Source organism: Clostridium sp. RTP31139st1_H3_RTP31139_211217 (genome assembly GCF_040227035.1).
GTDB classification, from domain to species: domain Bacteria; phylum Bacillota; class Clostridia; order Clostridiales; family Clostridiaceae; genus Clostridium; species Clostridium saudiense.
Map to the genome: position 1 here is coordinate 1 of NZ_JBCOAB010000002.1, position 57,671 is coordinate 57,671.

At 27.6% G+C, this 57,671-nt stretch carries 47 protein-coding genes; 38 read left to right on the top strand and 9 right to left on the bottom strand.

The annotated features are described in order from the left end of the window. Positions 1–268 (bottom strand): transposase (locus tag ABUA17_RS01015; protein WP_349824091.1); only part of this gene is annotated, 268 nt, incomplete at its 3' end. Positions 269–496: 228 nt separating this feature from the next. Here ABUA17_RS01015 and ABUA17_RS01020 point away from each other — a divergent pair. The 8 genes from ABUA17_RS01020 to ABUA17_RS01055 all read left to right on the top strand — a co-directional run bounded on the left by ABUA17_RS01020 (position 497) and on the right by ABUA17_RS01055 (position 9,326). Beyond that, the gene (locus ABUA17_RS01020; protein WP_195948466.1) at positions 497–1,651 is read left to right on the top strand and encodes a LysM peptidoglycan-binding domain-containing protein; all 1,155 of its coding nucleotides are present in this window, start codon (positions 497–499) and stop codon (positions 1,649–1,651) included. 301 nt (positions 1,652–1,952) lie between these two features. Beyond that, a complete protein-coding gene (locus ABUA17_RS01025; protein ID WP_055274947.1) occupies positions 1,953–3,614 on the top strand; it encodes a ribonuclease J in 1,662 nt (553 codons plus the stop codon). A 96-nt stretch (positions 3,615–3,710) separates the two neighbouring features. Then, entirely contained in the window at positions 3,711–4,532 is an 822-nt protein-coding gene (locus tag ABUA17_RS01030) for a hypothetical protein (RefSeq protein ID WP_042394624.1), read from the top strand. A gap of 247 nt (positions 4,533–4,779) precedes the next feature. Beyond that, entirely contained in the window at positions 4,780–5,457 is a 678-nt protein-coding gene (locus ABUA17_RS01035; protein WP_042394622.1) for a ferredoxin-like domain-containing protein, read from the top strand. A 253-nt stretch (positions 5,458–5,710) separates the two neighbouring features. Further along, positions 5,711–7,150, top strand: a complete 1,440-nt coding sequence (locus tag ABUA17_RS01040; protein WP_042394619.1) for a DEAD/DEAH box helicase — start codon at positions 5,711–5,713, stop codon at positions 7,148–7,150. 217 nt (positions 7,151–7,367) lie between these two features. Beyond that, positions 7,368–7,757: a GH36 C-terminal domain-containing protein gene (locus ABUA17_RS01045; RefSeq protein WP_042394616.1), complete on the top strand. Its 390-nt coding sequence runs from the start codon at positions 7,368–7,370 to the stop codon at positions 7,755–7,757. Positions 7,758–7,879: 122 nt separating this feature from the next. Beyond that, complete coding sequence (locus tag ABUA17_RS01050; RefSeq protein ID WP_349818166.1) at positions 7,880–8,566, top strand: YjjG family noncanonical pyrimidine nucleotidase; 687 nt, start codon at positions 7,880–7,882, stop codon at positions 8,564–8,566. A 22-nt stretch (positions 8,567–8,588) separates the two neighbouring features. Next, a complete protein-coding gene (locus ABUA17_RS01055; RefSeq protein ID WP_055274783.1) occupies positions 8,589–9,326 on the top strand; it encodes a GNAT family N-acetyltransferase in 738 nt (245 codons plus the stop codon). Positions 9,327–9,427: 101 nt separating this feature from the next. Here the strand turns inward: ABUA17_RS01055 and ABUA17_RS01060 are convergent, their stop codons facing one another. Next, positions 9,428–10,099 (bottom strand): helix-turn-helix transcriptional regulator, encoded by a 672-nt coding sequence (locus ABUA17_RS01060; RefSeq protein ID WP_042394607.1) that lies wholly within the window; start codon positions 10,097–10,099, stop codon positions 9,428–9,430. A 129-nt stretch (positions 10,100–10,228) separates the two neighbouring features. On the opposite strand from ABUA17_RS01060, the gene ABUA17_RS01065 reads away from it, so the two are divergent. The 17 genes from ABUA17_RS01065 (at position 10,229) to ABUA17_RS01145 (ending at position 31,411) form a co-directional block, all read left to right on the top strand. Next, positions 10,229–11,953, top strand: a complete 1,725-nt coding sequence (locus ABUA17_RS01065; RefSeq protein ID WP_042394604.1) for a glycoside hydrolase family 13 protein — start codon at positions 10,229–10,231, stop codon at positions 11,951–11,953. 196 nt (positions 11,954–12,149) lie between these two features. Beyond that, on the top strand, positions 12,150–13,370 hold the full coding sequence (locus tag ABUA17_RS01070; protein WP_055274785.1) for an ROK family transcriptional regulator: 1,221 nt from the start codon (positions 12,150–12,152) through the stop codon (positions 13,368–13,370). Positions 13,371–13,442: 72 nt separating this feature from the next. Then, complete coding sequence (galT, locus tag ABUA17_RS01075) at positions 13,443–14,966, top strand: UDP-glucose--hexose-1-phosphate uridylyltransferase (protein ID WP_042394599.1); 1,524 nt, start codon at positions 13,443–13,445, stop codon at positions 14,964–14,966. Positions 14,967–15,028: 62 nt separating this feature from the next. Next, on the top strand, positions 15,029–16,195 hold the full coding sequence (locus tag ABUA17_RS01080; RefSeq protein ID WP_195955166.1) for a galactokinase: 1,167 nt from the start codon (positions 15,029–15,031) through the stop codon (positions 16,193–16,195). Between the two features lie 250 nt (positions 16,196–16,445). Next, positions 16,446–17,303: an SAM hydrolase/SAM-dependent halogenase family protein gene (locus ABUA17_RS01085; RefSeq protein ID WP_172676129.1), complete on the top strand. Its 858-nt coding sequence runs from the start codon at positions 16,446–16,448 to the stop codon at positions 17,301–17,303. Positions 17,304–17,345: 42 nt separating this feature from the next. Then, positions 17,346–17,897 carry an ECF-type riboflavin transporter substrate-binding protein gene (locus ABUA17_RS01090; protein ID WP_195951496.1) on the top strand — a complete coding sequence of 184 codons (552 nt, stop codon included), beginning with the start codon at positions 17,346–17,348 and terminating at the stop codon, positions 17,895–17,897. A 256-nt stretch (positions 17,898–18,153) separates the two neighbouring features. Then, the gene (locus ABUA17_RS01095) at positions 18,154–19,860 is read left to right on the top strand and encodes an ABC transporter ATP-binding protein (RefSeq protein WP_195958766.1); all 1,707 of its coding nucleotides are present in this window, start codon (positions 18,154–18,156) and stop codon (positions 19,858–19,860) included. Then, positions 19,857–20,684 (top strand): energy-coupling factor transporter transmembrane component T family protein, encoded by an 828-nt coding sequence (locus tag ABUA17_RS01100; RefSeq protein WP_042394590.1) that lies wholly within the window; start codon positions 19,857–19,859, stop codon positions 20,682–20,684. The genes ABUA17_RS01095 and ABUA17_RS01100 overlap by 4 nt, the downstream gene beginning before the upstream one ends. Positions 20,685–20,901: 217 nt before the next feature. Continuing rightward, positions 20,902–21,825, top strand: coding sequence for a polysaccharide deacetylase family protein (locus ABUA17_RS01105; RefSeq protein ID WP_055274789.1), 924 nt, complete (start codon positions 20,902–20,904; stop codon positions 21,823–21,825). Between the two features lie 97 nt (positions 21,826–21,922). Next, entirely contained in the window at positions 21,923–22,624 is a 702-nt protein-coding gene (locus tag ABUA17_RS01110) for a response regulator transcription factor (RefSeq protein WP_042394583.1), read from the top strand. Continuing rightward, the gene (locus ABUA17_RS01115) at positions 22,605–24,011 is read left to right on the top strand and encodes a sensor histidine kinase (RefSeq protein WP_055274791.1); all 1,407 of its coding nucleotides are present in this window, start codon (positions 22,605–22,607) and stop codon (positions 24,009–24,011) included. The genes ABUA17_RS01110 and ABUA17_RS01115 overlap by 20 nt, the downstream gene beginning before the upstream one ends. After that, complete coding sequence (locus ABUA17_RS01120) at positions 24,008–25,477, top strand: hypothetical protein (protein ID WP_055274793.1); 1,470 nt, start codon at positions 24,008–24,010, stop codon at positions 25,475–25,477. The genes ABUA17_RS01115 and ABUA17_RS01120 overlap by 4 nt, the downstream gene beginning before the upstream one ends. 189 nt (positions 25,478–25,666) lie before the next feature. Beyond that, a complete protein-coding gene (locus ABUA17_RS01125) occupies positions 25,667–25,825 on the top strand; it encodes a zinc-ribbon domain-containing protein (RefSeq protein WP_042394571.1) in 159 nt (52 codons plus the stop codon). A 178-nt stretch (positions 25,826–26,003) separates the two neighbouring features. Beyond that, positions 26,004–27,164, top strand: a complete 1,161-nt coding sequence (locus tag ABUA17_RS01130) for an LCP family protein (RefSeq protein ID WP_055274796.1) — start codon at positions 26,004–26,006, stop codon at positions 27,162–27,164. Between the two features lie 214 nt (positions 27,165–27,378). Continuing rightward, entirely contained in the window at positions 27,379–29,364 is a 1,986-nt protein-coding gene (pulA, locus tag ABUA17_RS01135; protein ID WP_055274799.1) for a type I pullulanase, read from the top strand. 105 nt (positions 29,365–29,469) lie between these two features. Beyond that, positions 29,470–30,282, top strand: coding sequence for a nucleotidyltransferase domain-containing protein (locus tag ABUA17_RS01140; RefSeq protein ID WP_042394565.1), 813 nt, complete (start codon positions 29,470–29,472; stop codon positions 30,280–30,282). A 73-nt stretch (positions 30,283–30,355) separates the two neighbouring features. Then, complete coding sequence (locus tag ABUA17_RS01145) at positions 30,356–31,411, top strand: aldose epimerase family protein (RefSeq protein WP_042394740.1); 1,056 nt, start codon at positions 30,356–30,358, stop codon at positions 31,409–31,411. 54 nt (positions 31,412–31,465) lie between these two features. Here the strand turns inward: ABUA17_RS01145 and ABUA17_RS01150 are convergent, their stop codons facing one another. Genes ABUA17_RS01150 through ABUA17_RS01165 form a run of 4 tightly spaced genes read right to left on the bottom strand, consistent with a single transcriptional unit; the run spans position 31,466 to position 34,551 of the window. Next, on the bottom strand, positions 31,466–31,900 hold the full coding sequence (locus ABUA17_RS01150; protein ID WP_042394560.1) for a Fur family transcriptional regulator: 435 nt from the start codon (positions 31,898–31,900) through the stop codon (positions 31,466–31,468). A gap of 21 nt (positions 31,901–31,921) precedes the next feature. After that, entirely contained in the window at positions 31,922–32,764 is an 843-nt protein-coding gene (locus ABUA17_RS01155) for a metal ABC transporter permease (RefSeq protein ID WP_042394558.1), read from the bottom strand. 3 nt (positions 32,765–32,767) lie between these two features. Next, positions 32,768–33,562: a metal ABC transporter ATP-binding protein gene (locus tag ABUA17_RS01160; protein ID WP_042394555.1), complete on the bottom strand. Its 795-nt coding sequence runs from the start codon at positions 33,560–33,562 to the stop codon at positions 32,768–32,770. Beyond that, the gene (locus ABUA17_RS01165; protein WP_055291418.1) at positions 33,559–34,551 is read right to left on the bottom strand and encodes a metal ABC transporter substrate-binding protein; all 993 of its coding nucleotides are present in this window, start codon (positions 34,549–34,551) and stop codon (positions 33,559–33,561) included. The genes ABUA17_RS01160 and ABUA17_RS01165 overlap by 4 nt, the downstream gene beginning before the upstream one ends. Positions 34,552–34,878: 327 nt before the next feature. On the opposite strand from ABUA17_RS01165, the gene ABUA17_RS01170 reads away from it, so the two are divergent. Then, positions 34,879–36,186, top strand: a complete 1,308-nt coding sequence (locus tag ABUA17_RS01170; protein WP_042394737.1) for an NCS2 family permease — start codon at positions 34,879–34,881, stop codon at positions 36,184–36,186. A gap of 108 nt (positions 36,187–36,294) precedes the next feature. Here the strand turns inward: ABUA17_RS01170 and ABUA17_RS01175 are convergent, their stop codons facing one another. After that, entirely contained in the window at positions 36,295–36,735 is a 441-nt protein-coding gene (locus ABUA17_RS01175; RefSeq protein WP_042394551.1) for a MarR family transcriptional regulator, read from the bottom strand. A 182-nt stretch (positions 36,736–36,917) separates the two neighbouring features. Between ABUA17_RS01175 and ABUA17_RS01180 the strand changes: the two genes are divergently transcribed. Further along, entirely contained in the window at positions 36,918–39,161 is a 2,244-nt protein-coding gene (locus tag ABUA17_RS01180; protein WP_349817943.1) for an ABC transporter transmembrane domain-containing protein, read from the top strand. Continuing rightward, positions 39,154–41,004: an ABC transporter ATP-binding protein gene (locus ABUA17_RS01185; RefSeq protein WP_055274805.1), complete on the top strand. Its 1,851-nt coding sequence runs from the start codon at positions 39,154–39,156 to the stop codon at positions 41,002–41,004. Before ABUA17_RS01180 ends, ABUA17_RS01185 begins: the two co-directional genes overlap by 8 nt. A gap of 54 nt (positions 41,005–41,058) precedes the next feature. Here ABUA17_RS01185 and ABUA17_RS01190 read toward each other — a convergent pair whose 3' ends face one another. Together ABUA17_RS01190 and ABUA17_RS01195 are read right to left on the bottom strand one after the other, a co-directional pair. Continuing rightward, positions 41,059–42,300 (bottom strand): LysM peptidoglycan-binding domain-containing protein, encoded by a 1,242-nt coding sequence (locus ABUA17_RS01190; protein ID WP_042394544.1) that lies wholly within the window; start codon positions 42,298–42,300, stop codon positions 41,059–41,061. A gap of 240 nt (positions 42,301–42,540) precedes the next feature. Beyond that, the gene (locus ABUA17_RS01195) at positions 42,541–43,890 is read right to left on the bottom strand and encodes a [Fe-Fe] hydrogenase large subunit C-terminal domain-containing protein (RefSeq protein ID WP_042394542.1); all 1,350 of its coding nucleotides are present in this window, start codon (positions 43,888–43,890) and stop codon (positions 42,541–42,543) included. A gap of 163 nt (positions 43,891–44,053) precedes the next feature. On the opposite strand from ABUA17_RS01195, the gene ABUA17_RS01200 reads away from it, so the two are divergent. The 10 genes from ABUA17_RS01200 (at position 44,054) to ABUA17_RS01245 (ending at position 57,664) form a co-directional block, all read left to right on the top strand. Further along, complete coding sequence (locus ABUA17_RS01200; protein ID WP_055274808.1) at positions 44,054–47,260, top strand: ligand-binding sensor domain-containing protein; 3,207 nt, start codon at positions 44,054–44,056, stop codon at positions 47,258–47,260. Between the two features lie 15 nt (positions 47,261–47,275). Beyond that, complete coding sequence (locus ABUA17_RS01205) at positions 47,276–47,956, top strand: Crp/Fnr family transcriptional regulator (RefSeq protein WP_055274810.1); 681 nt, start codon at positions 47,276–47,278, stop codon at positions 47,954–47,956. A 103-nt stretch (positions 47,957–48,059) separates the two neighbouring features. Beyond that, a complete protein-coding gene (gene hcp / locus ABUA17_RS01210; protein ID WP_055274812.1) occupies positions 48,060–49,787 on the top strand; it encodes a hydroxylamine reductase in 1,728 nt (575 codons plus the stop codon). Between the two features lie 348 nt (positions 49,788–50,135). Continuing rightward, positions 50,136–50,513: a hypothetical protein gene (locus tag ABUA17_RS01215; protein ID WP_042394531.1), complete on the top strand. Its 378-nt coding sequence runs from the start codon at positions 50,136–50,138 to the stop codon at positions 50,511–50,513. 270 nt (positions 50,514–50,783) lie between these two features. Then, positions 50,784–51,266, top strand: a complete 483-nt coding sequence (locus ABUA17_RS01220; protein ID WP_055274814.1) for a flavodoxin family protein — start codon at positions 50,784–50,786, stop codon at positions 51,264–51,266. A gap of 12 nt (positions 51,267–51,278) precedes the next feature. Beyond that, positions 51,279–53,036 carry an SUV3 family DEAD/DEAH box RNA helicase gene (locus tag ABUA17_RS01225; RefSeq protein ID WP_055274817.1) on the top strand — a complete coding sequence of 586 codons (1,758 nt, stop codon included), beginning with the start codon at positions 51,279–51,281 and terminating at the stop codon, positions 53,034–53,036. Between the two features lie 257 nt (positions 53,037–53,293). Then, positions 53,294–54,835 carry a YceG family protein gene (locus ABUA17_RS01230; RefSeq protein WP_055274819.1) on the top strand — a complete coding sequence of 514 codons (1,542 nt, stop codon included), beginning with the start codon at positions 53,294–53,296 and terminating at the stop codon, positions 54,833–54,835. 21 nt (positions 54,836–54,856) lie between these two features. After that, positions 54,857–56,113 (top strand): toxic anion resistance protein, encoded by a 1,257-nt coding sequence (locus tag ABUA17_RS01235; RefSeq protein WP_342984952.1) that lies wholly within the window; start codon positions 54,857–54,859, stop codon positions 56,111–56,113. Between the two features lie 205 nt (positions 56,114–56,318). Next, positions 56,319–56,945, top strand: coding sequence for a TerD family protein (locus ABUA17_RS01240; protein ID WP_052330579.1), 627 nt, complete (start codon positions 56,319–56,321; stop codon positions 56,943–56,945). Positions 56,946–57,085: 140 nt separating this feature from the next. Further along, positions 57,086–57,664: a TerD family protein gene (locus tag ABUA17_RS01245; RefSeq protein WP_349817942.1), complete on the top strand. Its 579-nt coding sequence runs from the start codon at positions 57,086–57,088 to the stop codon at positions 57,662–57,664. Positions 57,665–57,671: the final 7 nt, after the last annotated feature.

The window sequence follows — 57,671 nt, forward strand, 5'->3', positions numbered from 1 at the left end:
ATGCAGTTTCTATATCTCTTGAAGAATAAAGTCCATTCATATATCCATAAAGCATAATTTTCAGCATATTCATTGGCGGTACTTGATTTTCTCTTATTCTAAAATAAGTAGAATATAGTCTAGTTAAATCCATCTCCTCTACAAACTGACTTAGTAATCTCACCGAATCATTTTCTGGAATTATGCAATCTATATCAAAAGGAAGTTTTAATTGATAAAACTTTCGATTTAAAGTATAATTTTGTTGTAAGATTTTTTTTGTTAGCATGAAAAATATTTTACCATAAATCCTAGGCTTATAGAGTCTGGGATTTATTTTTTTTTTGCAAAAGGGGCCTCGCACTAATTATTTAGTGCGACAGCCCCTTTTTTGTTTGAAAAGTAAGCCTTGGTATAACTCCAAAAAATTAAAAGTTAATAATTTATAATCACTAATTTTATATGTCGGAATATTATAAAATTAAGGATAAATTATATAACTAAGGAGGAGCTTAATATGGCAAATTACACAGGAATAGATATAAGCAATTGGCAAGGTAGTATAGATTTTTCACAAGTAAAAAATAGCGGAACACAAATAGTATATATATTAGCATCTCAAGGGAATTATTTTATAGATTCTTATTTACAAGAATTTTATAATGGTGCGATTAGCAATGGATTATTAGTTGGATTTTATCATTTCTTTGATCCAGCAGTTTCAGTAGATGCTCAAGCACAATATTTTACAAATGCTATAAAGGGACTAACTAGTAACTGTAAGCTTGTTTTAGACTTAGAGAAGGCAGGAAACTATGGAGCTAGCGAATTATCAGAATTAGCTGTTGAATTTTTAGAAAAGGTAAAAGCGCTTACAAACACAGAAGTAGCTATATATACTTATGTGAGCTTTGCTAATAATAATATAGTGTCCGGATATGGATTAGAGAATTATCCTTTATGGATAGCAGAATATGGTGTGAATTCTCCACAAGGTAATCCTATATGGGGAAATAGTCATGCTGGATGGCAATATTCAGATACTGGTAGTGTAGCCGGTGTTAGTGGAAATGTAGATATGGATGTATTTACTGAAGAAATGTTATTAGAAGAAAGTAGTAGGATTGTAGGGGATAGTAGCAGTACTAATAATAATTCTAATTCTAATTCAAATAGTAGTTATATTTATTATACAGTACAATCAGGAAATACATTAAGTGGAATAGCAGAGGAATATGGAACAACAGTAAATACTTTAGTAGCTTTAAATGGAATATCAAATCCAAATTTAATATATGTAGGGCAAGTACTAAAAATTCCAACAACAGGATCAGGAGCAAGTGTATCAACATCATCTACAATAAACTATACAGTACAAGCAGGAGACACATTAAGTGGGATAGCAGAAGAGTATGGAACAACAGTGAATACTTTAGTAGCCTTAAACGGAATATCAAATCCAAATTTAATATATGTAGGACAAGTACTCAAGATTCCAGTATCAGGATCTGAATCAACATCAAATTCTACAGTTACAACCTATACAGTACAATCAGGAGATACTCTAAGTGGAATAGCATTGAAATTTGGAACAACAGTTAATCATTTAGTAGCTATAAATGGAATATCAAATCCAAACTTAATATATGTAGGACAAGTATTAAAAATATAACAATTAAGAGATAAGGTTTTTAAATTTTAGGATAAAGTGAATGGTTAGTATATATTGCTTATAACTATTCACTTTTAATTTTAGATTAATAGAAATTTTTAAGCGTAATTTAAGATTTGGTAGTAGAAGATACATTAATGAATACTAAATAATATGGCAAAAGTACTAAATGGCGATGAGAGTTATATTGACTAACTCTTTGCTAAAATATTATTTGTTAATAAAACGAAGAATAACTAATAAATTGGCAAGGAATAATAAATATAAGGAAATTAATAAAGTAGCGAAAGGAACTGTTTTAATGAGGGAAGAAAAAGTAAAAATAATTCCCCTTGGTGGACTAGGGGAAATAGGTAAAAATATTACAGTTTTTGAATGTGATGATGAAATTATTGTTGTTGATTGTGGAATAGCATTTCCAGATGAAGAGATGTACGGGGTAGATTTAATAATACCAGATATATCGTATTTGAAGAATAATGTTAAAAAGATAAAAGGTATATTCTTAACACATGGACATGAGGACCATATAGGGTCATTACCATATGTACTAAAAGAAGTGAATGTGCCCATATATGGAACTAAATTGACTATAGGTATAGTAAAGACAAAGTTAGAAGAACATAATTTACTATCAGAAGTTAAATTACATAATGTTGAAGCTGGAGATGTAATTAAATTTGATAAGTTTAAGGTTGAATTTATAAGAAACACCCATAGTATAGCTGACTCTTGTAGCTTAGCTATATTTACTCCAGTTGGTACAATATTACATACAGGGGACTTTAAAATAGATTATACACCAATCGATGGAGAAACAATGGATTTGCAAAGGATATCTAATTTAGGTAAAGAAGGAGTAACTTTACTTATGGCAGATAGTACTAATGTTGAAAGAAAGGGACATTCTTTATCAGAGAAAAGTATAGGGCACACATTAGATAGAATTATTAGTAAAGCTAAAGGAAGAGTTATTGTAGCAACTTTTGCATCTAATATACATAGAATGCAACAAATTGTTGATGCTTCTATTAAAAATAAAAGAAAGGTTGTTTTTAATGGAAGAAGTATGGAGAATATATCAAAAGTTGCAATGGAACTAGGATATCTGCATATACCTGAGAATAGTGTATTAAGTATTGATGATTTAAAAGATTACGATAATAGTAAAATCACATTAATTACAACTGGAAGTCAAGGAGAACCAATGGCATCTTTAGCAAGAATAGCATTTTCTAATCATAGGAAAATAGCTATAGAGCATGAAGATACTTTTATAATTTCTGCTTCTCCAATCCCTGGAAATGATAAACTTATTTCTAGGGTTATAAATGAGTTGTTTAGAAAAGGTGCAGATGTTATATACGAAGATTTAGCAGATGTGCATGTATCAGGTCATGCATATCAAGAGGAGTTGAAGCTAATACATACTTTAGTTAATCCTAAATATTTTATGCCTGTTCATGGTGAATATAGACATTTAAAACATCATGGTGATTTGGCAGAAAATTTAGGTATGGATAAAAATAATATATTTATTTTAGAAACTGGAAATGTACTAGAACTAACTAAAAATGGTTGTAAAAAAGAAGGTAAAGTAAGAACTGGAGCTGTATTTGTTGATGGATTGGGTGTTGGAGACGTTGGGAATATAGTATTAAGGGATAGAAGGCACTTAGCACAAGATGGAATGTTAACTATAGTTGTTGCAATTGAAAGAGAGACATTAAGTATAGTATCAGGACCAGATGTTATTACAAGAGGATTTGTATATGTTAAGGAATCAGAGGAGTTAATCAATAAAGTTAAAGAAATATCAGTAATTGAAGTAGAAAAGTGTTTAGAGATTGGTGTTATTGAATGGTATGTATTAAAAAGTAATGTGAAAAAAGCAGTAGAAAATTATATTTACGAAAAAACAAAAAGAAGACCAACTATAATTCCAATTATAATGGAGACATAAATATAATTTTTAAAATTATATTTACATATTTGATAAAGCAAACAAAAGTATGTATAATTATTATGTAAACATTTAAAGTGGGGAAGGGTAATAAATATGAATATAGGAACAGTTAAAAAATATCAAGAGTTAATGCAAGAATTTTCAAAAACTCCAAGAGAAGATGTTATGAGATTTAAAAAGAAATATGAAGAAGTTTTAAGTGAATTCTTAAAGTTAGAAGAAGTTTATACTATAGCTTCAAAAAAATCTTCGTTAGAAGATATTAAAAATAATGTAGCTAAGCCATTATGTGCGTTAAATCATAAAAAAATGCCAGGAATGTGGTTTTTTTCTGAAAGAGAATTTGCACAAGACTTTGTAAAGCATTTTGGCTTAATAAAAGATGGAGTTGAATATATAAGAACATTAAAAGGTGAAGAAATTATAGAAGCAATTAAGTATGGAGTATTTAATGGTATTTATCAGTTTTCTATAGATGAAGGTAAATGTACCATGGTTATGGTTCCATATGATTTATTAAATGCTTATTTCAATAGCAAAGGTGAAGAGAACTTTTTAGAAAAAAATCAATATGAATTAATGATTCTATTTACTATGATGAAGTTCCATGGAAAGCTTGTATATGCAATTGAAAGTGATGATTTAGGTAAGGATGGAAAAAGTAAATTAGCTTGCGATAGAAAAGGTGTACTTAATTTATTTGAAAAGAAAGATGATGCCGATATACATAAATATGATATTGGATATGGTAGAAAAGAATCAAAGGGATTAAATATAATTGAATTAAGAAATTCAATTAATGAAATTTCAGAAGAAGTAGAAGTAGTAAAGATTGAAATTAAAGAAAATGTATTTGAAATAAGTAGTAAAAAGTTAGCTTATATATTAAATGAAATGACTAAAATTAATCAATAAATTATATAAAAAAATAACTGAATTTAAGATAATATTGAATAGTAATATACATGTAAATGATATTATGAATATTAGATATAGCTAGGATAAATACACCTTGTGGCTAATTTAGTGAGTAGAATAGGGAGTTTCCATTATTGTTAGTATAGATAGCTTTTTACTTTTTAATTAAAATTATATATAATACTTAAATGAAAGTTGTTATATTAAAAATTTTACTTTTATAAGATTGAAAGGAGATTTATCTATGAAAGATTTATTAGATAAAGGAGCTGTAGTACAAAGGGATATGGAAACATATGCAATAGCGCCACATTTAACAGGAGGCTTAATTACTCCAAAGCAATTAAGAGATATAGCTGATGTTGCAGAAAGATATAATGCTTCTGCTGTAAAAGTTACTGGAGCTCAAAGAATTGCTATAGTTGGAATAAAGGAAGAAGATATAGATAAGGCATGGGCTGATTTAGGAATGAAACCTGGAGCTGCTATAGGGTTATGCGTTAGAAGCGTAAAGATATGCCCAGGAACTACTTTCTGTAAGAGAGGATTACAAGATTCAGTTGCAATAGGATCTAAATTAGATGGTGCATTCCATGGAAGAAATCTTCCTAATAAGTTAAAAATAGGTGTAAGTGGATGTCCAAATAGTTGTGCTGATAGCCATACAAGAGATATTGGTTTAATTGGAGGACCTAAAGGATGGATTCTTTACCTTGGAGGAAGAGGTGGAGTTATTCCTAGATTAGGTGATAGAATAGCTATGAATATTCCAGATGAAAAAATCTTTGATGTAGTTGAAAAAGTAATAGATATTTATGCTGAACATGGTCAAGGAAGAGAAAGATTAGGAAATTATATAGATAGAATTGGCTTAGAAGAATTTAAAAAGCAATTAAATATTGAAGAGTTTTTAAATGCATAATTTAAGATAATAGAGGCAAATATTAAAGTATGATTAACATAATCAGCTTTAATATTTGCTTTTTTATTATTTAAACTAGTTATATAAAAAAAATTTAAATAATATTTAAAAGTAGTACAAAATATATAGTGTTTAAGAGAAATTCTTTTATTATAAAAAGGTATTTCGAGAGTTAAAGTTATTTACTTAACATAAATATAGGGTATACTAATTAAATGAAATAATAAATTTTTATAAAGATGAGGGAAGCAGATTGAATAATACATTTAGTAAATATAATTTATGCAATGAAATAATGAAAGCATTAGATGGTATAGGATATAAAAATCCATCAGATGTACAGGATAAAGTAATTCCAGAAGTGCTTAAGGGAAATGATATCATAGTTAAATCTCAAACAGGGAGCGGAAAGACAGCTGCATTTGCAATACCTTTAAGTGAAAAGGTAGTTTGGGAAGAAAATAAACCACAAGCTTTAATATTAACTCCAACAAGAGAACTTGCAATTCAAGTAAAAGAAGAAATTAAAAATATAGGAAGATTTAAAAGATTAAAAGCTGTTGCTGTATTTGGAAAACAACCTTTTTCAGAACAAGCTAGAGAATTAAAGCAAAAATCACACTTTGTTGTTGGAACTCCAGGAAGAGTATTTGATCATATTGATAGAGGAACATTAGATACTTCAGAGATTAAATATTTAGTAATTGATGAAGCAGATGAAATGTTAAACATGGGATTTATAGATCAAGTAAGAGATATTATTAATACCTTAAACAAAAATAGACAAACAATGCTGTTTTCAGCAACTATTCCCGAGGAAATAATATCATTATGTAATATGTATATGAAGAATCCTATTAATATTGAAATAAAATCACAAAAGCTAATAACTGATAATATTAAACATGAACTATATAGATTTGAAGAGTTTTATAAATTGGATAACTTAAGTAAGCTTTTGATAAGTGAAGCTCCTGAAACTGCAGTTATTTTCTGTAAAACTAAAGAGAATGTTGATAAGGTTTTTGAAAATTTAAATAAGAAGGGTTATTCAGTTAATAAAATTCATGGCGGTATGCTTCAAAAAGATAGACTTGATGTTATGGATAAATTTAAAAGAGGGAATTTTAGAGTTTTAGTAGCTACGGATGTTGCTGCAAGAGGAATTGATGTTGAAGGAATTACTCATGTTATAAACTATGATTTGCCTGTTGAAAAAGAAGCTTATGTACATAGAATAGGAAGAACAGGAAGAGCTGGAGCTAGTGGGAAAGCTATATCTTTTGTTAATCAATATGAAGATGGATTACTTGATATGATTCAAGAATACATAGGTTTTAAAATTCCAGTAAGTAGTGAACTTCCAGAAGTAAATTCTGAAAAAAGAAATGAGTCTATTAAGTTATTAAAGTCTAAGCCAAAAATGAAAAGAGAAAAAGATAAGGTAATTAATAAGAATATTACTAAAATATATTTCAATGGTGGTAAAAAGAAAAAATTAAGACCAGGAGATTTTGTAGGTGCTATTTCAAGAATAGAAGGAATTACTGCCGAAGATATAGGAATAATAGATGTTCAAGATACTGTATCTTATGTTGATATTTTAAATGGAAAAGGAAACAAGGTTATAGAAGCACTTAAAAATTCAACAATAAAAGGTAAAAAGCTTAAGGTAGAAAAGGCAAGAAAGTAATAAAGTATTAAGGGTTGTATCAAAATTGATACAACCTTTTTGTTAAAAGTAGATATAATTAATATAAAAAATGAACATTTATTAAGAAAATTAAACAATTTTTATTTAAACTATTGATATTAAGGTAAAAATAGTATATTCTATTGGTAACGTTAACATTAAAAAATTATCATATTTAATATATAGTTTAAAAATTATACAAGGGGGCAGATTAGTTATGGGAATAGCTGTTATAGAAAATAACAATAGATTTAATATAGTATGTAATAATATTAAAGATAGATCTTCAAAAAGTGAAATATGTAATAGTAAGGATGGAAAAAGATTTTATAAAATAAAAGGTTTTTCTAAGGATAAGGCTGTAGAATGTATAGAAATAATATCAAAAGATAGATTAGAAGTTGTTCTTACTTTTAAAGGAGTATCGTTAGAGGATACTAAAATGTTAAAGAGAATAAAGTTAAAAGGTTTAAAAGAGGATGCAATTTATAAGAACATAAGAACGAGGGAAGTATTTTCAGGTGGGGCATTAATGAATTTAGGAGTAAATATTAATACACTATGTGGAGATATTGAAGGTAGTGTTATTTATTTAAAGGCAATATAAAATATAATGAAGTGAAAATTTTTATAGGAAGCTTAAATTGGCTTCCTTTTTTGTTTTACAAAATATAATGTATAATTACTTTATAAGAGCAAATTAGAAATAGAATTTAGGAGTAAATTATTATGAACTACAAAGTAATATTATTTGATGCAGATGAAACTTTATTTGATTTTAAAAAAACAGAAAGAGAAGCTTTTAAAAATACTATGATGGAATTTGGATTTGATTATGATGAAAGTTATCATTTTAGTATATATAAAGAAATAAATACTGCTATTTGGAAAGAACTTGAGGAAGGCATAATTACTCAAGAAAAATTAAAAATAGAAAGGTTTAAAAGATTAAATGATAAGTTGAATGCGGGTTTTGATGAGGAAGAATTTTCAAAAGCTTACATGATTAATTTAGGTAATGGATCCTTTTTACTAGATGGAGCAATTGAACTTATAGAAGATTTAAGTAGTAAGTATATTCTTTCTATTGTAACTAATGGTCTTACCATTATACAAGAAAGAAGAGTTAAAAATTCGGTTATCGCAAAATACTTTAAAGATATAGTAATTTCAGAGGAGGTGGGAATTTCAAAGCCAAATCCTGAAATTTTTGAATATGCTTTAAGTAATATTGAAGGTGTAAATAAAAATGAGATTCTTATGATTGGAGATAGCTTGAGCTCTGATATAAGAGGTGGTATTAATTATGGTATTGATACTTGTTGGTTTAATATACACAAGGAAAAAAATAATAGTGGTTTAAGCCCTACTTATGAAGTGTCTAGCTATAAAGAATTAGCAGATTTATTATCATAAATAAATTGGAGGAAATAAAACCGTGAAGCAAGAAATATTGAAGAAGGTTAAGGAGCAGTTGGCCAAGGATTATAATTGTTCAGTTGAGGATTTTGATAATAGAAATAATTTAATAACAAATATTGAGTTAAATGAAGGTGATAGAAGGTATACTGATGATAAAGAAATATTAAAAATACTTGTTTTTAATGGAAAGGCAATTTTATCTGCTGATGAATGTATTAAAGAATGGTGCAACGAAAAGTTTTCAAATGGAAATGGTGATTGGCTATTTTTATATTCCAATTTAAGAATCATAGACAAAAAGTTAAATGAATTTGGATATGAAATAGAAAATACCCATCATTATTATTTGCCATATGGTATAGATGATGATATAGTAAATGATTTAAAATGGTATAATCAAGATGAAATAAAGCAGTTTAAGGATGATAATAGATTTGATGAAGCATTTGCATTTGATAATAATTTTCCAGATGTACTTGCTGTAGCTAAGATTGATGAGCGTGGAAATATATTGGGCATGGCTGGAGCTAGTAAAGATAGTGATGTAATGTGGCAAATTGGAATTAATGTTTTAGAAGGCGCTGAAGAGAAAGGTGTTGCTAAGACTGTAGTTAAAGCATTAAAAAATGAAATACTACGTAGAGGAAAGGTTCCTTTTTATGGTACAGTAGAATCACATATAATATCACAAAAGGTTGCATTGGCTTCAGGATTTTATCCAGCTTTTGCAGAAGTGAAGATAAGAAAAATATAATAGTTGTTAATAAAGAAAAAATAAATAGATTATCTCTAGAAATTAATATAACTTTCCTTAAGATACTCTATTTATTTTTTCGCCTTACCATGATGCAACCATTAAATATAGTGTGTATTTCTGAATTCTGATGGAGTAACGCCTTCAAAAGATTTAAATGTTCTAGAAAAATGGCTTTGATCATAAAAGCCAAGAGATATAGCAATATCAAGCATACTTTTATTAGTTGTAAGTAATAAAACCTTAGCTCTATCTATTTTAATTTTTTTAGAATATTTCATTAAAGAAATTCCCATATGCTTTTTAAAACAAGTAGAAGCATATTCAGGAGTTATTCCTAAATGTTCAGATATTTTATCGAGAGACATAAAACTTTCAATATTCATATGCAAATGTTGAAGAAGCTTGTTTACTATAAAGTTGTCCTTCACTTCAACATCACTAATTAAAAATTCAAGATATGCTTCAGCCATTTCAAGTTCAAGTTCTTGTAAGGCTTTTAAATCATTTAAAGTAGGTATTTTTTCATAATACTTATTGTATAAAGTATGTAAGTATTTCTTTGAAATACCATGTCTTATAATTTCCTTAGAAAATATAGCATTCCAAATATATAAATCTATTTTTTTATCCTCAATGTTTAAATCATCTTCTAATTCACCAATATGCTTTTGTTGAATTTTATAAAGTATGGCAGGCCTGTCACTAGTATCGATAAAAGATGAAAATTCATTACTAAATATATTTAAATCTGAAATAAAGCTTTCATACATAAAAAAATCCCCCATCTTAAAATAAAATATATTAAATATATAACTATTATATTATAAATATACAAATTAGCTCAACTTAAAAATTTATAATTATGTATATAGATATTATAAAATAGATGAGGTGGTTATATGAATAAGCATGCAGTTTTTCATGTTTTAGATACTCCTTATGCTTATGGTAAGGATAAAGATACATTAGTAGTTAGAGTAAGGGTAGCAAGAAACGATGTTAATGAATGTTATATCTATTATAAGGATAGGTATGATTGGGAAAATCCATATTTAAAAAAGAAAATGATAGTTGTTGCTGAAACTGAGTTGTTTACGTATTATCAGGCAGAAATTTCAGTGTTTAGAAATAGATATAGATATTATTTTGAGTTTATAGATAATAATAATCAAAGGTTTGAATATAATGAACGAGGATTTGTTAATCGAGAGTTTAAATATAATGATATGAATTCATTCCAATTTCCATATATAGCAGAAGAGGATTTATATTATGAAGAAAAGTGGCTTCAAGAGTCAGTGGTATATCAAATTTTCCCTGATAGATTTTGCAATGGTGATAGCAATATAAATGTTGAAGGAACACTTCCATGGGGAAAGGGTAAGGTTCATAAAAGAAGTATGTATGGGGGTGATTTGAGAGGGATAATAGATAAATTGCCATATTTAAAAGATTTGGGGATAAATTTAATTTACTTAACGCCTATTTTTAAATCAACAACTAATCATAAATATAATACAAAAGATTACTTTGATATAGATCCTCAATTTGGTACTTTAAGTGAAGCAAGAGAATTGGTTGAAAAGGCACATAGTAATGGAATAAGGATAGTATTTGATGCTGTTTTTAACCATTCAGGATCAGATTTTTTCGCATTTGAAGATGTGATTAAAAATCAACAAGAATCAAAATATAAGGATTGGTATTTTATTGATTCATGGCCAGTTAGTAAGTCAAAGAATAAGTATTATACATTTGCAAACGGTTGTGATAATATGCCGAAATTAAATACAAATAATGAAGAGGTTAAAGAGTATTTACTTAAGGTTGGAGAGTATTGGATTAAAGAAATTGGAATAGATGGTTGGAGACTTGATGTTTGTGATGAAGTTGGGCATGAATTTTGGAGAGCTTTTAGGAAGGTAGTTAAGAAAGCTAATAAAAATGCTGTTATTATTGGTGAAATAATGCACGAAGCAAATTCTTTCTTAAAAGGGGACCAATTAGATGGAATTATGAACTATCCATTTAAAAATGCAATTATAGATTTCTTTGGTAAAAACATTATTACAGCAAGAGAGTTTTTAGATATAATGGCTGAAAATAGGGTTTTATATATGGATAGTATAACTAAGCAAATGTGGAATTTGGTTGGAAGTCATGATACTAAAAGAATTTATGATGAATGTGAAGGTAATATAGATAGAATTAAATTAGCAATTGCATATCAATTTTTATATTTAGGTGTTCCATATATTTATTATGGAGATGAAGTTGGTTTAGATGGAGGAGATGACCCTCAAAACAGAAAATGTATGATTTGGGATGAAGAAAAGCAAAATAAAGAGTTGCTTAATTTCTACAAAAAAATGATTAAAATTAGAGCTTCAAATAAGGCGCTTGTTCATGGTGATTTTGAAGAAGTGTATTGTGATGAAAACTTATTAGCGTTTAAAAGGGTACTAAATGATGAAAAGTTAATAGTTATATTTAACAATAGTGATGAAGATGCTATTATAGAATTAAATTTAAAATGTAGTGCTAAAGAGCTAATTACAGGTAATATCCAAGAATTAAAGAAAATAAATTTAGATAAAAGATCATTTAAAGTTTTTAAATACTAAAAGTAAATTAATGACATTAATAAGCTTCGGTGTAGAATTGATAAAATTAATTTTACATCGAAGTAATTTAATCATAATTATATTGACAAACTGTAAAAATATGATAATATAAAATTAAGAAAACAATTTCACGAGTCCTAAAAAGGGGAAAATTTTTTAAGGACTTTATTAAAATAATTAATAAAGAAGTGATGTAATGAATAAGGTAGTAAGAGGTAGCTTTGAACTTATGAAGCAATTAAATGTTTCAGCGGTACTTAAGGTTATTAGAGATAATGGAAGTTTATCACGTGCTGATGTTGCAAAGATAACAGGATTAACGCCGGCAAGTGTGACTAATATTACTAAAATGCTTATAGAAGATGAATATTTAGTTGAATGTAAAGTAGGACAGTCAAGTGGAGGAAGGCCACCAATAATGTTAGAATTAAATCCAAATGCCAGATATGTAATAGGAATAAGTATTGGCGTAGGGATGATAGATGTTGTCATAACAAATCTTTCGGCAGAAATTATATTAAAAAAATCTATTGAAATTAATGAAGAAAGATATGATTATGATTTTGTTTTTAAAGAGTTAGTTAAATTAATTAATGAAGTTATAGAATGTAGTAAAATTGAAAAAGAAAAAATATTAGGGGCAGGGGTAGCGTTACATGGAATAGTAAATGCTAGAACAGGAATGTCTATATACTCACCTTACTATGGCTGGAAGGAAATAAATATTAAAGAAGCATTAGAAAATGAATTAAACTTAGGTGTTTATGTTGATAATGATGTTAGAGCAATGGCTTTAGGAGAAAGTTGGTTTGGAATTACTAAGGATATATCAAATTTTGTAACATTGAATATTTCAAATGGTATAGGTGCTGGAATTATTATAAATAATAAACCTTATTATGGGGTTGATTTTAGTGCAGGAGAAATAGGTCATATAGTTGTTGAAGGTGATGGAGATAAATGTAATTGTGGCAATTATGGATGCCTTGAGACAGTTGCATCTAATAATAATATTACTAAAAAAGCTATTAAACTTATTAAGCAAGGTACAAATAGTGTTTTAAAAGAGTTAAAGGCTGATATTAATCAATTAACAATAGAAGATATTTCTGAAGCAGCTAAGTTAGAAGATGAGTTAGCAATATCTATAATAAAGGAAGCAGCAAGATATATAGGAATAGCAATTACAAATTTAATAAATATATTAAATCCTACATCAATAGTAGTTGTTGGTGAAATATTTGAAAATACATTCTATGCAATTGAGACATTAAATGAAATTGTCAAGAATAGAGGAATGAAGCTTTCAAGTGAAAATGTAAGGATAATTAAAAGTATGTTAGGAAGAGATGCAGCAGTAGTTGGTGCTACAACATTAGTAATACAAGAAATATTTAATGGGATGAGTATTAATTAAATATGAGATAGACAAATAACCAAAGTTTGTTAAATCAATTAAAAAATAAAAATAAAAGTGGATGGTGAGATTATGAATAAAATTGGGTATGAAATTGAGAGGCTTTTAAAATTTGCATTGAGTAAGGAAATGATTTCCAAGTGGGACATAATTGCAACAAGAAATGCATTAATTGATTTATTGAAAGTTGAGGAACCATTTGAAGGTGAAGTAGAAGAAGTAATTGAAGAGACACCTGTTAAGATATTAAATAATATTTTAGATTATGCAGTTGAGGCTGGATTAATAGAAGAAAATACAACAACACATAGAGATTTATTTGATGCTAAGATTATGGGCTTATTAATGCCAAGAGAAAGTGAAGTTGTTAAGAGTTTTTATGATAAGTATGAAAATGAATCTAAGGAAAAAGCAACAGATTGGTTTTATGATTTAAGCAAAGCATCAAATTATATTATGACAGAAAGAATAGCTAAAAATCTTTGGTGGCCTGCAAAAACAGAATATGGTGAGTTAGAAATAACGGTTAATTTATCTAAACCAGAAAAAGATCCTAAAGAAATTGCAAAAGCTAAGCTAATGAAACAATCAACATATCCAAAATGTCTTCTTTGTAAAGAAAATGTAGGGTATGCAGGTAGATTAAATCATCCAGCAAGACAAAATCATAGAATTATACCTATGATTTTAGATAATAGAGAGTGGTTTATGCAATACTCACCATATGTTTACTATAATGAGCATTGTATTGTATTTAGTGGTGAACATGAGCCAATGAAATTAACAAGAGGTTCAATTGAAAGGCTTGTTGAATTTACAGAAGTTTTACCACATTATTTTATAGGTTCAAATGCGGATTTACCAATAGTAGGTGGTTCAATATTAACACATGATCATTACCAAGGTGGAAGACATGAATTCCCAATGGAAAAGGCTAAAGTAGAAAAATACTATGAAAGTAGTAAATATAGAAATCTTGAAATTGGAAGTGTTAAATGGCCAATGTCTGTAGTTAGAATTAAGGGAAATAATAAGAATGAAGTTATAGATGCAGCAATGGATATATTTGAAGCATGGAAAATGTATTCTGATGAAGAAAATGATATATTAGCATTTTCAGGAGATATACCTCATAATACAGTAACACCAATAGCAAGAAGAAAAGGTGATGCTTTTGAGTTAGATATAGTATTAAGAAATAATAGAACTTCTGCAGAACATCCAGATGGAATATTCCATCCACATAAGGAGCTTCATCATATAAAGAAAGAAAATATAGGATTAATTGAAGTTATGGGATTAGCTGTTTTACCAGGACGATTAGAGAAGGAATTAGATATTATAGCTAATATACTATGTGGTGAATTAGATTATAACAGAGAAGAAGCAGAAAGAAATAATGAAATTAATAAGCATATTCCATGGATAGAAAAAATGTTAAGAGAAAATTCATCATTAAATTATATTGAGGCAAAGGAATTGCTTAAAAAGGAAGTTGGATTTATATTCTCAAAAGTACTTGAAGATGCTGGTGTATTTAAGAGAAATAAAAAAGGACAGGCTGGACTAGATAAATTCTTAAACCAAGTACTTTAGATAGTGATAAGTTTGTTATTTAATTTTATAAATAGATTGTTATAAGAGAGGTTGAATAGAGAATGAATAGAGAAGAAATGTTACAGTTATTTAAAAATGAATATGGTGTAGATGATAGAGAGATAAAAACTTTCTTATCGCCAGGAAGAGTTAATTTAATTGGAGAACATATAGATTATAATGGTGGATTTGTATTTCCAGGAGCACTTACTGTTGGTATTTATGCTGCATTAGCATTAAGAGATGATAGTAAAATAAGAATGAGATCAAAAAATGTTGCTGGTGAAGTTATTATAGATTTAGATAATGAATTAGTATATAAGAAGGAAGATGATTGGGGTAATTACCCGAAGGGAGTTATCAAAGAACTTAAGGATTTAGGGCATAAGGTACCAGGAATGGATATTGTGCTATTTAGTAATATTCCAGATGGTGCTGGACTTTCATCTTCAGCTGCGCTTGAAGTTTTAATGGCATATATTATTCTTTATTTAGAAAATCCAGAAAAAATTGATAGAGTTGAAGTAGCTAAGCTTTGTCAAAAGGTAGAGAATGAATTTGTAGGTGTTAATTGTGGAATAATGGATCAATTTGCAGTAGCTGTAGGAAAGAAGGATCATGCAATATTATTAGATTGCGCTTCTCTTTATTATGAATATGCTCCATTAAATTTAGGTGAATATAGCTTAGTAATAATGAGTACTAACAAGAGGAGAGAACTTGCAGATTCAAAGTACAATGAAAGAAGAGCCGAATGTGAAAAGGCGCTTGCTATTATAAATAGTAATAAAGAAAGAAAATTAGAAAATCTATGCCAAGCAACTTTAGATGATATAGAAAAATTCATCACTGATGAAACTATAAAAAGAAGAGCCGTACATGTTGTTAGTGAAAATGAAAGAGTTAAAATGAGTATGGAAATGCTTAAGAATAATGATATCTTAGGCTTTGGAGAACTTTTAACAGCTTCACATATGTCTCTTGAAAAAGATTATGAAGTTACAGGGATTCATCTTGATACTTTAGTTCATGAAGCTTTAAAGATTGAAGGCTGTATTGGCGCTAGAATGACAGGTGCTGGATTTGGAGGATGTGCAATAGCTTTGGTTGATAATGCTAAAGTAATTGAATTCAAAGAAAAAGTATCTATAGCATATGAAGAGGTTACAAAAATTAAACCATCATTCTATACAAGTAATATAGGTGAAGGAACTCATGTGCTTAATTAGCAAAACATATAAAATTATTGGAAACCTAAAAAGGTTTCCTTTTTTCTTGTAAAGAATAGTATTCAATTACAAATAGATAAAATTATTGACTACTAACTAATAAAAAAGTATAATTAGAAAGCATTGTCTGGAAAAAGAAAAAGATTAATGTTCGTTAAAATGCGAATAAAAAATAAGTTGACTAAAATATGATTCGTGTTTATGCTAAAGGTATAATAAAATTCGACATAATTTTCAGGAGGCTTATATTATGAAAAATGCTTTAGTATTTCAATCAGATTTTGGTATAGCGGATGGAGCTGTTAGTGCTATGTATGGAGTTGCATACTCTGTAGATAAAACATTACAATTATTTGATTTAACTCATGAAATACCACAATACAATATCTGGGAGGCGTCATATAGACTAATACAAACTGTAGTTTATTGGCCAGAAGGAAGTGTATTTGTTTCTGTAGTAGATCCAGGAGTAGGTTCTAATAGAAAAAGTATTGGGGTTAAGACTGCAAAAGGGCAATACATAATAACACCGGACAATGGAACATTAACTCATATTAAACGTATGTGTGGAATTGTAGAAGCAAGAGAAATAGATGAAACTATAAATAGATTACCTAATTCAGGAGCATCATATACATTCCATGGAAGAGATATATATGCTTATACAGGTGCTAGACTTGCTGCTGGAGTTATAGATTTTGAACAAGTTGGACCAGAAATTCCAGTTGAAGATATAGTTGAATTACCAGTAGTTGAATCAACAAAGAATAATGATATGGTAACTGGAACAATTGATGTTTTAGATGTTAGATTCGGAAGTCTTTGGACAAACATCGGAAGAGAGTTATTTACTAGTTTAGGTATCAAGTATGGCGATAGAGTAGAAGTTGCAATAAAGAATGATACAAGAGAAGTTTACAGAAATATAATGGTATATGCAAAATCATTTGCAGACGTTCATGTTGGGGAGACTTTAGTATATGTTAATTCATTAGATAACTTAGCAGTTGCTATAAATCAAGGTTCTTTCTCAAAAGCATATAACATACAAACAGGAACTAATTGGATAATTTCTATTAGAAAGGCTCCAAGAGTAGTTTATGAATAAAATTTAAAGTATCATATAGTATATTGAGAAGGAGGAAATAATATGGGTAACAAATTATCAATTAAAACAATTGTGGCAATTGGTATTGGTGCTGCAGTATTTATGATATTAGGTCGTTTTGGGTCTATTCCATCTGGAATACCAAATACTAATATTGAAACATGCTATGCATTTTTAGCATTAATGGCAGTTTTATATGGACCAATTGCAGGGGTTGCTATTGGGTTCATAGGACATGCATTAAAAGACTTAGTTTTCTATGGTCCACCATGGTTTAGCTGGGTTATTGCTTCAGCTTCAATAGGACTTATAATTGGGTTAGCATGTAAAAGATTAAAGGTTAATGAAGGTGAATTTGGTAAAAAACAAATGATATTATTTAATATTTACCAAGTTGTGGCTAATGCAATAGCATGGCTTTTAATTGCACCAACATTAGATATACTTATATATGCTGAACCAGCTAAGAAAGTTTATTTACAAGGTGCTGTAGCAGGGGCTTCAAATGCGATTACAGTTGGAATATTAGGTACTATATTATTATATACTTATTCTAAGACTAGAGTTAAAAAGGGAAGCTTAGATAGAGAATAATATCTATTAAAATACCGGAGACTTTATGTCTCTGGTATTTTTAGTTAATTTAAAAAAGAATTTGTTTCATAATATACATATGATTAAAAATATAGTATTATCTTTAATGTAGATTATTACTTAGACTTTGCTATAAAAAATTTAAGCACTAAAAGCGAATAAAGTAATAGTAAGTAGTTTATTAAAATAAGATAATAAAAAAATTAAATAATAATTAATAAATTGTAATTTACATAAAAAACGAGGGAGATTTGCTATGAAAAAACCTGTAATTGAGTTCGTGGATTTTTCTTTTCAATACAGAGCTCAAGCAAAGCCAACATTAAATAACATAAATTTAACTATATATGAAGGAGAAAAGGTGCTTATAGTAGGGCCGTCAGGATCAGGTAAAAGTACTCTTTCGAATTGTATAAATGGGATTGTACCATTTTCTAATGAAGGTAAAATTTCTGGAAGTTTAAAAGTTAAAGGCAAAGAAACTAAGGAAATGAGTATATTTGAGTTGTCAAATTCAGTAGGAACTGTACTTCAAGACCCTGATGGACAGTTTATAGGATTGACAGTTGGAGAAGATATAGCTTTTAAGTTAGAGAATGATTGTGTATCTCAAGAAGAAATGAAAGAAAAAGTTAAAATTGTTTCTGAAATTGTTGGAATAGACACTCATTTAAATGATGCACCATATAGTTTGTCAGGTGGACAAAAACAACGTGTTACATTAGCTGGAGTTATGGTTGGAGATGTTGATATACTTTTATTTGATGAGCCACTTGCAAGCTTAGATCCTGCAACAGGAAAAAGTGCAATTGAGTTAATAGATCAAATTCAAAAGGAAACTAAAAAGACTATATTAATAATAGAACATAGATTAGAAGATGTATTACATTGTGCTGTGGATAGAGTAATTGTTGTTAATAATGGTGAAATAGCTGCGGATATAACTCCAGCAGAATTATTAAGTTCAAATATTTTATCTGAAACTGGAATACGTGAACCATTATATATTACAGCTTTAAAATATGCAGGATGTACAATTACTCCAGAAATGAAACCAGAACATATTGATACTTTAAATATAGATTTATGCAGAGAAAAATTAAAAACTTGGTATGAAGAAACTTCTGAAGAGGAAAAGCAAACAACAGGTGAAGCTATCCTTGAAATGAAGGATGTAAAGTTCTCGTATGAAAGTGGAAAAGAAATATTACATGGTGTTTCATTTAAGGTTAATAAAGGTGAAATGGTTAGTATCGTAGGAAGAAATGGAGCAGGTAAATCAACTATTTCTAAATTAATATGTGGTTTTTATAAGCCAACAGAAGGTCAAATATTATTTGATGGTAGAGATTTAATAAATGATACTATTAAAGAACGTGCAGAAAAAATAGGTATTGTAATGCAAAATCCAAATCAAATGATATCTAAAACTATGATTTTTGATGAAGTAGCTTTAGGACTTAAGGTTAGAGGAGTTCCTGAAGAAGAAATTAAAAATAGAGTATTTGAGACGCTAAAGATTTGTGGATTATACGAATTCCGTAATTGGCCAATATCAGCTTTAAGCTTTGGACAAAAGAAACGTGTTACAATAGCATCAATATTAGTATTAAATCCGGAAGTTATTATTTTAGATGAGCCTACAGCAGGTCAGGACTTTAAACATTACACTGAAATTATGGAATTCTTAAAAGAATTAAATAAAAAAGGTGTAACTATAGTAATGATAACTCATGATATGCATCTAATGCTTGAATATACTAACAGAGCAATAGTACTATCAAATGGATTAAAATTAGCTGAGGATATTGCAGCTAATGTTCTTACAGATGAAGAAGTAATCAATAAGGCAAATTTAAAGGAAACATCTTTATATGAATTAGCTGTAAAGGCTAAACTAGAAAATCCAAGAATGTTTGTTAAGAAGTTTATTGATTACGATAGGAGGATTAGAAGAATATGAGTACGATGATTGGATATTCAGATATAGATTCACCGATTCATAGACTAACAGGGGCATCAAAACTAATTGCCTTAATTATTTGGGCAGTAGCTTCAATGGTTACATACGATACACGTGTACTTTTAGGAATGTTTGTTATAAGTATAATTGTATTTAAAATTTCAAAAGTAGAATTCAAACAAATTTCATTTGTTTTATATTTCATATTAATATTTTTATTACTAAATAATTTAGCTATTTTTATATTCTCGCCATATGAAGGGGTTGCGATATATGGAAGTAGAACTGATTTATTTAAGATTGCAGGACCATATACAGTAACTGCACAACAACTATTTTATCAATTTAACATAACATTAAAGTATTTTTCTATAATACCAATGGCCTTATTATTTATGGTAGCAACTAATCCAAGTGAGTTTGCATCATCATTAAATAAAATAGGTGTAAGCTATAAAATAGCATATTCGGTTTCTATAGCATTAAGATATATACCAGATGTTCAACGTGATTATCAAGATATATCATTTGCACAACAAGCTAGGGGAATAGATATGTCTAAGAAAGAAAAAATAGGTAAAAGAATTAAAAATTCAGCATCTATATTAATGCCATTAATATTCTCAAGTTTAGAGAGAATAGAAACTATAAGTTCAGCTATGGAATTAAGAGCATTTGGTAGTAATAAGAAGCGTACTTGGTATAATGGTAGACCGTTTAAAAAAGGAGATTATATAACAATAATATTAGTTAGTATAATATTAGTAATAGCTATTATTGCAACAGTAATTAATGGCGGACGTTTTTATAATCCATTTATTTAAAGAATAATAAGTTAGCACTATTGAAAAAATAATAGTGCTAACTTATTCTATTATATAGGGAATATTAATGAGGAAAAATGCAAAAAAATATATAGGTATTTAAAAATAAATGCTAAATGTGATGTTTTTGTAACTATTTTGTAATTTAATTGTGTGTATATATAGTTATAATAAAGGTATAAATGATAGTAGAAAAAACTAGGGGGCAGTTTGAGTAATGAGAAATTCAAAGAGAATTACCAATAAAGATAGTAGTAAGAATCAGAAAATACTTATTGGAGTTTTAGCAATTACAGTAGTAATTTTAATTGGGGTAATTGCTTTGAATATTAATAAGGATGAAGCCAAGCAAGTAAGTGCGAAGCAAGGCACAGAATTAGAAATGGAAGAAAATGATGGAAGAGATTCAAATTCATCAGAAGAAAGATTAACATATACAAGTTATGAAAATGATATAAACGCAGATAATGCTAGAGAAATTGAAAATATGTTAAATAAGTGGAATTATCTAAGAACAGATGGAAAGAAAATTGCATATTTAACATTTGATGATGGTCCTTCAATTGAAACAACTCCAAAAATATTAGAAACTCTAAGAAATAATGAGATTAAGGCCACATTTTTTGTGTTAGGTAGTAATGTTGAAAAGAGTGATACTCAAAAAGAGTTATTAAAGGAGATGGTAAAAGAAGGTCATGCTATTGGAAATCATGGATATTGTCATAATTATAGTATTTTATATCCAGGAAGAGTTGCTGATACTACAGCATTTATAAATGATATGGAAAAATCAGAGAATGTAATGAAATCAGTTTTAGGAGATGATTTTAGTACTAAAGTGATTAGATTCCCAGGAGGGCATATGTCATGGAAGACAGGAAATCTTGATCCGGTTCTAGAACAACATGGATATACTTATATAGATTGGAATGTTTTAAATGGAGATGCTGAAGGAAATGGTAAAACTGTTGAGCAATTAATTAATAGATTAAAAGAAACAATAACCAATTTATGTGGAAATGATGATGTTTTAGTTGTTTTAATGCATGATACTGATGCAAAACCTACTACGGCAGAATCATTACAACAAAGTATAGACTATTTAAAGTCTTTAGGATATGAATTTAGAACTTTAAAATAAAAATGCTGGATAAATACAAATTTTATCCAGTATTTTATTTGCATAAAATTCAAATTATAAATAACAGATTATAATAATGTATATTTGTGAGGAAATAATGAAAAAGATATTAATAGTTGAAGATGAAGAAAGTATAAGAGGATTTTTAAAAATAAATTTGAAGAGAAATGGATATGAGGTTATTGAGGTAGATAATGGAGAGGATGGTATAAAAATAGCTATTAATGAAAAACCTGCAATAGTAATACTTGATGTAATGTTGCCAGGAATAGATGGCTTTAATGTATGTAAAAGAATTAGAGAAGAAGAAAAGAATATAGGGATTATTATGCTTACAGCAAAGAGTCAAGACATTGATAAAATAACAGGATTAGAATATGGAGCAGATGATTATATTGTAAAGCCATTTAATCCTATGGAACTTTTATTAAGAATAAAGGCAATATTAAGAAGAATTGGTGATGAAGAAGAAAAAAGAACTATAGAGCAAGGAAGATTTAAAATAGATACTTATGCAAAAAAAGTATTTAAATCAGATAAAGAAATTGATTTAACACCTAAAGAATATTCTATAATAAAATTATTTTTAGAAAATCCAGAGAAGGCATTTTCTAGGGATGAATTAATGGATTTAATTTGGGGAGAAAATTATATTGCGGATCCTAAAATTGTTGATGTTAATATAAGAAGATTAAGAAGTAAAATAGAATCATCTTCATCAAAACAAGGATACATAGAAACTATATGGGGATTTGGATATAGATGGAGGGGCGAAGAGGTTGAAGAGCATAAGAAGTAAACTATTAAAAAACTTTTTAATAGTAATAGTATCTACAGTATTAGTCTTTGATGTATTAACGATTTTATGTCTTAAGGCATATTATTATAAAAATACCCAGAACACATTAATTAATCAATTAGAATCAGCTATAAACTTTTATCAAAAATATTTTTCTAATAATAAATTAATGGAAAACATTTATGATAATGTAGATATTTTTTGGAATACAAAAGAAGAGCAAATTGAAATTTTAGATTCAGATGGGAATTTATTAATGGATTCTTACGGAATTAGAGATAATCAACTTTTAAGTACCCCAGATATAGCAAAGGCCAAAAGTGGAAATGTAGGAATATGGAGTGGGCATATTGATTGGTATAATGAAAAGGTAATGATTATTTCCAAGGGAATTAATTCAAAAATTGATGCAGATGAAATGATAGGGATAGTAAGAATTGTATTTCCACTAACTGAAGTAAATAGAATATTAGATTCATTTAGCATTTTAATATTATTTGTTTCTGTTGTAGTTATAGTATTAGGAGTAATAATGAGCTTAATAATAGCTAGAGATATAGTTAAACCTATAAAAAAAATAACAAAAGTAGCTAAAGAAATGGCTGATGGAAATTTGGATATAAGAAGTAATATTACAGATAATATTGAAATTTCGCAATTGTCGAAAACATTGAACTATATGGGAAGCGAATTAGAGAAGAGAGAAAAGTTGAAAAATGAATTTATTTCATCTATTTCACATGAATTAAGAACGCCATTAACATCTATTAAGGGATGGGCTATAACATTAAAGTATGATTATAGTGATGTTGATACACTTGAATTAGGATTAGATATTATAGAAAAAGAAAGTGATAGATTAACAGATATGGTTGAAGAATTATTAGATTTTTCTAAGTTAATCAATGGAGTTATTACATTAAATAAGAGTAATTGTGATATAAAAGAATTTATGCTTTTTATAGAAAATAACTGGAAGCCAAGGGCTATAAAAGAAAGAAGAAAATTCACTGTGTTAATCCAACCTAATATAGGATATGGTTATTTTGATGAGAATAGGTTAAAACAAGTGTTAAATAATATTATTGATAATGCATTTAAATTTACTGATAAAAATGGTGTAATAATTATAAAAGCAAGTAGAGTAAATAATACCTTCCAATTAGATATAGAGGATAATGGAATAGGTATAAGCAAAGAAGACTTACCAAGAATTAAGGATAAATTCTACAAAGGGAAAAATAGTAAATCTAAAAATGGAATAGGATTATCAATTGCAGATGAGATAATTATGCTTCATGGAGGGAAATTTAAAATAAATAGTAAGGAAAATGAAGGAACAACAATACAAATAGAAATTCCCTTAAGTGAGGGGGATAATCTATGATGAAAGTAAAAAGATATATAATAATATTAATTACAATATTTATATCAATGTTCATAAGTTGTAAAAGCGTAAATAAAAAGCTAGAAAAAATGAACAGTTTTAAATTTATAGGTGTTTGGAAGATAAATTCTGTAGAAGTATTTGATGAAGATGAAGCTGACTATACTGATAATATGTTAAATAAAGAAATAAAAATAGGAAGTAATGAAATAAAAATATTAGATAATAATAAAAAGCAAGTAAGGTATAAGTTAAAAGCTATTAAAAGTGACTATATGCTATCATACGAAAAGAATGTATCTATAAGTAAATATATGAATGGGAAAGAATTTATAGATTTGATTTCAGTAATAGATAATAATCAAGTGGTAGGAGAGTTCTTTTTAAATTCAGATACAGAAATGACATTTATATATCATGGATATTTATTAAATTTAACTAAGATTAGTGAAAATGTGAGCTTCAGAAGTGATGAAGAAGAGAAAGATATAAATAGTGAAATTAAGTATGATGATTTTGATACATTAGAAGGAGTTATGTTAGGGTTAAAGACTCCTAGAGAAGAATTAGATGATATGAGTTATACTGAAGAAAGTTATAGAACACTTTGGATATCACACCATAATTATAGATTAGGATATGTATATGCAAAAGAAAATATAATATTTCCAAGGTTAAGTGGAATTTGGAGCTTGAGAGTAAAGGAAAATAGTAAAGATGGATTTGTTATTGATGAATTTAAGGTAGGAGTATATGGGGAAGTAAGTAGTGAAAAAAATGAAATAAGTAATAATTTTGTTACAAATATATATAAAAGTATACTTTTTGTTGGGAATGATTATATAGCTATTCAAAAGTATGTAGGAGATAATTTTCAAGGAAATTATCCAATATATGAAATAATTCCAGTAAGCAATATTAATATAGATAGTGGATTACAAGTTAATGAAATATTTAATGAAAAAGAAAAGGAAAAATATCTTAATGAATTAAAAAATAAAATAGATAGTTTGTCAGATGAGGAAAAAGAAAGATTGAATGTTGGGACTTATGATGAAAGTAATGTTGCTATTAAAAGAGAACTTGGAAAGTGGAGATTTATAGGAAAGATTTTGCCTAAAAATATGAATGAAGATGGAGAAGAATTTAATATAGGAATATTGCCAGAGAAGAGATTTATTAATTATAATACTATGTATATTTCTTGGAAAGATTTAAAGAGTGAGTTAGGGTTATTTAAGGATGCATTTATATCTCCGTTAGGTAAAATAGCATTAATTCAGTTTGATAAATATATATCTATATATAAAATAGAAAACGGAATGTTAATTACTGAACCTATAGAAATGATTCCAATTGATGAAAATGAAGAAGTAATAATGGCGGAATGGTGTGATGGTAGTTATGTGGAACAATGGGAAAAGGTATTTCTTGATGGAGATGTAATTTTAGATGATAATTATTAATTAGTAATTATGTAAAATGTTTAATATACACTTACAAAGGTATTGTAAAAAAAAAAATATATGGTATAATTAAGGAGAAGTCAATTTTGACAATAACAAGATTTAAAGTAGATTAATAAAATTTCTCCTTATTTTTTAAGAGTAATATTATTAACCATGATAAATCTTAAGAAAATGGAGGAATTTATAATGGCAGATAAGACTATTGTATGCAGAGATTGCGGAAAAGAATTTTTATTCACAGAAGGTGAACAAGCATTTTACAAAGAAAAAGGATTCGATAACGAACCAGTAAGATGCGTTGAATGCAGAAGAGCAAGAAAAGCACAACAAAACAATAGAAAGTAATTGAATTTTCAAGACTGTAAGAATTAATCTTACAGTCTTTTTTTATAAAAAGATAAATATAGTATAAAATATATTTAGATAAATTGGTTTCATAAAATTGTAACAAATTAACACATATAATAAAAAATATGGTAAAATGTATAAATGATATATAGTGCATTAATAGGGGGCAATAAAATTGAGCGAAAAAACAGTAAATAAGAAAAAGAAACCTAAAAAAAGAACAATAATTCTTTCGATAATATTTATATTGGTGTTTGCTATGGTTGGGATATCTGCAAGCTATTATAGTTATGTTAAAAGTAAGATATATACAGAATCTAATGAAATAAAAATTAAAACTGTTGATAAGAAAAGTGAAGATGAAGTTAATTATAAAGAAGTTGAAGGAATTACTAATGTATTGTTAGTTGGAACAGATGGTAGAGATGTAAATGAAAAAGCAAGAGCAGATTCTATTATAATTGCAACTTTAGATAATAATAATAAGGAAATAAGATTAACATCATTGTTTAGAGATACGTTAGTTGATATTGAAGGGTATGGACCGCATAAATTGAATGCAGCTATGGCCTTTGGGGGAATAGATTTATTAAAAGATACAATACAGGAAACATATGATATAAGCATAGATAAATATATAATAATAAACTTTTGGGGATTTGAGGCTATAATAGATCAAATAGGTGGATTAGAGATAGATGTTAAGGACTATCAATTAGATGAATTAAATAAGTATATAGGTGAATCTACAGGTGGAAATGATTGTCCCGTTACAGAATCAGGATTGCAATTATTAAATGGAAAGCAAGCTTTATCTTATTCAAGAATAAGAAAAGGTGTTGGGGATGAATTTGAAAGAACGGAAAGACAGCGAGAAGTATTATTTAAAATTGCAGAAAAATTAAGAGAAACAAACCCAATAAAATATTTAGGAATTGTAAATAGTATGCTTGATTATTTAAATACTAATATAGATCCCTTGGATGCATTAGATATGGCATATACAATTTATAAATTTCCTAGTTTAGATACGAAACAAATTCATATACCAGTTACGGAATTATCAGATGATATGAACTATGGTGGAGAAGTAGGTTGGGTATTTATAATGGATAGAAAGCAAAATACGCAAATTTTACATGATTTTATATTTAATGATATAGAGCCAGATGAAAGTCAATTCGATTATAGTTCATTAAGAGAAGCGCTTAGTGAATACAGAACTGGTGAGTGGATTGAAAATTACCAAGATGATTATGAAGATGATAAATCGAGCGCAAGTGTAAATAATCAAAAAGATGATGAAGATATAATCTATACAGGTGATTGGGAATAATTAAGAAGGAAAATTGTTTATAATTAATTTAATAATTATGGACAATTTTCTTTTAATAAATAATAGTGGTTTACAATAAATTAAAATATATTAATAAAATTGCATTTGATTGTAGATAAGTCATAAAAAATAGTATAAAATTAAATATATGTTCGGAAACGTTTCCGAAAATTATAGTAAATGAATGAACTTTATGGTGGGGAGAGAGAGTATAATGAGTACTAAATTAAATTTTAATAATGATTTTGATAAAATATATGGTTATGATGGAGATTTAGGAGCTATTTATTCTAAAGATAAATGTAAATTTATATTATGGGCGCCAACAGCAGAAAATGTTCAATTAGCATTGTATGGTGATAATGGATATGATTTTGATTGTGAAGCTAAAGAAGTTTATACAATGAGTAAAGGTATTAATGGGACTTGGATAGTTGAAATAAATGGTGATTTTAATGGACAATTTTATAATTATTTAATTAATATAAATGGAAAAATTAGTGAAGTTGTGGATCCATATGCAAAAGCAGTAGGGGTTAATGGTAATAGAGGTATGGTCATTGATTTAAATACCACTAATCCAGAAGGATGGGAAAAGGATACTAAACCAGAATTAAAAAGTGCTACAGATTCAATAATTTATGAAGCTCATGTAAGAGATTTATCAATTGATGAAACATCTGGAATAAGTAACGAATATAAAGGCAAATTTAAAGCCTTAACTATTTGGGATTCATGTATTCCTGGAACAACTGTTAAAACAGTAGTAAATCATATAAAGGATATGGGATTTACTCACATTCATTTATTACCGGCTTTTGACTTTGGATCTATAGATGAAAATAAATTAGAACAGCCTCAATTTAATTGGGGGTATGATCCTAAAAATTATAATGTTCCTGAGGGGTCTTATTCTACTAATCCTTATTTAGGGGATGTTAGGATAAAGGAATTTAAAGAAATGGTTAAAGCATTACATGAAGCAGGAATAAGAGTGGTTATGGATGTTGTATATAATCATACTTATAACTTAGACTCTTGTTTAAATAATGCTGTACCAGGATATTATTATAGACAAGACGAAAATGGTGAATATAGTGATGCATCAGCATGTGGTAATGAAACTGCTTCAGAAAGATATATGTTTAGAAGATATATGGTTGATTCTGTTGTTTATTGGGCTAAGGAATATCACATTGATGGATTTAGATTTGATTTAATGGGAATACATGATATAGAAACTATGAAATTGATTAGGGAAGAGTTAAATAAAATTGATTCATCAATAATTATGTATGGAGAAGGATGGACTGGGGGTTCGAGTCCTTTAAAAGAAGAATTAGCAGCTTTAAAGAAAAATACTTATAAATTTGATAAGTTACAAATAGCAGCTTTTAGTGATGATTGTAGGGATGGTGTTAAAGGTCACGTTTTTTATGATGAAGAAACTGGCTTTGTAAATGGGAAAGATGGACTTGAAGAAACAATTAAATTTGCTGTAGTTGCATCAACACATCACAAGGATATAGACAAGGAAAATATAGTTTATTCTAATGAGTTTTGGGCTAATGAGCCATATCAAACAATAAATTATGCTTCAGCTCATGATAACTATACTCTTTGGGATAAACTTCAGATATCTACACCTAACTGTACAGAAGAAGAATTAATTGCTATGAATAAATTAATAGCAGGAATTATACTTACGTCTCAAGGAATTAGTTTTGTGCATGCAGGAGAGGAAATGGCAAGAACAAAAGAAGATGAAGAAGGAAAATTAGTAGAAAATAGTTTTGAGTCATCAGACAAAGTAAATAAAATTTATTGGGACAGAAAAGTTAAATATAAGGATTTATTTGAATATTATAAGGGGTTAATATCATTAAGAAAAGAATATAAAGCATTTAGGATGAATACAAATGAAGAAATTAAAGAAAATATTCATTTCTTAAAAAAAGGTGTAAATTTTAGTGAAAATAATTTAGTAGCATATATTATTGATGCTAAAAATATAGATATTAAGTGTGAGAAAATTGCAGTTATTATTAATGCTAATAATAAGGATGTTGATGTAGAACTTGAGGAAAGTAATTGGCATGTTATGGTTGATGAAAAAACAGCAGGAAATGAAATTATTGAAACAATAAAAGATAGCAAAGTAAATGTTTCAAGAAAATCAATAAAGGTATTAATTAAATAGGATATTATTTTAAAAAAATAAGAATAAATTATATAGAATGCTTCTTTATTATTTATATAGTAGCATTCTATATATTATATTTAGGGAAAAAAGGAGTGAGATTTTATGGGAATGAACATGATTGTATATCAACTAGTTAACGAATTTAAGCGATTAAATGAAGTAGTTGCTATAGTATTAGCAGGTTCATGTGCAAGTGGAAGAAAGGACACTTATTCAGATATAGATATAGATATTATCATAGATAAAGAAATATCGATTAAGAAAAGGGAAGGTATTGCAAAGAAGTTTTCAGATTTAATGGAAATAAATAATACATTTTGGGGACCATCTGATGAATTTATAATTAGAAATTCATCAATAACGGTAGATATAGCATATTTTGAGTATGAATGGTTAGTTGATCAATTGAGAGATGTAGTTGATAATCATGTTGCACACATTGGATATACTACTTGTTTTTGGAATAATGTAATAAGCTCTTCTATAGTATATGATAGAGATAATAAGTTTAAAGATCTTCAAGAAAAATATACTATACCATATCCTGAAGAATTAAAGATAAATATAATAAAAAATAACTATCCAATTTTAAAAAATAATTTTTCAGCATACTATAATCAAATAGAAAAAGCGATAAACAGAAATGATATAGTAAATATAAATAACAGAATTTCAGCTTTTTTAGATAGCTATTTTGATATAATTTTTGCAATAAATGAAATACCACATCCAGGTGAAAAAAGGTTATTAAGTATTGTAGAAAAATCATGCGAAAAGTTGCCGGTTGATTTTGAAAGTAATATTAAGAAATTATTTGATAGTATAAGTAAGTGTGATATTAGTATATTGAGTAATATTGATAATATTGTAAAGCAGTTAGAAGTGATTTTAAAGGATGAAAAACTAATAAGTTAACTTGGAAATGTTTACACATGAAAGAGGAATTGGTATAATTAACTTTGAAATTGTTTTTAAAGAGGAGAGAAATATGGGAATTTTAAGAGAAGAAATGGAGAACAAAATTGATAATAAATCGATTTATATTTATACTTTAGAAAATAATATTTCAAAAGTTAGAATTACTAATTTCGGAGGTATAATTTTATCATTTGAAACAAGGGATAAAAATGGACAAAGTGATGATATTGTATTAGGATATGATAATTTTGAAGATTACAAAACAACTACAACATATTTGGGTGCTATAATTGGACGTTGTGCGAATAGAATAGCAAGTGCGTCTATAGACATTAATGGGGAAAAATATGAGTTAGCAAAAAATGATGGAAATAATCATCTTCATGGTGGAACTAAAGGATTTAATCGAGCAGTATGGGATTCTGAGATATTAGAAGATGATAATGGACAATATATAAAATTATCATATTTAAGCAAGGATGGGGAAGAAAATTATCCGGGAAATTTAAATGTTAATGTAGAGTATAGATTAACAGATGAAAATGAATTAGTTATTAATTATTTTGCAAAGAGTGATAAGGATACAATAGTAAATTTAACTAATCATTCATATTTTAATTTGAGTGGACATTCATCTGGAGATATTTTAAATCATAGAGTTAAGATTAATTCAAAAAAAATAACAGTATCAAATTCAGAAAGTATTCCAACAGGAGAAATAAGAGATATAATAGGAAGTCCTATGGATTTTACTGAATTTAAGTGTATTGGTAGAGATATTAATAAAGAATATGATCAATTAGTAAATGGTAATGGTTATGATCATAATTGGATTATAGATGATTATAATGGTGAACTAAAAAAGGTAGCAGAAGTTATAGATGATAATAGTGGAAGGGTATTAGAGGTATTTACAACTAAGCCAGGTATACAATTTTATACTGGAAATTTCCTGAATGAAAAAGAAGTGGGAAAAGGTGGGGTTAAATATAAAAAGAGACAAGGTTTATGTCTTGAAACTCAATATTTTCCGGATAGTTTACATCATAAAAACTTTACAAATGTAATATTAAATTCAGGAGAAGAATATAACCATACAACTATATACAAGGTTAGTACAAGATAAGAAAATAAAATAAATTTAAATGGCTCGTATAATAATTATACGAGCCATTTAAATTTATTTTTTATTTTTTTTACAGTTTTTACAGTAGCCATAAATTTCAAGTTTATGGTCAGTTACATCAAAATCCATATCATCTTTTAAATGTTTTTCATAAATGCATAAGGGACAATCGTTTAATGGAAAAACCTCTTTACACTGTTTGCATATTAAATGATGCATATGAGTTGAAGAGGTAATTTCATAAGAGGTTTTATTATCATCTCCTAATATACATTTAGATATAATGTTTTTATTTGATAAAGAATCAAGAATTTTGTAAATCGAAGATAAATTAATTGAAATTGAATTTTCTTTTAATTTTAGGTAAATTTCTTCAGCACTAATAGGCTGCTTACTTTCTACTATTATCCTAAGAACTGAAGTCCTATGTTTTGTAACCTTTAAACCATTTGATTTAAGGAGGTCACTAAAATTAATATCATTGTTCAATGTAATACCCCCATAAAAATGCTATATAAATTTACGTTTAGCAAGTAAAGTTATAAAGAATATAACTGATGCAACAAGAACTATAGTTGCACCTGTAACAGTATTAAGATAGTAAGATATTATTAGTCCAACAATTCCAGAAAAAATAGCAATCAATATTGAAAATAAATGATATTGACGAACGTTTTTTGAAATATTACGAGCAGCAGCTGCTGGTAAAACTAAAAGTGAATTTATAATTAATAAACCTACCCATCTTATAGTTATTGTTACAATAACAGCAATAGTACAAGTAAATATAATTTCTATTAATAATGTATTCATACCACGACTATTAGCAAGTGAGGTATTTAAGCTTGTAACAAGGAGTTTATTAAATATTAATACCCAAAGTGTAATTACAGCTATGAATACAAATATTAATAATACTATTTGCCCTTGAGAGATACTAAGTAAATCACCAACTAAATATGATGAAAATTTACTTAAACTACTTGAAAAACTCATAAGTACTAATCCTAAAGCAATAGACATAGAAGAGAATACCCCTATTATTGTATCGGTAGAAGAAGTTCCTTTATTTTTAATTACAGTTATTGCAATTGCAAAACAAACTGAAAATAAAGTAGCTCCCCACATAGGATCCATTCCACCTAAAAGTATACCAAGAGCTATTCCAGTAAATGCTCCATGTCCTAATGAATCTGCAAAAAAGGACATTTTATTACTTACAACCATCGTGCTTAATAAACCGAATAGTGGGGTAATAATTAAAATAGCTATAAAAGCATTTTTCATGAATGTATGAGAAAGCCACTGAAATGGTAAAAGAAAATCAATGGCATTATATAAACTGTCAAACATCTTTTAAAGTCCTCCTGTTTTAGATGAATCTTCATTTGAAGCATTAAATGATAATCCAAATATTTTTTTTGTAGCTGGATCATTAAATACTTGATTAGGAGTACCAGAACATACTACTGTACCGTTTATAAGTGCTACACGATCTGAATACTTATATACTAAATCTAAATCATGAGAAACTAAAATAATAGATAAATCATAATTCTTTTTAATATCTAGTAATATTTGATAAAATAAATCTAAACCATTTTGATCTACACCAGAAACAGGCTCATCAAGCAAAAGTATATTAGGAATAGGGTCTAATGCTAGTGCGAGTAAAACTCTTTGCAGTTCTCCTCCAGATAAAGCACCTAAACGTCTATCTATTAAATAGGGAACTTTAACTCTATTTAAACTTTCTAATACTTCTTCACGCAACTTTTTTTTAGGCTTAATCCATGAAGGTTTTGTTGTTTTACAACAGACAAATAAATCAAGCACGCTAATTGGTGTATTCTTATCAAAAGTTAAATATTGAGGTACATAGCCAATTATAGGTTGGTGATAAGTATTATCATTTTGACCAGTAAAGGTTAAGTTTCCAGTATGTTTAACTTCACCAAGTAAAGCTTTAAGAAGTGTACTTTTTCCAGCTCCATTAGGTCCAATAATGGAAGTAAGCTCTCCACAATGAATGTGGAGATTTACATCTTTAAGTATTTCATTATTACCAATAGTAACAGAAAAATTATCAATCTTTGTACAGCAAAAGTTATTACAGCTGTTATTTTTATTAAAGTTAGCTTTTTTTATCATTTTAACGCCTCTTTTAAAACATCAAGATTTTTTTGCATTTTATTTATATAATCATCATATGCATCAGAATTAGCATCCCCAGTTACTATAGGATCTAATTCATAAACTGTAGCTCCAGTTTCATTAGCTATAGTTTGTGCAACTTGAGATGAATATTGAGGTTCGGTAAATAGAGCCTTTATATTGTTTGCTTTTACAGTAGCAATTATATTTTCGATTTCCTTAGCAGATGGTTCAGAATCAGGTTCTATTTCTATAACACCAACAATATTTAAATTAAATTCTTCAGCAAAATATGGGAATGCTTCATGGAAAGTAATTATATCTCTGTTTGGTAAGCTATCTAATTCAGCATGCATTTCAGTTTTTAATGCCTCTAATTTAGAAACATAAGCATTAGTATTTGCTTCATAAGCATCTTTATTTTCAGGATCTAAATTTTCAAGTTGAGAAGCAATATTTTTTACTTCAGCTATATTACCTGAAACACTAACCCATATATGAGCATTGTATTCATGATCGTGGTCGTGGTTGTCATCAGCATCAGCATCGTGATCGTGGTCGTGGTCATCATCAGCATCATGATCATCATCATGACTATGTATATCATCTTCTAAAAGATTAAGTCCAGAACTAGCATCTATTATTTCAAGATTTGGATATTGAGAAATTATAGTATCTAAGAATGATTCCATTCCAGCGCCATTTATAATTAGAATATCAGCATTTTCTAGTGTTTTTAAATCTTGAGGTGTAAGCTGATAATCATGTAAACAACCAGTTTGAGATTTTGTCATATTTGTAAGTGTTACATTAGGAATATCCTTTACAATATTTAACGTTGATATATATATAGGATAGAATGATGTTACTATATTTAAAGTATCATCTTCGCTAGATTTATCAGAAACTTGAGTGTTATTACAACCTATAAATAATAATGAAGTTACTAATAATATTGATAATAGTTTTGGTATTTTAAATTTCATAATTTGTCCTCCTAAAGTCAAATGATAATAATTTGCAATTATAATATTAATTATACACTTTTTAGTTTAAATGTAAATTATAATTTTTTTTATTAAATTGATAGTATAATAAAAGTTTCGACAGTAAAATATAAAAATGCATAAAAAAATTCAAATATGAATAAAAAAGTATAAAAATAAAAAAATGTTCGTAAAAACTATTGGATTTTTAAAAAATTCTGTTATTATATATAAGGTAACTCATTCTTCAATTCGATGAATGAGTAAATTTGGAGAAGAAAATAAAATTTGAACTCTAATTTTAAAACAAAAGAAAAAGGTGATTTAATGAACAAGTTTTTAGATAATTACTTTAAACTTAAAGAAAACAATACAAATACAAAGCAAGAATTTATTGCAGGTATTACAACATTTATGACAATGGCATATATACTTGTAGTTAATCCAAGTATTTTATCAGCAGCTGGTATGGATTCTGGAGCTGTATTTACAGCAACAGCTTTATCATCTATAATTGCAACATTAGTGATGGGATTATATGCAAAATTACCATTTGCGTTAGCTCCTGGTATGGGATTAAATGCATTCTTTGCATATACTGTAGTTTTATCAATGGGATATTCATATCAATTTGCTTTAACAGCAGTATTATTAGAAGGAATAATTTTCTTATTATTAACAGCATTTAATGTAAGAGAAGCCATTGTTGATTCGATTCCAGTAAATATAAAAAGAGCTATTTCTGTTGGTATAGGATTATTCATAGCCTTACTAGGACTAGAAGGCGCAGGGATAGTTATTCATCCAGCAGATGGAGGGACAATAGTATCTTTAGGAAATATTACTTCAGGAACAGGACTTTTGGCAATTATAGGAATAGTAATTACAGGTATATTAGTTGCGAGAAAAGTTAAGGGGGCATTATTCTTAGGAATGATAATAACTGCTATAATAGGTATACCTATGGGAGTAGTAAATCTTCCAGATAAGATTTTTAGTATGCCACCATCAATAAGTTCAACATTTATGCAGTTTGAATGGCATAATATTTTTTCTTGGGATATGGTAATAGTATTATTTACTTTATTATTTATGGATATGTTTGATACTATAGGAACTTTAGTTGGAGTTGCAACTAAAGCAAATATGTTAGATAAAAATGGGAAAGTACCAAATATTAAGAAGGCGTTATTTGCAGATGCAATAGGAACAACTGTTGGTGCATGTCTTGGAACAAGTACAGTTAGTACTTTTGTTGAAAGTGCATCAGGTGTTGCAGAAGGAGGAAGAACTGGATTAACAGCAGTATCTACAGCGTTTATGTTCTTCTTAGCATTATTCCTATCACCAATATTTGGAGTGTTTACTTCAGCAGTTACAGCTTCAGTTTTAGTTATAGTTGGATTATTTATGATAGAAAATATAAAAGAATTAGATTTAGAAGATTATACTGAAGCAATTCCAGCATTCTTGACAATAATAATGATGCCATTTGCATATTCAATTTCAGATGGTATAGTATTTGGGGTTGTATCATATATACTATTAAAGTTATTTACAGGTAGATGGAAAGAAGTTACTTGGCCAACAGTAATGGTTGGAGTAATATTTGTATTAAAATTCATATTTATATAAAAAGTTTAGTTTAAAACAAATTAGGGCAAAGGCTCACTTGATAAATTATCGAGTGAGCCTTTGCCTTTGCACATTTTTTTTATTATAAAATATAGTATAAGAGTAGTTTTAAAATTTCTTTATTACAGATAATAATGATTCTAAAGAAGTAGATAAAGTATTTATGTCCTCATCATTTAAAGAAGAAAGTTTTTCTTTGATTATTTCTTTAACATAATCTTGAGTTTCTTTTAAGAATTCTAGGGCTTTTGGCGTAGTTTGTATTAATATAACTCTTCTATCAGTAGGATCATAGTCTCTTGTAACAAGACCTTCTTCAACTAATTTATCGATTACAGGAGTCATATTAGGTTTAGAAATACAAAGTTCTTTAGCCATTTTAGAAATTGATATTGGTCCATGGTGTATTAAATAAAATAATACCTTTATATGTGAATGCGGAACATTAAATTTTTTTGTAAGAACAGTAGGATTAAAAATATGTCTATTTAGAGATAATAATAGTAGATATAGATTATCAGATATTTCGTTTAAATATAAAGTAGTCATTTTAGCCTCCTTACAATAATAACTGATAATATTATAATCTATAAAAAAACAGTTTACAATACATAGTTATATAAATATAACTATTATAAAATGATAATTATTGTGTTGACAGATAATAGTTATAAAAATATAATTATTATAAAAATAGAAATATATTAATTTAAATAAGGAGAAGAGAGCTTATGCTTAATTTATTAAAACATCTAAAGCCTTTTGTTGGGTCAATGATACTTGCAGTAGCATTATTATTTGTTCAAGCTATATGTGACTTATCATTACCAGACTATATGTCGGATATAGTCAATGTGGGAATACAACAAGGTGGAGTAGAAAATGCTGTTCCTAAAGTTATTAAATCATCAGAAATGAAAAAGTTATTTATTTTCATGGATGATAATCAAAAGACAGTCGTAGATGATAATTATATTTTATTAGATAAAGATAATCTTACTACTGATGAGTATAATAAATATCTAAAAAACTATCCGGAACTAGAAAATGAAAGTATTTATAAGTTAAATACTAAAGAGAAAGAAAAACTAGATAAGTTAAACAACATATTTGGAAAACCAATGCTTATTGTTTCAATGTTAGAATCTAAAGGGTTAAGTGGAGTTCCAGGTATTGATGGCATGGCTACACAAGGTATGGATTTATCTACTATGGATCCTTTTGAAGTGTTAAATATGATGCCTCAAGATCAAATTGATAGTATGTTATCAAATGTTGATGAAAAATTAGCTGATATGCCTGAAAGTATGATAACTCAATCAGCTACTAGCTATGTAAAAGAACAATATAAAGATATTGGTATTAATACTGACAAGCTTCAATCTAATTATGTAATCGTAGCTGGAGTAAAAATGGTTGGTATTGCATTAATTAGTATGGTAGCAACAGTGTTTGTAAGCTTTATAGCTGCAAGAGTTGGTGCTGCATTAGGTAGAAATTTAAGAAAAGATGTATTTAATAAAGTTGTTGGTTTCTCAAATACGGAATTTGATGAATTTTCAACAGCATCACTTATTACTAGAACAACTAATGATATACAACAAATTATTATGCTTGTTGTAATGGGATTAAGAATTGTATTCTATGCACCTATATTAGGTATTGGTGGCGTTATTAAGGTTATTAATACTGGAGCATCAATGGGATGGGTAATTGGAGTTGCAGTAATATCGATATTACTTTTAGTAATTGTATTATTTACCTTTGCTATGCCGAAATTTAAAAGTGTACAAAAACTTGTTGATAGATTAAATCTTGTTACAAGAGAAAGTTTAACTGGTATGCTTGTTATACGTGCTTTTAGTACTCAAAAGTATGAAGAAGATAAATTTGAAGTTGCAAATAAGAACTTAACAAAAACAAACCTTTTTGTTAATAGAATTATGACAACAATGATGCCATTAATGATGTTTATAATGAATGCTATAACATTATTAATAGTATGGGTTGGAGCGCATAGAATTGATGAAGGTATTATGCAAGTTGGTACAATGATGGCATTCATGCAATATGCTATGCAAATAATTATGGCATTCTTAATGATATCAATGGTTTCAGTTATTTTGCCAAGAGCTATGGTTTCAGCTCAACGTGTATCTGAAGTTTTAAATGTTGATGTAGTAGTTAAAGATTCTGATAATTTACAAACATTTAACCATGATGAAAAAGGAACTATTGAATTTAAGAATGTTTCATTCAGATATCCTGGAGCTGATGAGGATGTAATAAGTAATGTTAGTTTCAAAGCTCTTCCAGGAGAAACTACTGCATTTATTGGTAGCACAGGTAGTGGTAAATCTACATTGATCAATTTAATACCTCGTTTCTATGATGCAACTGAAGGTGAAATATTAATTGATGGCGTAAATATAAAAAATGTATCTCAATATGATTTAAGAGAAAAGATAGGATTTATCCCTCAAAAAGGACTTTTATTCTCAGGTACAATTGAAAGTAACTTAAAATATGGTGGAGATCATATAAGTGATGAAGATATGATAAAAGCATCTGAAATTGCTCAAGCAATGGAATTTATAAATAGTAAAGAAGAGAAATTTAATACAGAAATTGCTCAAGGCGGTACAAATGTTTCAGGTGGTCAAAAGCAAAGATTAGCAATTGCACGTGCTATAGCTAAAAAACCAGAAGTATTTATATTTGATGATAGTTTCTCAGCATTAGATTTTAAGACAGATGCTAAGCTTAGAAAAGCAATAAATACTGAGTTAAGAGAAAGTACACTTTTAATTGTTGCTCAAAGAATAAGTACTATAATGAATGCAAATCAAATTATAGTTCTTGATGAAGGTAAGGTTGTTGGTAAAGGAACTCATAAAGAGCTTATGAAAAACTGTGAAGTTTATCAACAAATAGCTCTATCACAACTTTCAAAGGAGGAGCTTTCAAATGAGTAAGCACAGAATGAGAGGCCCAATGGGTGGAGGTCCGATGGGTGGAATGGGAAAAGGTGGCGAAAAGGCTAAAGATTTTAAAAAGACTATGAAGACTCTTGCAAAATATCTAAAGCCTTATAGTTTATCTATAATAATTGTTATAATATTTGCTATTGGTTCTGCTGCATTTTCAATTGTAGGACCAAAGATATTAGGAGAAGCAACTACAGAAATATTTAATGGATTAGTTAAAAAAGTTACAACTACTAATGCTGAAGGAATTAACTTTACTCGTATAGGTGAAATTATTTTATTCTTAGTAGGATTATATTTAATTAGTGTAATTTTCTCGTTGATACAAGGATGGGTAATGTCAGGAGTTGCTCAAAAAGTATCTTATAATATGAGAAAAGAAATCTCTGAAAAAATTAATAGAATGCCACTTAAATATTTTGATACTAAAACACATGGAGAAGTATTATCAAGGGTGACAAATGATGTTGATACAGTGAGTCAAACTTTAAACCAAAGTTTATCACAAATGTTAACAGCGGCAACTACACTTATTGGTGTACTTATAATGATGTTTTCAATAAACTGGATAATGACATTAGCTTCATTAATTGTAATTCCAGTTTCTGCAGGATTAATTGCTGTTGTTGTTAAAAAATCTCAAAAGTATTTTAAGACTCAACAAGAGTATTTAGGATATGTTAATGGTCAAGTTGAAGAAGTTTATTCTGGTCATAATGTAATGAAGGCATTTAACGCAGAAGAAAGAGAAATAAATAAATTTACTGAACTTAATGATACACTTTATAATAGTGCTTGGAAATCACAATTTTTATCAGGTATGATGATGCCTATAATGACTTTTGTAGGTAACTTAGGATATGTTATAGTATCAATACTTGGTGGATGGTTAGCTATAAAAGATGTTATTCAAGTTGGTGATATTTTATCTTTTGTTCAATATATTAGATCATTTATGCAACCAATAAGTCAAACTGCACAAATAGCAAATGTACTTCAATCAACTGCCGCAGCTGCTGAAAGAGTATTTGAATTCTTAGATGAAGAAGAAGAATGTTTAGATGTTGAAAATCCAGTAAGCACTGATAATATAGAAGGAAAAGTTGATTTTAAGGATGTTCACTTTGGATACAATCCAGAAAGAACAATAATTAATGACTTTACAGCACATATAAAACCTGGTCAAAGAGTTGCAATAGTAGGTCCAACTGGTGCTGGTAAGACAACAATGGTTAAACTTCTTATGAGATTCTATGATGTTAATGACGGAGCTATTTTAATTGATGGTCATAATATTAAAGACTTCAAAAGAAATGACTTAAGAAAAATGTTTGGTATGGTTCTTCAAGATACATGGTTATTTAATGGAACTATAATGGATAACTTACGTTATGGTAGATTAGATGCTACAGATGAAGAAGTTAAAGAAGCCGCAAAAGCAGCACATGTTCATAGCTTTATAAAAACATTACCTCATGGGTATGATATGGAATTGAATGAAGAAGCAAGTAACGTATCACAAGGACAAAAGCAATTATTAACTATTGCTCGTGCAATATTAGCAGATCCTAAGATATTAATCCTTGATGAAGCTACAAGCTCGGTTGATACAAGAACTGAAGTGTTAATTCAAAAGGCAATGGATAACTTAATGCATGGAAGAACAAGCTTTATAATTGCTCATAGACTTTCTACAATTAGGGATGCTGATTTGATTTTAGTTATGAAGGATGGAGATATAGTAGAGCAAGGAAACCATGAAGAGTTATTAGCTAAGGGTGGATTCTATGCAAATCTTTATAACAGTCAATTTGAAAATGCAGAAGCATAGATTAAAATATTATATTATTTAAGAGGGAAACTCCAATTTACTGGAGTTTCCTTTTTAGCATAACCTTATTTTTAAACCAGGTTTTAAAACATCTAAGTTAGATATATTATTAATTTTAATTAATTCTTCAATGGATAAACCAAACATAGATGCTATTTCCTTTAATGAATCTCCCTCTTTTAATAGATATATTCCTGAAGAATATATCTGAAGAACTTCATGCTTGTTAATAATGTTTGGATTTTCAATATTATTTAACTTGGCAAGTTTTAAATAGCTTATATTAAATTTTTTTGAAATATCAATAAGCGTATCATTATCCTTCACAACATATGTGAAAGGATATTTACAGTTTTCTATTTTCCAGTTTTGAATTGTAAGGTTATGAGATAATGGAGAAATGTTAAAAGTTTTTTTTATAGGCATGCCTTCAATACTAATTGAAATATTATCAGTATTATAGAAATCTTTTAGTGTATTATAAATTGAATAATAAAATAAAGTATTATATTCTGAATTATTATTTAAATTAAGCAATATATCCTTAGAAAAATCTATACTAACAGAATTATTATTTAAATTATAATTCATTTTATTAATTACAGTATTTCTATTAATTAGTGGTAATAATCCTTTAGGCGAAGATTCGAACTCTTTAGAAAAAACTATTGAAGGGTCATCATTAGTATTAAAAATTATAGGTTTTTCAACAGACCAAATAGTATTTAGATTTTTATCAGGATAATAAAATTTTATTTTTTTTAAATAAGGAGTATCTTCTAAGATATCTTCTAATTCAAAGAAAAGAAATCCTTTTTTCTTGATATAGTAAATGCTTTTTACTAAACCTATACCTAGTACATAATAGTTTATTGAAAATTGAGAATTGTTTTTTGCTGTTGTAACAACTTCTATGGCTGAATCATAAAGCTTAAATTGGGTTTGGACCTTCACATCGATATTTGTAATACAGCGTTTGCTACCATCAGATAAAATCCAAATATTATCTTTAGAGATAGGATCTTTTATCAAATAGTTATTTATACAACCTGTATGAGTTGTAAAGTCTTGACGATATAATGATTTGCCTGTATAGTAGCAAAGTTTAATACCATCAGGAGTGTATTCATAAACATTAACAAAAGAATTTATACCATTATCAAATTTAATTTGAATTTTATCATTATTAATATATTCAATATATCTTTTAAAGGTAAAAGTATCATTGTTTATTCCTTTATAGATATAAATTGAATTTGATTTAGGTGGAAGATAGTCTTTTGATTGTATTATCATAGTTACTCACCTCGTAATCATTTGTGTAATAATTTTTTTGATTGTTATTATAGTATATGAATTTGATAACAGCTGTGATTAAAGGCTTATATAAGTTTTTTGGTTATAAAAATTTGAATAAACTCATTATTTATCTTTACTAGTATAAATAAGTATTAAAAAATAAATTTTAATTTTATTTATAGTAAAAAAAGCTACTGCTAATAGTTATTAGCAATAGCTTACTAAATATGTTAAATACTAAAAATCTCTTTCTAACATACTGATTTTTTGAGGATCTTCAAAATCTTTTAATGATGTAATTCCTATCTTTTCTAATACGTCATCAAGGATTTTGCTATGAACAGCAACTTTGATTGAAGCATCATAAGCAAATTTATCAACTGCTTTTTTTGCATCATCAGGAGGTACTAGAATTTTAGGACCGCCAACACAACCGCCAACGCAGCCCATTCCTTCAAGGAAACTTGCATCTAATTCTCCTTTCATTGCTTTATCAAGAGCTTCTTTACATTCCTTTACTCCTTCTACTTTTTTAGCTTTAAAGTACTTAATCTTATCAGGATATAATTCTTCTACAGCTTCTGAAACTGCAATTGAGACACCACCAGTTCTAGCATATAGTCTTCCGCCTCTTGAAGTATATTCTATAGAAGGGATTCCTTTTAAATCTCTTGGATGGAAATCAAATGCTTTAAATATATCATTTAACTCTTGGAAAGTTAGTACGAAATCAATAGCATCTGCAACATCTGGAGCTTTAGCTTCAGCTTTTTTTGCAATACATGGACCTATAAATACAACTTTTGCATCTTTATTAAGGGCCTTTATCACTCTTCCGGCTGCGATCATAGGTGATACAGAAGGAGACAGATTAGGAATTAAATCTTTGTAAACTTTTTTTAGCATTCCAACCCACATTGGGCAACAACAAGATGTAATCATTAAGTCCTTTGGACTTTTAACATGTTTATTAAATTCTACAGCTTCTTTAATTGTTAGCATATCAGCAGCAAAAGCTACTTCAATCATATCTGTAAAGCCTATTTTTATAAAGGCAGCTCTTAACTGATCCATAGTAACATCTTCACCAAATTGTCCCATGATAGCAGGGGCAACAGCTGCTATGACTGTTTTATTATTTTTTATTAAATCCATAATAGGTAAAAATTCAGTTTTATCTAAAATACGTCCATCTTTACAAGAGTCAACGCAAATTCCACAATCAATACAAATATCTTTATCAATGACTGTTGTTTTATTTTTATTATCGTAAACTATGGCATTAAAGGGACAGGCTTTTTGGCAACTGTAAACATTGTTTTTATCTGGTTTGCAAGTTGCACCAGAACATTCAAGTTTTTCAACTATTTTTTTATTAACATTATATTCGGTAATTGCCTTTTTTAAATTATAAACATAATTATTATCAAATTTAATATCAACACCACATAAAGAAGTTATTATTGCAAAGGTTTCTTGTGGAGACTTTTCGTGACAAGTGATTATTTTATTTAATGTTTCATCAAAATTTCCATCATAATAGGATTTGATTAATATATCAAATAAATCAACATATTTATTATTCATAATATACCTCCCAAAAATAAATAATGTTTGTATATTTTAGTATTTCTCTTTATAGATAAAAATAAACAGATAAAGCTTATAAAATAAAACGATTTTTTAATAGTATGAAAATTATTCGAAATATAGTATAATTTTAACTAAATATGATGAAAAAGAGGGAAAAATGAAGAATATATTTACTAAAATTGGAATTATATATTTAATAATATTATTATGCAACAAATGTATAAATATATATGCTTTTGATAAAAATAGTATAAATTTTGAAAGTATAACTATAGATGACGGTTTATCCCAATCCTTAGTTGAATATATATACCAAGATAGTTTTGGTTATATATGGATAGGAACTAATGATGGTTTAAACAGATATAATGGAAATGATATTAAAGTATATAAAAATATTAAAAATGATACTAATAGTATTAGTAATAATATGATTAGTTCTATTGTAGAAGATAGTGAGCAAAACTTATGGATAGGTACTGATGGAGGATTAAATAAATTAAATTTAGTTACTGGTGATATAACGAGGTATTTAGTGTCGGACGAAGATAAAAGTATATCTAATACAGTTGTTGATGAAGTATTTATAGATTCGAAAGGAAGACTTTGGGTTTGCACTATTAATGGACTAAATTTATATGATAAAAAGAATGATAAATTTATAAAAGTAGCTACAGAGTATTTAGAAAATAAAGGGCTTCAAGATATTACTGAAGATCATGAAGGGAATATTTGGGTTTCTACAAGAGAAGGATTATATAAATATAATCCTAATAATAAATCTGTAGAAGAATTTTTACATGATGAAAATAACAAGGATACAATTAGTGAGAATAATATATTTTCTATATATTATAGTGAAAAAAAACTATGGATTGGAACTAAAACAGGTGGCCTAAATGTTATGAACTTAGAAGATAATAGTATAAAGGTATATACTAATAATCCTGATGATCCAAATTCCATTCCTAGTAATTTTATAAGAGATATACTTATAGATAGAAATGGGTATATGTGGTTAGCTACAGATCAAGGTTTAGCTTTGTTTGATCAACAATATGATAAGTTTTATACATTTAAGAATAATTTAGGTAAATATAGTATTTGTGATGATAATACTATTAGTTTATATGAAGATAAATTAGGGGTAATATGGGTAGGTACATTTAATGGAGTAAGTAAGTTCTTACCAAACAAAGATTTTAAAGTTTATAGAAATAATTCAAGCGATAGTAATTCATTAAGTAGTAGCAGTGTTTGTGGGATATATGAAGATAGTGAAGGTATGTTATGGGTTGGAACATTTAATGCTGGAATAAATAAAATAAATAAAGCTGATGATGAAGTAACTAGATATTATAGTGATCTTAATAACAATAATTCATTAAGTAGTAATAGAATAAAAGACATAACTGGAATAGATAATGAAATTTGGATTGCTACTGATAATGGATTAAATAAGTATGATAAAAGTAATGATAAATTTACTATTTATAAAAAAACAGATGATGAGAATAGTATTGTAAATAATGAAATAAGAGTATTATATATTGATAAAGCAGGAATACTTTGGATAGGTACTAGAGGGGGAATATGTACCTTTGATAGAAAAGGAAATTTTACTTCATATAATGAAATATTAGAGCAAAATGGGATATATGAAAAAACTATTAGTGCTATATATGAAGATAATGAAGGAACAATGTGGTTTGGGCTTGGAAATGAAGGAGGATTAGTAAGATATAATAAGGAAACAGGCGAGATTAAGAATTATTTAGCTGATGATAATAATATTAATTCATTGAGTTTTAATAATGTAAGAGCTATAGCAGAAGATAGTTCGGGTTATATATGGATAGGCACACAAAGTGGGTTAAATAGATTTGATAAGCAAAGAGAAGAATTTACAACATATACGTATAGTGATGGTTTATCTAATGATTTTATTTATGGTGTAATAGTAGATGATAATGATAATGTATGGGTTAGTACTAACTATGGAATATCTATGTATGACCAAAAAGAAGATAAATTTATAAGGTATTACGAAGTTGATGGACTAGCTACCAATGAATACAATGGATTTTCATATCATAAAAATTCACAGGGAAATATATATTTTGGAGGAGTAAATGGATTAACTGAATTTAATCCATTAGATATTAAGATAAAAATGAATACTAGCAATGTAATAGTTGATAGTATAAAGACAAGTGCAGGAATAGAGGTAAATGAAAAAGATAATATTGTTTTAGAGTATGATTCTAGAGAGTTATATATTAAGTTTTTTGTTCCGGAATATAAAAATATAAGCCAAATGCAATATGCATATAAGCTTGAAGGAATGGATGATGAATGGACATTTTCTGGTAATGAAAATTACGCAAGATATGCAAGCCTAGCGCCAGGGAAATATAAAATGCTTATAGCTGGAAGAAATTATAATGGTGTTTGGTCCGATGTGTTAGAGATAAATATTAAGGTGAAGAATTCGATTTGGAGAACACCAATAGCATATTGTACATATATAATTATAATACTAATTATAATATATATATATTATAATCAGGTAAAAATATTAGATGCATTAGTAAGGCAGAGAACTCAAGAACTAAATGATAAATTAAATGAAAATAAGAAATTATATGAAAGACTTATAGAGTTAGAAAAATATAAGAATAATTATTTTGTTAATTTATCTCATGAACTTAGAACACCATTAAATGTTATTTTATCTATAGAACAATTAATAAGTTCATTAACTAAATCTGGAGTTCAAATATCTATTGAGAAAATGGATACATATATGAGTACTTTAAAGGGAAATTCTCAGAGGCTTTTAAATTTAATTAATAATATTATTGATACATCTAAGATAGATTCTGGGTTTTATAGATTGGATAAGGAAGAGGTAAATATAGTAACACTTGTTGAAGATACTGCTTTATCAATGGTTGAACTTGCGGAAGTTAAAGGCCTAGAAATTATAATTGATCCAGAAATAGAAGAGTTATTTATAAATTGTGATAAATTAGATATAGAAAGATGTATAATAAACTTAATTGGAAATGCTATTAAATTTACTGACGTGGGTGGCACTATAACCGTTAGTATTTGTGAATTAGAAGGAAAAGTTAAAATAGGGGTTAAAGATACTGGAATAGGCATAGATGAAAAGTATCATAAGAATATTTTTGATAGATTCGGTCAGGTTAATAGTGTGTCTTCTGAGGTATTTGGAGGTAGTGGATTAGGATTAACTTTAACTAAGAATTTAATTAATCTTCATGGAGGAGAAATTACTGTAATTAGTGAAATTGGAAAAGGAAGTGAGTTTATTATTATATTGCCTATACAAGAGTAAAAAGGAATGCATTATATGGAGAGTATAATTAAAATAATAAAAAAAAATCAATTATTTATTGGATTAAGTGATGAGAACATAAGAAATGTTTTAAAGGAAATAAAGTATTATATAAAGTCTTATAGTAAAGGTGAAATAATTGCACATGAGGATGATGAGTGTGGAAGTTTAGCTTTGGTCTTAGATGGGGTTGTAGAAATACAAAGACTATATTCTAACGGCAAATACATAGTATTAAATAGATTAGATGAAGGAGATGTGTTTGGAGAAGCATTAGTATTTTCAAAAGCAAAAACTTATCCAGCTACTGTTATTGCTTTAAGTGAATGTAAGATACTTTTTATAAATAAAAATGATGTTTTAAAGATATGCTCAAATGAAGAAAAGGTATTAGAAAATTTTGTTTCTTTATTGAGTAATAAAGTTTTTATTTTAAATTCGAAAATAAAGAGTATATCCTTTAAAAGCATAAGACAAAAGGTCATTAATTATATTTTGAATGAAGTAAAAGAACAAAAAAGTAGTTCTATTATATTGAAAAACACAAAAGAAGAAATAGCAGCGTTATTAGGAGTTCCAAGACCATCCTTATCAAGAGAATTGATTAATTTAAGAGATATGAATTATATTGAATTTAATAGAAAAGTAATAAAAGTATTAGATATTGAAGGTTTAGAGGAAGAATTATTTATGTAAAAAAAAAAAGAATTCGTAACAAGTGTTACGGATTCTTTTTTTATATAGATATAGAATAAGTACATGAGGTTAAGAAATATATTTCAAAAGGAGATTTTTAAATATGCAAAATAAGATGTTTTGTTTTCAATGTCAAGAAACAGCAGGATGTAGTGGATGTACTAAATTTGGTGTGTGTGGAAAAAGTCCAGAGCTTGCAAATATGCAAGATTTATTAATATATGTTACTAAGGGATTATCAGAAGTAACAACAAGATTAAGAAAAGAAGGAAAGAAAATAGATAAAGAATTAAATCACTTTATTACATTAAATTTATTTACAACTATAACAAATGCTAATTTTGATAATGAAGTATTTTATAGTAGAGTTAAGGAAACTTTAAGAATAAAGGCTGAATTAATGGCTAAATTAGATAATAAAGAAGGTTTATCAGAGGTAGCTTTATGGGACGCTTCTTCAAATGAAGAAATGGACAAAAAAACAGGTATTTTAGAAAAGATTAAAGGTATTGTAGGCGTAAATAAGGAAGTTAAGTCATTAAATTTAATATTAGAAGAAAAGTCAAATAGTGATGAAGTTGGTGTTCTTGCAACAAAAGATGAGGATATAAGATCATTAAGAGAACTTATAACTTATGGATTAAAGGGATTATCAGCATATTCAAAGCATGCTAATGCTTTAGGGTATGATAATGAAGAAATAGATACATTTATGCAAGAAACTTTAGCTAAATTAGTAGATGACACTTTAACTGTAGATGAGTTAATTGCTTTAACATTAGAAACAGGTAAAGTAGGGGTTGATGGTATGGCATTGTTAGATACTGCTAATACTAAGACTTATGGTAATCCCGAAATAACTAAAGTAAATATAGGAGTAGGTAAGAATCCAGGAATTTTAGTATCTGGACATGATTTAAAGGATATAGAGCAATTGTTAATTCAAACTGAAGGAACTGGTGTAGATGTTTATACTCATTCAGAAATGCTACCAGCTCATTATTATCCAAATTTAAAGAAGTACAAGCACTTAGTAGGTAACTATGGTAATGCATGGTGGAAGCAAAGAGAAGAATTTGAAAGCTTTAACGGACCAATATTAATGACTACTAACTGTATAGTACCACCAAAGAATGAAAGCTATAAATCAAGAATGTATACAACAGGAGCAGCAGGATTTGAAGGTTGCGTTCATATTGAGGCTGATGAAAATGGTAAAAAAGATTTCACTGCAATAATTGAACAAGCTAAGAAGTGTAAATCTCCAACAGAAATAGAACAAGGTGAAATCATTGGTGGATTTGCTCATGCACAAGTTTTAGCGTTAGCAGATCAAGTTGTTGAAGCTGTTAAAACAGGAGCCATAAAGAAATTCTTTGTAATGGCTGGATGTGACGGAAGAGCTAAATCAAGAAATTACTATACTGATTTTGCAAAGGCTTTACCAAAAGATACAGTAATATTAACTGCAGGTTGTGCTAAATATAAATATAATAAATTAGATCTTGGTGATATAAATGGAATTCCAAGAGTTTTAGATGCAGGACAATGTAATGATTCATATTCATTAGCATTAATAGCATTAAAATTAAAAGAGGTATTTGAGTTAGAAGATATTAATGAATTACCAATAGCATTTAATATTGCTTGGTATGAACAAAAGGCGGTAATTGTATTATTATCATTATTATACCTTGGCGTAAAGAATATTCATTTAGGACCAACACTTCCAGCATTCCTTTCACCAAATGTAGCAAAAGTTTTAGTTGAAAACTTTGGAATTGGTGGAATAACTAATGTAGAAGATGATATGAAAATGTTCTTAAGCTAATAATATTAAAAATGATAGAAGTTTAATAAAGTTATAAGAAATTCCTAGAAGTATTATTTTACATAAATTACTTCTGGGAATTTTCTGATTTTGTAAGGAAATTAATAAGAAGGTTAAGTGATTATAATGATAAATTGATAGTTATAATTACATTTCTTTATTGAAATTTACTAGCTTTTTTTAGGTTAAGAGCAAGTTTTATAAATTTATAATTTATCATGTATTATGTGGAGTAAAGTGTGATTATTAATAGTTGATTTGTGTATATTATAGTAGGTAAGTAAAAAATAAGTTAAGTTTTTTATTTAATGAATTAAGAAAATAACATAAAGAGGGAGGAAAAATGTTATGTATAAAAGTAGGATAAGATCATTTGGGAAATGCGTTATGTATGCGGCAATACTAATTGCAGTATTAATTCTTACTGCATTGGTAATTACTAAAATTGCAATGTGTCCATTAAATGATGCACTTTTTATGGAAGGAATACTTTTTATCATGTTAGGAGTTTTTTCTTCTATAGGAGGGAATCCTATTGGATTATCATTTCAAGTAATGGAACAAAACAATGCACAATACTTAGCTAAGGTTGATAATGAAAACTTTGAACTAGAAAAGAAAAATGAAGAATCACCAAAAATAGAAACAACTATAAGTATAAGTACAACAATGATTTCTTTAGTTATTGCAGGAGTAGTATGTATATTAATTAATTGTATAATTTAACAATAGTAAACGTTTACCGAGGCTTTAAATAAATAAAAAGTTCCTAGAATATTTACCGGGGGATGGTATCTTCTAGGAATTTTTTGTATTAGGGGAAATTTTTTTGTTTCACTTTATGTATTTAGTATAATATTTAAATTTGTCAATTGTGTTTCAATTTGGTGAAAATAATATGATTTAAATTTACATAGGAATTTTTTGTTGGGTAATAATGTAAAGTGATTTATAATAATGTTATATTAATTAATATAAAAAAGAGGAGATTATTCCATGAGGAATTTAGTTGTGTTTTATTCATTAGAAGGAAATACAAGGTTAATTGCAGAATCAATAGCAAAGGCTATAAATGCAGATGTATTAGAACTAAAAACAAAAAAGAAGTATAGTGATAAAGGTTTTAAAAAATATTTCTGGGGAGGAAAAAGTGTAATTTTTAAAGAAAAACCAGAACTTTTGTATTTAGATAAAGATATTAATCAATATGATAATATTTTTATTGGAACACCTATATGGGTAGGAACTTATGCACCACCGCTTAATACATTTTTAAAAAATAATAAAATTGAAAAAAAGAATATTGGATTATTTGCATGTCATGGTGGGGGAGGAGCAACTAAATTTTTTAATAATATAAAAAAAGAAATTCCTAATAATAAGTTTATAGGAGAAATTGATTTTATGGAGCCTCTTAAAAATAATAAAGAGGAAGATGTTAGAAAAGCAATAATGTGGGTAAAAGAACTAATAGGTTAGCGGAGGAATTATATGAAAAAGAATGCAGCACTAAGAGAGTTTAAAAAGTTAAAGAGTCAAATTAATCAAATAGAGGAGATAGCGCATCATTCAAAAGTAGGAGCGTTAATAGAGCAAGAAACTTCAATTAGAAAGAAGATTAGATTATTAAAAGAAATGGAGAATGAAGGCTTTAAGGACTATCAAGATGTATGTGATAGATATGAAGAGCTTTTAGAAGATATTTCTAAGAGGATGCTTGAAGATTATAATAAAAAAAATAATACTGATTTTGATTTTTATGAGGTAGTTAGGGGAAACTATAATACTTTTTTAAATTCAGGTGTTATGACAGTTCTTACAAAAAGACATATACCAAAACTGATTGGAGAAGCTTTTGAAGAGGCATTTCCAGATAATCCTAAGGATGAATACATGGTAACAAGAAGAATGAAAAGAAAGATTTATGTTCATCTGGGGGATACCAATACAGGAAAGACTTATAATGCAGTAGAAAGATTAAAAACAGCTAAAAAAGGTGTTTATTTATCACCACTTAGGATATTAGCATTAGAAAATTATGAAAAGTTAAATAGTGAAGGTGTAGTTTGTGATTTAATGACTGGAGAAGAAGAAATAATTAATGAAAATGCAACACATGTTTCATGTACTATTGAGAAGGTTAATTTAAAGCAAAATTATGATATTGCAGTTATTGATGAAATACAAATGATTAATGATTCTCAAAGGGGTATAGCATGGACTAGAGCATTATTAGGGCTTAGATGCAATGAAATTCATGTTTGTGGAGCAATGAATGCTAAGGAGTTATTAATTAAAATTCTAGATGATTGTGAAGATGATTATGAAATAAAAGAATATCATAGAAGTATACCACTAGAAGTTGAAAATAAAAACTTTAGTTATAATGATGTTCAAGAAGGCGATGCTATTGTAGTTTTTTCTAAAAAGAGGGTTTTAGAAATAGCTCAAGATTATTCAAATAAAAATATTAAGACTAGTATTATTTACGGTGATTTACCACCAGAAGTTAGAAAGATGCAATATGAACAATTTATAAATAAAGAAAATAAAGTGCTAGTTACAACTGATGCTATTGGAATGGGGGTTAATCTTCCAATTAGAAGAGTTGTATTCATGTCTATAAGAAAGTTTGATGGTGAAGAAATGAGAGAGTTAACTTCACAGGAGGTAAAGCAAGTAGCAGGTAGAGCAGGTAGAAAAGGTATATATGATGTTGGATATGTTGCAGGGGTTTCAGATACACATAATTTTCTAAGTAGAAAGTTAGAAGTAAAAGATGAAGTAATTAAAGAAGCAGTTGTGGGTCCATCAGAGGCAATACTTACTATAAAAAGCTTACCATTAAATGAAAAGCTAGTTTTATGGAAAACTAGAGAAGAAAAGCTGGATTATTATACAAAAATGGATATTAGTGAATATTTATTGATATTAGAAAAAATTAAAAGATATAAGCTTAAGGAAGAGGATCAATGGGATTTATTAAAAGTTCCTTTTGATGTTGCTAGTGAAGAACTTATGAATAAATTCCTTGAGTATGTAGAGGAGGTTTTTGTTGCTAAGGCTAAAGAAATAACAAAGCCAGAATGTTTTACAGGAAACCTTGATGACTTAGAAATTTATTATCAAAAGATTAATATGTATTATTCTTTTTCTAAGATATTTAATTTAAAATTTGATGTAGATTGGGTTTATAGTGAAAGGCTTAAAGTAAGTGAAGATATAAATGAGATTTTAGTTAAAATTTAGTTTTATAATCTTATAAAAGTTATGAAATTATTAAAAATACCATGGGAATATTACGCTCATGGTATTTTTATAGCATTAGGTACAATAATATTTTTATTGAAGAAAAATAATTAAACAAAGATTAATATGTATTTAAGAGTATTAATGTGAAAAAATAATAATATTGGTAAATAAAGTTGATAAGTGTTGAAAGGTGGATATTAAATAAGGTAAAATTTATATATAAGTATAATTTTTAGAAAGTAAGAGGAAGATAAATGGCTATAAATTTAAAAAACATAACAATGTATATGTTTAGAACTATTTACGAACGAGAGGATACATACAATAAGTTTAAGCCATATTTTTATAGATTTATAGGTGTAGAAGATAGTTCTAACTATGATAATTATATAAAGACAATTCAAAATAAATGCTTAGAAGAAGATAAATGTATTATATTTGATGGTTCTATACCTTTAAGTGGAGAAATGGAGTTAATTCAATATATATTTAATGAACTTGCATTTATGGATGTATATAAAATGTCTTCTCAAGAAATTACTATATTTGAGGAATTTGAAATTAACTTAAAATTTTTGAAGGCATTAGAATATGTTATTCCAATGGCATGTAATAAAGAAAATTTCTTTAATGATAATGTGAGAAACAATTTTATAACTAAGTTAATTGTTTGGACTTATACATATGCAAAGAATATAAAGTATGATTCAAGTATAAATCCTAAATGTATTTATTATGGAAATATTGAAAGACATGAAATTTATTTTCTAATTATGCTTTATAAAATGGGATATGATGTTATTTATATCAATCCGTTAAAAGAAGAATTTTGGAGCGAGATAGAAGAAGATAGATTAAGTGAATGTATAAAAAGTATGGGAATTTTGAGTATAGAATCATTTAATGAAAGAGCTAGCAAAGGAAAAGCTATTGATAATTTTGAAACAATTACTAAGCAAATTCAAAGAGAAGTAGAGGAACAATTATTTTCTAGAACAGGAGTTTTTAAGCCATGGCAATTTAGAAAGGGTTATACTAAGAGTGTATTATTAGATACTGTTTTAGAGGATATATATATTTATTGGAATGAACCTTGCAAATTAAGAAGTGGATTTAAGGTTGAAGGAGATACAGTTAGAGTGCCATGCTTCTTTAAGAAAATAGATGGAATGTATAAAGATGAGTTTGAATATCAAAAGCTTGTAAAATATTGCACTTCATCATCTAATACTTTAGTGTTTAATGGAATATATTTTTCAGAGGACGTAAAGTTTACAGATGATATGTATCAGATTATGTTTTGTCAATTAAGTGATGGTACTTTTGATATTGAAGCAATCAAAAAACTTCCTATATATAAATTTTCTAAATATAGTGAAGATGTTCAAAATTTTTTGCTTAAAAAATTTAATGAAACTATTACTAGTAAGGAGTTATATAATAAAAGTTTTAATAAAGAAGAAGTATTAAGATTACTTGTATTAGTTTTAGGTTTAAATGAAAGTATTGTCAGATTAGTAGATAATTTTGATTTTACAGGTGCTGTTCCTAAGATAGTTATTTATCTTGAAAAGGAAGAGGTTTTACCAGAATCGATGCAACTACTTTTAGGATATATACATACTATTGGCATAGATATAGTGATTTTTAATCCATCTGGATTATTTAACATTAATAATGTAATAAAAGAAACAGTATTAAATGATTTTAGGTTGGAAGTAATGAAATATGATTCAACCTATAAAGAGTTAATTAGTATGAAGCAGGGGATTTTTTCAAAGTTTTTAAAAAAATAAATAAAGGTGGGAGTGATAGTGATGAATAATTATAATAATGATAATATGGGACAATCATTTAATGGAATAAATAGTGATTTTCAAAATAATAATAATTATAATGCATATCAAAATGCACAGATGAATTACCAAGGGCAATCAGGTGATCAAATAAACATAGAAATGGGGTATCAAAATCAATATGGATATATGAATCCTCAAGAAAGTATGCAAATACAAAATCAAGAATTTGATATGGCTACAATTTCAGAGTATAAACAAAGATTAAGAAACATGGAAGAGGTTCAGAAGTTAACAGGAGAAGTTGAAATTCAAAATCCAAATTCTATAGTAATGTTTGGGCAAAAAGCAAGTGAAAATATTTCTAAGGTATCAGATGAATTATTAAGTTCAATGAAGGCAGTAAAATCAGAAGAAGTTAGTGAAATGTTAGTAAACTTAACCAAAATAATGGATAAATTTGATGTCAAAGAATTAGAAGGTACAGAAAAACAATCAATGTTATCTAAACTTATGAAAGGTGTAGGTAATAGTGTGGCAAAGTTATTTCAAAAATATGATACTATGGGGTATGAAGTTGAAAAGGTGTATCTTTTATTAAAGAAATATGAAAATGACATACGAGAATCAAATGCTAATTTAAAAAAATTATATGATGCTAATCTTCATTACTATCAATTGCTTGAAAAGTATATTGTTGCAGGTGAATTAGCATTAGAAGAAATAGATTTATATATTTCACAAATTTCTATTAATAATGATATTAATCAAGAAGAAAAACAGATGTTAACACAAAAACTTGAAATAAGTAAAGAGATGCTATCACAACGTGTTTATGATCTTCAAATTGCAGAAAATGTTGCCATTCAAGCAGCACCAATGATTCAAAGTATTCAAATGTCTAACTTTAATTTAATGAGAAAAATTAATTCTTCATTTATAGTTACATTGCCTATATTTAAACAATGTTTAGCTCAAGCAGTTATTTTAAAAAGACAAGAAATACAAGCTAAATCAATAAAACAATTGGATGATAAGACAAATGAGCTTATTATGAGAAATTCTCAAAATACCGCTAGACAGTCTGTGGAAATTGCTAAAATGGCTTCAGGAAGTTCTGTTGCTATATCTACATTAGAAAAATCATTTGAAACTATAATGAAAGGAATTGAAGATACAAAAGCAATTCAAGAGTCTAATAGAATTCAAAGAATTGAGAACTCAGCTAAACTTGAAAGAATTAAACATAGCATGAAGAAAAATATAGCACAAAGTTAATTTTATAATAGGATGAAAAATAAATAATTAAGATATAAAGCTGGCATAATGCCAGCTTTAAATTAAATATTAATAAAAAATAAAAAAATGAATTAAAAAATTTTATTTGATACTGTAAAAAGAGTTGAAAAGTATTTTGTTAAATGGTATAATTTATCGCATAAGATAATTATAAATAATACTTAAATCCTAAGGGGGTATAAAAATGGGAATTAATTTAGGTTCAATGATGAATAATATTTACTCAGGTTCAAGTAATAACAATGTTAATGCCTTAAATTTAAAAAAGAATGATGTGTTAAATCTGACTAAGAAGAATCCAGGGCTTAAAAAGGTAATATTAGGTGCTGGTTGGGATGTTGCAACAATAGGGCAAGACTTTGATTTAGATATAGCAGCATTTTTATTAAATGCAAATGGCAAAGTACAAAATATTCCAGATGATGTTATATTCTTTAATAATATGCAGGGGCAAGGAATTTACTTAGAAGGTGATAACAGAACTGGTGCAGGTGAGGGAGACGATGAAAGAATCAGAATAGATTTAGAAGCTATTTCGCCACATGTTCAAAAAATAGTTTTTGTTGTTACAATTCACGAAGCACAATCTAAAAGACAAACTTTTGGAATGGTTGAAAATTCATATGTAAGAATTTTAGATGAAGAACATAATGAAAGAGAAGTTTGTAGATTTAATTTAAAAGAAAATGGATCAACTGTTACTTCTGTAATTTTTGCAGAGTTGTACAAACAAAGTGGTGAATGGCAATTTAAAGCTATTGGAGAAGGTAAAATTGCTGATTTAAATGGAATTTTAGGACTTTATATGTAGTTATTAGTTAATGAATAAAGTCTGCTTTAGCAGACTTTAAAAAATATAAATTATTAGAAACTACTATGGTAGTTTCAACTGCAACTATTAACTAAATATGCCGTGTAGGGGTTAAATAAATAATTTATAGGAGGAAAGATATGTTAGGAGTTTTGAATTTAAAAAAGAATGATGTCTTAGACTTAACAAAAACAGAGCCAGGATTAAAGAATGTGATGTTAGCAGCGGGATGGGATGTTGCTAAAAAAGGTTTCTTCAAATTAGGTGCTGATTATGATTTAGATTTAATTGCTATATTATTAAACGAAAATGATAAACTTATAAATAGAGGAGTAATTTACTTTGGAAATTTAAATGGTCAAGGTATATATTTACATGGTGACAATAGAACAGGCGCAGGTGATGGAGATGATGAAAAGATATCAGTTAATTTAGATAAGCTACCAGGTAATTGTAGTAAAGTGATTTTTGCTCTTAATATTTATGATGCAGTAGCAAGAAAGCAAAGCTTTTCTAAGGTGAAAAATGCTTATATTAGATTATTAAATGAAGATAGTGGAAATAAAGAAATTTGTAGATACAATCTATCCGAAGATGGTGGAGATAATACCGCTTTACTTTTTGCAGAGTTAGAAAGAAAAAATGGAAGCTGGCAATTTAAAGCAAGAGGAGAACTACTACATGCAACGGTTTCTTCTTTAGCAAATATGTACAAATAGAGGTGTA

Coding starts and splice junctions, on each gene's coding strand:
- hcp (WP_055274812.1), top strand. CDS start 48,060: ATGCAAAATAAGATGTTTTGTTTTCAATGTCAAGAAACAGCAGGATGT.
- ABUA17_RS01145 (WP_042394740.1), top strand. CDS start 30,356: ATGGGAATTTTAAGAGAAGAAATGGAGAACAAAATTGATAATAAATCG.
- ABUA17_RS01220 (WP_055274814.1), top strand. CDS start 50,784: ATGAGGAATTTAGTTGTGTTTTATTCATTAGAAGGAAATACAAGGTTA.
- ABUA17_RS01100 (WP_042394590.1), top strand. CDS start 19,857: ATGAGTACGATGATTGGATATTCAGATATAGATTCACCGATTCATAGA.
- ABUA17_RS01065 (WP_042394604.1), top strand. CDS start 10,229: ATGAATAAGCATGCAGTTTTTCATGTTTTAGATACTCCTTATGCTTAT.
- ABUA17_RS01190 (WP_042394544.1), bottom strand. CDS start 42,300: ATGATAATACAATCAAAAGACTATCTTCCACCTAAATCAAATTCAATT.
- ABUA17_RS01120 (WP_055274793.1), top strand. CDS start 24,008: ATGATGAAAGTAAAAAGATATATAATAATATTAATTACAATATTTATA.
- ABUA17_RS01240 (WP_052330579.1), top strand. CDS start 56,319: ATGGGAATTAATTTAGGTTCAATGATGAATAATATTTACTCAGGTTCA.
- ABUA17_RS01200 (WP_055274808.1), top strand. CDS start 44,054: ATGAAGAATATATTTACTAAAATTGGAATTATATATTTAATAATATTA.
- ABUA17_RS01105 (WP_055274789.1), top strand. CDS start 20,902: ATGAGAAATTCAAAGAGAATTACCAATAAAGATAGTAGTAAGAATCAG.
- ABUA17_RS01155 (WP_042394558.1), bottom strand. CDS start 32,764: ATGTTTGACAGTTTATATAATGCCATTGATTTTCTTTTACCATTTCAG.
- ABUA17_RS01110 (WP_042394583.1), top strand. CDS start 21,923: ATGAAAAAGATATTAATAGTTGAAGATGAAGAAAGTATAAGAGGATTT.
- ABUA17_RS01160 (WP_042394555.1), bottom strand. CDS start 33,562: ATGATAAAAAAAGCTAACTTTAATAAAAATAACAGCTGTAATAACTTT.
- ABUA17_RS01165 (WP_055291418.1), bottom strand. CDS start 34,551: ATGAAATTTAAAATACCAAAACTATTATCAATATTATTAGTAACTTCA.
- ABUA17_RS01235 (WP_342984952.1), top strand. CDS start 54,857: ATGAATAATTATAATAATGATAATATGGGACAATCATTTAATGGAATA.
- ABUA17_RS01180 (WP_349817943.1), top strand. CDS start 36,918: ATGCTTAATTTATTAAAACATCTAAAGCCTTTTGTTGGGTCAATGATA.
- ABUA17_RS01175 (WP_042394551.1), bottom strand. CDS start 36,735: ATGACTACTTTATATTTAAACGAAATATCTGATAATCTATATCTACTA.
- galT (WP_042394599.1), top strand. CDS start 13,443: ATGAATAAAATTGGGTATGAAATTGAGAGGCTTTTAAAATTTGCATTG.
- ABUA17_RS01045 (WP_042394616.1), top strand. CDS start 7,368: ATGGGAATAGCTGTTATAGAAAATAACAATAGATTTAATATAGTATGT.
- ABUA17_RS01125 (WP_042394571.1), top strand. CDS start 25,667: ATGGCAGATAAGACTATTGTATGCAGAGATTGCGGAAAAGAATTTTTA.
- ABUA17_RS01225 (WP_055274817.1), top strand. CDS start 51,279: ATGAAAAAGAATGCAGCACTAAGAGAGTTTAAAAAGTTAAAGAGTCAA.
- ABUA17_RS01185 (WP_055274805.1), top strand. CDS start 39,154: ATGAGTAAGCACAGAATGAGAGGCCCAATGGGTGGAGGTCCGATGGGT.
- ABUA17_RS01095 (WP_195958766.1), top strand. CDS start 18,154: ATGAAAAAACCTGTAATTGAGTTCGTGGATTTTTCTTTTCAATACAGA.
- ABUA17_RS01205 (WP_055274810.1), top strand. CDS start 47,276: ATGGAGAGTATAATTAAAATAATAAAAAAAAATCAATTATTTATTGGA.
- ABUA17_RS01080 (WP_195955166.1), top strand. CDS start 15,029: ATGAATAGAGAAGAAATGTTACAGTTATTTAAAAATGAATATGGTGTA.
- ABUA17_RS01215 (WP_042394531.1), top strand. CDS start 50,136: ATGTATAAAAGTAGGATAAGATCATTTGGGAAATGCGTTATGTATGCG.
- ABUA17_RS01090 (WP_195951496.1), top strand. CDS start 17,346: ATGGGTAACAAATTATCAATTAAAACAATTGTGGCAATTGGTATTGGT.
- ABUA17_RS01245 (WP_349817942.1), top strand. CDS start 57,086: ATGTTAGGAGTTTTGAATTTAAAAAAGAATGATGTCTTAGACTTAACA.
- ABUA17_RS01030 (WP_042394624.1), top strand. CDS start 3,711: ATGAATATAGGAACAGTTAAAAAATATCAAGAGTTAATGCAAGAATTT.
- ABUA17_RS01230 (WP_055274819.1), top strand. CDS start 53,294: ATGGCTATAAATTTAAAAAACATAACAATGTATATGTTTAGAACTATT.
- ABUA17_RS01035 (WP_042394622.1), top strand. CDS start 4,780: ATGAAAGATTTATTAGATAAAGGAGCTGTAGTACAAAGGGATATGGAA.
- ABUA17_RS01170 (WP_042394737.1), top strand. CDS start 34,879: ATGAACAAGTTTTTAGATAATTACTTTAAACTTAAAGAAAACAATACA.
- ABUA17_RS01070 (WP_055274785.1), top strand. CDS start 12,150: ATGAATAAGGTAGTAAGAGGTAGCTTTGAACTTATGAAGCAATTAAAT.
- ABUA17_RS01140 (WP_042394565.1), top strand. CDS start 29,470: ATGGGAATGAACATGATTGTATATCAACTAGTTAACGAATTTAAGCGA.
- pulA (WP_055274799.1), top strand. CDS start 27,379: ATGAGTACTAAATTAAATTTTAATAATGATTTTGATAAAATATATGGT.
- ABUA17_RS01020 (WP_195948466.1), top strand. CDS start 497: ATGGCAAATTACACAGGAATAGATATAAGCAATTGGCAAGGTAGTATA.
- ABUA17_RS01025 (WP_055274947.1), top strand. CDS start 1,953: ATGAGGGAAGAAAAAGTAAAAATAATTCCCCTTGGTGGACTAGGGGAA.
- ABUA17_RS01195 (WP_042394542.1), bottom strand. CDS start 43,890: ATGAATAATAAATATGTTGATTTATTTGATATATTAATCAAATCCTAT.
- ABUA17_RS01050 (WP_349818166.1), top strand. CDS start 7,880: ATGAACTACAAAGTAATATTATTTGATGCAGATGAAACTTTATTTGAT.
- ABUA17_RS01060 (WP_042394607.1), bottom strand. CDS start 10,099: ATGTATGAAAGCTTTATTTCAGATTTAAATATATTTAGTAATGAATTT.
- ABUA17_RS01085 (WP_172676129.1), top strand. CDS start 16,446: ATGAAAAATGCTTTAGTATTTCAATCAGATTTTGGTATAGCGGATGGA.